The sequence below is a fragment of the Rhodopseudomonas palustris HaA2 genome, assembly GCF_000013365.1.
Taxonomy (GTDB): domain Bacteria; phylum Pseudomonadota; class Alphaproteobacteria; order Rhizobiales; family Xanthobacteraceae; genus Rhodopseudomonas; species Rhodopseudomonas palustris_J.
Genome location: NC_007778.1, coordinates 855,329 through 912,999, shown reverse-complemented (window position 1 = coordinate 912,999; position 57,671 = coordinate 855,329). Strand labels below are relative to the sequence as shown.

The 57,671-nt window shown below is 66.8% G+C and carries 45 protein-coding genes, 1 tRNA gene and 1 riboswitch (2 of these 47 running past the window's edge); of the genes, 15 read left to right on the top strand and 31 right to left on the bottom strand.

Features of this window, described 5'->3' with window-relative positions; all coding sequences use genetic code 11:
* Together RPB_RS25015 and RPB_RS04095 are read right to left on the bottom strand one after the other, a co-directional pair.
* Window positions 1-2,867 carry the start of a hemolysin-type calcium-binding region gene (locus tag RPB_RS25015; protein ID WP_011439704.1) on the bottom strand. Its footprint begins 5,791 nt before the window's first position, so 2,867 of the gene's 8,658 nt are visible here — the first part of the coding sequence; it begins with the start codon at window positions 2,865-2,867; its stop codon lies beyond the left edge, outside the window.
* A 333-nt stretch (window positions 2,868-3,200) separates the two neighbouring features.
* Window positions 3,201-11,189, bottom strand: a complete 7,989-nt coding sequence (locus RPB_RS04095) for an ExeM/NucH family extracellular endonuclease (RefSeq protein ID WP_041797936.1) — start codon at window positions 11,187-11,189, stop codon at window positions 3,201-3,203.
* Window positions 11,190-11,687: 498 nt separating this feature from the next.
* Here RPB_RS04095 and RPB_RS04090 point away from each other — a divergent pair, with 498 nt between their 5' ends.
* Window positions 11,688-13,469 (top strand): type I secretion system permease/ATPase, encoded by a 1,782-nt coding sequence (locus tag RPB_RS04090; RefSeq protein WP_011439702.1) that lies wholly within the window; start codon window positions 11,688-11,690, stop codon window positions 13,467-13,469.
* 10 nt (window positions 13,470-13,479) lie between these two features.
* Window positions 13,480-14,802: an HlyD family type I secretion periplasmic adaptor subunit gene (locus RPB_RS04085; protein WP_011439701.1), complete on the top strand. Its 1,323-nt coding sequence runs from the start codon at window positions 13,480-13,482 to the stop codon at window positions 14,800-14,802.
* 27 nt (window positions 14,803-14,829) lie between these two features.
* Here RPB_RS04085 and RPB_RS04080 read toward each other — a convergent pair.
* Window positions 14,830-14,903, bottom strand: a tRNA-Gly gene (locus RPB_RS04080).
* Between the two features lie 221 nt (window positions 14,904-15,124).
* On the opposite strand from RPB_RS04080, the gene RPB_RS04075 reads away from it, so the two are divergent.
* From RPB_RS04075 to RPB_RS04060, 4 genes are all read left to right on the top strand, one after another.
* On the top strand, window positions 15,125-15,703 hold the full coding sequence (locus tag RPB_RS04075) for a methylated-DNA--[protein]-cysteine S-methyltransferase (protein ID WP_011439700.1): 579 nt from the start codon (window positions 15,125-15,127) through the stop codon (window positions 15,701-15,703).
* A 159-nt stretch (window positions 15,704-15,862) separates the two neighbouring features.
* Window positions 15,863-16,705, top strand: coding sequence for a helix-turn-helix domain-containing protein (locus RPB_RS04070; RefSeq protein WP_011439699.1), 843 nt, complete (start codon window positions 15,863-15,865; stop codon window positions 16,703-16,705).
* A 62-nt stretch (window positions 16,706-16,767) separates the two neighbouring features.
* The gene (locus RPB_RS04065; protein ID WP_041797934.1) at window positions 16,768-17,124 is read left to right on the top strand and encodes a VOC family protein; all 357 of its coding nucleotides are present in this window, start codon (window positions 16,768-16,770) and stop codon (window positions 17,122-17,124) included.
* A 112-nt stretch (window positions 17,125-17,236) separates the two neighbouring features.
* Window positions 17,237-17,641, top strand: coding sequence for an SRPBCC family protein (locus RPB_RS04060; protein WP_011439697.1), 405 nt, complete (start codon window positions 17,237-17,239; stop codon window positions 17,639-17,641).
* A 7-nt stretch (window positions 17,642-17,648) separates the two neighbouring features.
* Here RPB_RS04060 and RPB_RS04055 read toward each other — a convergent pair whose 3' ends face one another.
* Window positions 17,649-19,103 (bottom strand): MATE family efflux transporter, encoded by a 1,455-nt coding sequence (locus tag RPB_RS04055; RefSeq protein ID WP_011439696.1) that lies wholly within the window; start codon window positions 19,101-19,103, stop codon window positions 17,649-17,651.
* A gap of 265 nt (window positions 19,104-19,368) precedes the next feature.
* On the opposite strand from RPB_RS04055, the gene RPB_RS04050 reads away from it, so the two are divergent.
* The 4 genes from RPB_RS04050 (at window position 19,369) to RPB_RS04035 (ending at window position 24,027) form a co-directional block, all read left to right on the top strand.
* Window positions 19,369-20,712, top strand: coding sequence for a PQQ-dependent sugar dehydrogenase (locus RPB_RS04050; RefSeq protein WP_011439695.1), 1,344 nt, complete (start codon window positions 19,369-19,371; stop codon window positions 20,710-20,712).
* A gap of 404 nt (window positions 20,713-21,116) precedes the next feature.
* Window positions 21,117-23,096: a TIGR03768 family metallophosphoesterase gene (locus RPB_RS04045; RefSeq protein ID WP_011439694.1), complete on the top strand. Its 1,980-nt coding sequence runs from the start codon at window positions 21,117-21,119 to the stop codon at window positions 23,094-23,096.
* A 52-nt stretch (window positions 23,097-23,148) separates the two neighbouring features.
* Entirely contained in the window at window positions 23,149-23,481 is a 333-nt protein-coding gene (locus RPB_RS04040) for a nucleotidyltransferase domain-containing protein (RefSeq protein WP_011439693.1), read from the top strand.
* A 36-nt stretch (window positions 23,482-23,517) separates the two neighbouring features.
* The gene (locus tag RPB_RS04035; protein ID WP_157038772.1) at window positions 23,518-24,027 is read left to right on the top strand and encodes a hypothetical protein; all 510 of its coding nucleotides are present in this window, start codon (window positions 23,518-23,520) and stop codon (window positions 24,025-24,027) included.
* Here the strand turns inward: RPB_RS04035 and RPB_RS04030 are convergent.
* The gene (locus tag RPB_RS04030) at window positions 24,017-25,123 is read right to left on the bottom strand and encodes a 2'-deoxycytidine 5'-triphosphate deaminase (protein WP_011439692.1); all 1,107 of its coding nucleotides are present in this window, start codon (window positions 25,121-25,123) and stop codon (window positions 24,017-24,019) included. The two genes, RPB_RS04035 and RPB_RS04030, sit on opposite strands and share 11 nt — an antisense overlap.
* Window positions 25,124-25,232: 109 nt before the next feature.
* Window positions 25,233-25,312: riboswitch (SAM riboswitch) on the top strand.
* 75 nt (window positions 25,313-25,387) lie between these two features.
* Between RPB_RS04030 and RPB_RS04025 the strand changes: the two genes are divergently transcribed.
* A complete protein-coding gene (locus tag RPB_RS04025) occupies window positions 25,388-26,614 on the top strand; it encodes an O-succinylhomoserine sulfhydrylase (RefSeq protein WP_011439691.1) in 1,227 nt (408 codons plus the stop codon).
* Window positions 26,615-26,936: 322 nt separating this feature from the next.
* Here the strand turns inward: RPB_RS04025 and RPB_RS04020 are convergent, their stop codons facing one another.
* The 3 genes from RPB_RS04020 to RPB_RS04010 are packed head-to-tail and all read right to left on the bottom strand — an operon-like array spanning window position 26,937 to window position 29,934.
* A complete protein-coding gene (locus RPB_RS04020; protein WP_011439690.1) occupies window positions 26,937-27,893 on the bottom strand; it encodes an SGNH/GDSL hydrolase family protein in 957 nt (318 codons plus the stop codon).
* On the bottom strand, window positions 27,893-28,672 hold the full coding sequence (locus RPB_RS04015) for a hypothetical protein (protein ID WP_011439689.1): 780 nt from the start codon (window positions 28,670-28,672) through the stop codon (window positions 27,893-27,895). The genes RPB_RS04020 and RPB_RS04015 overlap by 1 nt, the downstream gene beginning before the upstream one ends.
* Window positions 28,669-29,934, bottom strand: coding sequence for an OpgC domain-containing protein (locus tag RPB_RS04010; protein WP_011439688.1), 1,266 nt, complete (start codon window positions 29,932-29,934; stop codon window positions 28,669-28,671). Before RPB_RS04010 ends, RPB_RS04015 begins: the two co-directional genes overlap by 4 nt.
* A gap of 231 nt (window positions 29,935-30,165) precedes the next feature.
* Here RPB_RS04010 and apaG point away from each other — a divergent pair, with 231 nt between their 5' ends.
* Complete coding sequence (apaG, locus tag RPB_RS04005; RefSeq protein WP_041797929.1) at window positions 30,166-30,558, top strand: Co2+/Mg2+ efflux protein ApaG; 393 nt, start codon at window positions 30,166-30,168, stop codon at window positions 30,556-30,558.
* Window positions 30,559-30,710: 152 nt separating this feature from the next.
* Here the strand turns inward: apaG and RPB_RS24800 are convergent, their stop codons facing one another.
* The 4 genes from RPB_RS24800 to RPB_RS03980 all read right to left on the bottom strand — a co-directional run bounded on the left by RPB_RS24800 (window position 30,711) and on the right by RPB_RS03980 (window position 36,444).
* The gene (locus tag RPB_RS24800) at window positions 30,711-32,408 is read right to left on the bottom strand and encodes a hypothetical protein (RefSeq protein WP_011439686.1); all 1,698 of its coding nucleotides are present in this window, start codon (window positions 32,406-32,408) and stop codon (window positions 30,711-30,713) included.
* Between the two features lie 560 nt (window positions 32,409-32,968).
* Window positions 32,969-34,024, bottom strand: a complete 1,056-nt coding sequence (locus RPB_RS03990; RefSeq protein ID WP_011439685.1) for an Hsp33 family molecular chaperone — start codon at window positions 34,022-34,024, stop codon at window positions 32,969-32,971.
* 210 nt (window positions 34,025-34,234) lie between these two features.
* A complete protein-coding gene (gene argF / locus RPB_RS03985) occupies window positions 34,235-35,161 on the bottom strand; it encodes an ornithine carbamoyltransferase (RefSeq protein ID WP_041797926.1) in 927 nt (308 codons plus the stop codon).
* A 59-nt stretch (window positions 35,162-35,220) separates the two neighbouring features.
* Entirely contained in the window at window positions 35,221-36,444 is a 1,224-nt protein-coding gene (locus RPB_RS03980) for an aspartate aminotransferase family protein (protein ID WP_011439683.1), read from the bottom strand.
* A gap of 476 nt (window positions 36,445-36,920) precedes the next feature.
* Between RPB_RS03980 and RPB_RS03975 the strand changes: the two genes are divergently transcribed.
* Complete coding sequence (locus RPB_RS03975) at window positions 36,921-37,430, top strand: GcrA family cell cycle regulator (protein WP_011439682.1); 510 nt, start codon at window positions 36,921-36,923, stop codon at window positions 37,428-37,430.
* Window positions 37,431-37,769: 339 nt separating this feature from the next.
* On the opposite strand, the gene phoB is transcribed toward RPB_RS03975, so the two are convergent.
* The 10 genes from phoB to RPB_RS03925 form a co-directional block, all read right to left on the bottom strand.
* Entirely contained in the window at window positions 37,770-38,471 is a 702-nt protein-coding gene (gene phoB, locus RPB_RS03970) for a phosphate regulon transcriptional regulator PhoB (protein WP_011439681.1), read from the bottom strand.
* A 63-nt stretch (window positions 38,472-38,534) separates the two neighbouring features.
* Complete coding sequence (gene phoU, locus RPB_RS03965; protein WP_011439680.1) at window positions 38,535-39,251, bottom strand: phosphate signaling complex protein PhoU; 717 nt, start codon at window positions 39,249-39,251, stop codon at window positions 38,535-38,537.
* A 25-nt stretch (window positions 39,252-39,276) separates the two neighbouring features.
* Entirely contained in the window at window positions 39,277-40,101 is an 825-nt protein-coding gene (pstB, locus tag RPB_RS03960) for a phosphate ABC transporter ATP-binding protein PstB (RefSeq protein WP_011439679.1), read from the bottom strand.
* Window positions 40,098-40,943 carry a phosphate ABC transporter permease PstA gene (gene pstA / locus RPB_RS03955; protein WP_011439678.1) on the bottom strand — a complete coding sequence of 282 codons (846 nt, stop codon included), beginning with the start codon at window positions 40,941-40,943 and terminating at the stop codon, window positions 40,098-40,100. The genes pstB and pstA overlap by 4 nt, the downstream gene beginning before the upstream one ends.
* Before the next feature lie 2 nt (window positions 40,944-40,945).
* Entirely contained in the window at window positions 40,946-41,944 is a 999-nt protein-coding gene (gene pstC, locus RPB_RS03950) for a phosphate ABC transporter permease subunit PstC (protein WP_011439677.1), read from the bottom strand.
* 275 nt (window positions 41,945-42,219) lie between these two features.
* A complete protein-coding gene (gene pstS, locus RPB_RS03945; protein WP_011439676.1) occupies window positions 42,220-43,230 on the bottom strand; it encodes a phosphate ABC transporter substrate-binding protein PstS in 1,011 nt (336 codons plus the stop codon).
* A gap of 140 nt (window positions 43,231-43,370) precedes the next feature.
* Complete coding sequence (locus RPB_RS03940) at window positions 43,371-44,720, bottom strand: sensor histidine kinase (RefSeq protein ID WP_011439675.1); 1,350 nt, start codon at window positions 44,718-44,720, stop codon at window positions 43,371-43,373.
* Window positions 44,721-44,722: 2 nt separating this feature from the next.
* On the bottom strand, window positions 44,723-45,757 hold the full coding sequence (locus tag RPB_RS03935) for a lysylphosphatidylglycerol synthase domain-containing protein (protein ID WP_011439674.1): 1,035 nt from the start codon (window positions 45,755-45,757) through the stop codon (window positions 44,723-44,725).
* Between the two features lie 229 nt (window positions 45,758-45,986).
* Entirely contained in the window at window positions 45,987-46,283 is a 297-nt protein-coding gene (locus RPB_RS03930; protein WP_011439673.1) for a hypothetical protein, read from the bottom strand.
* 4 nt (window positions 46,284-46,287) lie between these two features.
* On the bottom strand, window positions 46,288-47,682 hold the full coding sequence (locus tag RPB_RS03925; protein WP_011439672.1) for an OmpA family protein: 1,395 nt from the start codon (window positions 47,680-47,682) through the stop codon (window positions 46,288-46,290).
* A 157-nt stretch (window positions 47,683-47,839) separates the two neighbouring features.
* Here RPB_RS03925 and RPB_RS03920 point away from each other — a divergent pair, with 157 nt between their 5' ends.
* Together RPB_RS03920 and RPB_RS03915 are read left to right on the top strand one after the other, a co-directional pair.
* Window positions 47,840-48,898: a polysaccharide deacetylase family protein gene (locus RPB_RS03920; protein WP_011439671.1), complete on the top strand. Its 1,059-nt coding sequence runs from the start codon at window positions 47,840-47,842 to the stop codon at window positions 48,896-48,898.
* A gap of 131 nt (window positions 48,899-49,029) precedes the next feature.
* Window positions 49,030-49,836 carry an SDR family oxidoreductase gene (locus tag RPB_RS03915; protein WP_011439670.1) on the top strand — a complete coding sequence of 269 codons (807 nt, stop codon included), beginning with the start codon at window positions 49,030-49,032 and terminating at the stop codon, window positions 49,834-49,836.
* A gap of 239 nt (window positions 49,837-50,075) precedes the next feature.
* Here RPB_RS03915 and RPB_RS03910 read toward each other — a convergent pair whose 3' ends face one another.
* The 9 genes from RPB_RS03910 to fliD all read right to left on the bottom strand — a co-directional run.
* Window positions 50,076-50,987 (bottom strand): flagellin, encoded by a 912-nt coding sequence (locus RPB_RS03910; protein ID WP_011439669.1) that lies wholly within the window; start codon window positions 50,985-50,987, stop codon window positions 50,076-50,078.
* Window positions 50,988-51,001: 14 nt separating this feature from the next.
* Window positions 51,002-52,768, bottom strand: a complete 1,767-nt coding sequence (flgK, locus tag RPB_RS03905) for a flagellar hook-associated protein FlgK (protein WP_011439668.1) — start codon at window positions 52,766-52,768, stop codon at window positions 51,002-51,004.
* A gap of 22 nt (window positions 52,769-52,790) precedes the next feature.
* Window positions 52,791-53,249 (bottom strand): flagellar protein FlgN, encoded by a 459-nt coding sequence (locus tag RPB_RS03900; protein WP_011439667.1) that lies wholly within the window; start codon window positions 53,247-53,249, stop codon window positions 52,791-52,793.
* Window positions 53,250-53,269: 20 nt separating this feature from the next.
* Window positions 53,270-53,524, bottom strand: coding sequence for a hypothetical protein (locus tag RPB_RS03895; RefSeq protein WP_011439666.1), 255 nt, complete (start codon window positions 53,522-53,524; stop codon window positions 53,270-53,272).
* A 4-nt stretch (window positions 53,525-53,528) separates the two neighbouring features.
* A complete protein-coding gene (gene flgE / locus RPB_RS03890) occupies window positions 53,529-54,794 on the bottom strand; it encodes a flagellar hook protein FlgE (RefSeq protein WP_011439665.1) in 1,266 nt (421 codons plus the stop codon).
* Between the two features lie 19 nt (window positions 54,795-54,813).
* Window positions 54,814-55,476 (bottom strand): flagellar hook assembly protein FlgD, encoded by a 663-nt coding sequence (locus RPB_RS03885; protein WP_011439664.1) that lies wholly within the window; start codon window positions 55,474-55,476, stop codon window positions 54,814-54,816.
* A gap of 482 nt (window positions 55,477-55,958) precedes the next feature.
* Complete coding sequence (locus RPB_RS03880) at window positions 55,959-56,234, bottom strand: hypothetical protein (RefSeq protein ID WP_011439663.1); 276 nt, start codon at window positions 56,232-56,234, stop codon at window positions 55,959-55,961.
* Between the two features lie 178 nt (window positions 56,235-56,412).
* A complete protein-coding gene (gene fliS / locus RPB_RS03875) occupies window positions 56,413-56,808 on the bottom strand; it encodes a flagellar export chaperone FliS (protein ID WP_011439662.1) in 396 nt (131 codons plus the stop codon).
* Between the two features lie 6 nt (window positions 56,809-56,814).
* Window positions 56,815-57,671, bottom strand: partial view of a flagellar filament capping protein FliD gene (fliD, locus tag RPB_RS03870; RefSeq protein ID WP_011439661.1) — the 3' portion only. Its footprint extends 823 nt past the window's final position; the window shows 857 of its 1,680 coding nt (coding positions 824-1,680); its start codon lies off the right edge, out of view; its stop codon occupies window positions 56,815-56,817.

Sequence of the window (57,671 nt, the reverse complement as noted above, 5' to 3'; positions counted from 1 at the left end):
ACATAGAGGTTCACGACGTCGTCGCCGTCACCCATCTCGATATCGCCGACGATCAGCCCGGAATTGCCGAGCTTGTCGTTGCCGTCGCCCATCACGAGGTCGCCCAGGATGCGGCCGGTCGAGACGTTGATGATCTCGTCGTTGCCGGCGCCGGCCAGCACGTCGCCGGTCACGGTGCCACGGTTGACGAACAGGTCGTCGCCGTCGCCGAGATCGACCGCCGAGCCGCCGGTGGCGGTCATGTTGCCGTCGTTGACGAGCGTGTCGGCGCCGCCGCCCAGCTTAACGCCGCCGATGATCACGCCGGTCGCGCTGTTGCTGACGCTGTCGGCCCAGTCGCCGACGAGATTGATCGCTTCGCCGCCGCGGATGCGGCCGGCGAAGAGCTCTTCTTCCTCGGGCGTCACGCCTTCCGGCCCGTGGCCGTCGCCCTGGATCAGGCCGCTGTTGACGATGGTGGTTTGGGCGAGGGCGCCGCCGTTTTCGCTGTCATCGGCCTGAATGGCGCGGCCGTAGCCGTAGATCGTCGCGCCGGCATAGTTGCGGATCGTGCCGCCGCCGATCGCGAGACCTTCAGAGACGTTCGGCTCGCCATTGTGATAGCCGTTGGCGCCCAGACCTTCGATCGTGCCGTAATTGTCGAGCGTGAGCAGACCGTCGGCATCGATCGCGTCGCCGTCGCTGTCGTCGTAGGCGGCTGATTTTCCCTGCAGGGTTCCGTGATTGGTCACATGGACGCGCTGCGACTCGGTCCCGTCGTTGTCGATGTTGATCGCCGAGCCGTTGCGGCCCACGATCGTTCCGTCGTTCTCCACGATGCTGCCGCGATTGCCGGTGATGCCGTGGCGCGAGCCCTCGATATAGCCGGTCGCGGAATTGACGACCGTGCCGCCGCCCGAGGCGAAGTCGATCGCGTCGCCGCCGTATTCGCCGTTGGCATCGGGCAGGATCACGATGCGGCCATCGTTGTAGATTTTGACGATGTCGGGATTGCCGACCGCCACGCCATCGACTCTTCGGATCCCTTCTGCGGCTCGCAATTCGCCGATGATCTCTCCGGTTTGCCGGTTGTGAATCACGACGCTGTCGAAATCCAGATCCGTCAGCCGCAACGAGACGCCGTTGCCGCCGTCGATCAGCCCGGCATTGTCGAGCACGAACGTGCTGGCGTCGCCGCTGGAGTCGGATGACGTCAGAACGATCGCGCCGCTGCCGAACTCGGCGGCGCGGATCACTCCGGTTTCACGGTTGAGGATCGTGATGTCGCCCGTGGTCAATTGGCTGGTGCCGGCGACCGGCACGCTGCCTGTGTCGCTCAGGATGGTTCCTGCATTGTCGAGTGCCGCGCCGGTGGTGAGGTCGGCGAACTGCAGGCCGGACTGGACCGTGGCGCCAGCCTCGACCACGAAGTGCTCGCTGCCCGCGATGACGAGCGGAACGACCAGGGTCTGGCCGGCCGCCAAGGTGAGGTCGTCATTGGCGATGATGCCGGTGGCGACCGCACCGCTGCCCAGCGCCGTATTGGCCTCGGCATTGGAGACAGCCGTTAGTTCGAGGATCACCGTCTCGGAACTCTCGATCTCGATATCGCCCGCGATGGTCAGCGTAACCGTCGCGGTGGATTGTCCCGCCGGAATGACGCCGGAGAAGCCGACCGGCACGGGCCCGCCGAAGTCGGAGTCGGAGGCGGTCCCGAGCGTGACGGTGCCGGAGAAGGCGAGATCGCCGGTGGTTCCGGCCGTGCCGCTGCGCTCGACCACAAAGGTCAGCGTGTTCAGCGCGCCGACATTGCCTTCGGCCTGAGACAGGGCGAGCGATCCATCGGAGAAATTGACGAACTGCACCGTATCGTCATTGACGATCGTGCCGGTCGCGGTGTCGCTGGCTCCGCCATAGGACGCACCGATGGCGACGGGGGCCGCGGCGTTCGAAGCCGTCTTCAGCACCAGCGCGAAGGATTGATCCGGTTCGTAGCCGGCATCGCCCGAGACGACGATCGTCACCACCGCCGAACTGGCGCCGTCGGCAATCGTGCCGCTGAAGGTGGTCGGCAACGCGCCGCCGAAATCGTCGGCGTCGGTCGAGCCCGGAATCAGCACGCCCGAGAACGACACCTCGCCGAGGGTTCCGCCCGTGCCCGAGCGCTCCACCGTGAAGGTGAAGGCACGGGTCCCGACGTCGCCCTCGCTTTGCGACACGGTCAGTGAATTCGCGGCGAAGCCGATGAACTGCGTGTTCGGATCTCCGAGGAAGGCCGTGGTGGGAAACGGCGCATCCGGCGCGACGCCATCGGCATTCTGATTGCCGCCGGCATCCTGGGTGATCCAGTTGGCGCGATCGTTGATCAGCGGCAGATAATCGGCGAAATTCGACGGTCCGACGCGCGGGCCGTTATACGCGCCAATGTCGGCGTCGGCGTCGTTGCCGAACAGCGAGATCGCGGTGACGCCCTCGATCAGGCCGGTGCCGTCGAGCGTGCCGAATCCATTCGCGAAACTGTCGTTGGCGATGGCCGCCAGGAACGCGGTCGGCGTCGATGGGGTGCCGACATAGGCGTAGATGATCTCGTTGACATTATCGACCTGCAGGAACGAGCTGAGGCTGAACGAAATGGTGCCGATATTGGTGGTCGGCGGCGAAGTGTCGTAGAGGTTGTCCAAGGTCACCACGGTTCCGGCCGCAAGGTCGCTGGTGGCCGTCCAGGTCAACCGGCTTTCCCCGGCGTTGAAGGCGCTGCCGGTCCATTCCGCATCCGTGAAATAAATTTCGGTGCCGGCCACGATCGGCTCGAGCACGACGAAAGCGAGGTTGTCGGCGCCATCGGCATTGAAGCCGGTGAAAGCAATCGAACCAGCGGTGAGGGACATGGGACACTCCTTGGATCAGGGCACGACGGCGCGCCCGCGAATGACGAATTCGATCGATGCGGCTGCCACCTGAACGGCCGGGCCGGCGCCAAACGGAAAGCGGCCCACGCGCGTGGACCGATCCGCTTCCAACGCGATGGCTTTCCGGGAGGTGAAAGACAGCCGAGCGGAAATTGGGTAGCGAGGATCGCGCGGGGGGCGCGACGATGACGCCTGCGTGGCGGGCCGCCGCGCGAAGACGTAGCCCTTGTGGTCGGCGCCGGGAGGACCGGAGCCTCGTGTGAAGGGAGCGCCGATCGGCGCTCCCTTCGTTGTCGTTGGACGATGGCTCGCTCAGACGAAGCGGAAGTCGTCGGCGGCGAGCGAGGTCATCTGGACATTGGCCAGCGTGATGCTGGTGTCGGCGTCCAGCGTGACCACCACGCTGCTGCCGACCTGCGCGGTGTGCGCCATCACGTCGGCGAAGTCGGCGAACATGTCGCTGGAGAACTGCAGCAGATCGGCCGACGACCCCGTGGTGGCGAAGTCGGTGACGGTGTCCTTGCCGAAGCCGGCGGCGAACACGAAGACGTCCGCGCCGGAACCGCCGGTCAGGATGTCGTTGCCGGCACCGCCGGTGATGATGTCGGCGCCCGACCCGCCCTTCAGCGTGTCGTTGCCGGCACCGCCGGTGACATTGTCGTCGCCGGAGCCGGCATCGACATTGTCGTCGCCGTCGCCGGCCGCGATCACGTCGTTGCCCGAGCCGCCCTTCAGCGTGTCGTTGCCGAGGCCGCCATCGACGATGTCGTTGCCCGAACCGCCGTCGATCGCGTCGTTGCCTTCGCCGCCGGAGAGCGTGTCGTTGCCGTTGCCGCCGGTGATGGTGTCGTTACCGGCACCGCCGTCGAGGCTGTCGTCGCCATTGCCGCCGGTGATGACGTCGTTGCCGGCGCCGAACACGAAGCTCTCGATCGAGCTGAAGTGATCGGTGCCGATGCCGGCGCCGCTGACGGTGCCGCTCACCAGATTGAGCGTCACCGCACCAGTGGCCTCGGACAGGTCGAGCGTATCGAAGCCCGCGCCGCCGTCGATGGTGTCGTCACCGGCGCCGGCGATGATCAGGTCATTGCCGAGACCGCCGTTGAGGACGTCGTTGCCGTCGCCGCCATTGATCGTGTCGGCACCGTCGCCACCGTCGATGACGTCGTTGCCGGCCTGGCCGAACAGCTGGTCGTCACCGGCGCCGCCGTCGATCGTGTCGTTGCCGTTATTGGCGTAGATCCGATCGTTGCCCTCGCCGCCGACGACGGTGTCGTTGCCGAACGAGGTGTAGATCTCGTCGTTGCCGGCACCGCCGTCGATCTCCATGTTGGTGGAGATCCAGTCGTTGGAGATCAGCAGGTCGTTGCCGTCGCCGAGCAGGATCTGGCCCTGGATGTCGGAGCCGATCCAGATGTTGACGAAGTCGTCGCCGGCGCCGAGATCGACATCGCCGACGATCTTGCCGGTGTTGCCGAGCTTGTCGTTGCCGTCGCCGAAGGTCACGTCGCCGGTGATGACGCCGGAGCTCTGGTTGATCAGTTCGTCAGTGCCGGCGCCGAGCAGGACGTCGCCGGTGATGACGGCGCGGTTGACGAGAAGATCGTCACCCTCGCCCATGTTGACCGCCGAGCCGCCGGTGGCGGTGATCGAGCCGTCATTGCTCAGCGTGTCGTTGCCGCCGCCCATCGCGACGCCGCCGACGATCCGGCCGGTGGCGCTGTTGAAGAGGCTGTCGGCATAGGTGCCGACGAGGTTGATCGCCTCGTTGCCACGCAGGTCGAACCGCGCCGCGTCCTCGGCGGACACCCCCTCCGGACCGTGTCCGTCACCCTGGATCAGGCCGTCGTTGGTGATGGTGGTGACGCCCAGCGCGTTGCTGTTGCTGGAATTGTCGACCTGGATCGCACGGCCGTAGCCGTAGATCTCGCCGGTGGCGTAGTTGCGGATTTCGCCGCCGCCGATCGCGATCGCTTCGGAGACGTTCGGCTCGCCGTCGTGATAGCCCTCGGCGCCGAGGCCCGAGATCTTGCCGTAGTTCAGCACCTCGACCAGACCGTCGACGTCGATGGCGTCGCCATCGCTGTCGGTCAGTTCGGCCGAGCGGCCTTCCATCACGCCGTAGTTGGTGATGACGGCCTTTTGCTCGAGCGAGCCGTCGGTGTCGAGATTCACCGCCGAGCCATTGCGGCCGATCATCGTGCCGTGGTTGACGACGGTGACGGCATTGTCACCGGTCACGACATGGCGCGCGCCTTCCATCAGACCGCCGGCATAGTTGTTGACCTTGCCGCCGGTATCGCTCTGGAAGTCGATCAGGTCGCCACCGGCGACGAAGCTCGGATCGGTGGTGATCGTTCCCCAGTTGTTGACGACGCCGTCATTGCCGGGACGGATCACGTCGGTGTTGGTGCCGTACTGGCGGATGATGCCGCCGGCCAGGTTGTTGATCACCGCCGACGCGCCGCTGCCGTCGAAGCTGCGGAAGTCGAGGACACGGCCGTCGGCTTCCATCACGCCGGCATTGTTGACGGTGATGGTCGCGTCGGCCTGACCCGCCTGCTGCGGGGTCACCGCACCGCGGATGACGCCGCCCGCCTGGTTGTTGACGGTGAGCGAACCGGTCGCGCCCGCCGTGGTGGTGAGCGCGCGGGTCGAGCCTTCGATCTCGCCGGCATTGTCGAGGACCGCGTCGCCGCCGCCCTGCCAGATGATGGCGTTGCCGGAGACAGCGAGCGTGCCGCCGGCGGCGATGCCGACGAGGTCGTTGTTGTCGATGATCAGGCTGGAGGTCAGCGTCGCGTCGTTGCCGATCGTGATGTTGGAATACGCCGCCGATCCGTCGACCGACCAGCTGCCGCCGTCCACCACCAGGTTCTCGACGTCGACCACGACGTTGCTGACCGCGATCACGCCGGTGCCAGTGCCGATCAGCTTCAAGGTGTCGTTGCCGTCGCCGCCGTCGATCAGGGCCGGGGCGTAGTCGTCGGTCGAGACGACGATGAGGTCGTCGCCTTCGCCGCCGTCGACGCTGTCGCCGGCGCCCGCCGTGAACTCGTCGTTGCCGGCACCGCCTTCCATCGTGTCGTAGCCCTCGCCGCCGACGAGGACATCGTCGCCGTCGCCACCCAGCAGCGTATCGTCGCCTTCGCCGCCGAGCAGGATGTCGTCGCCGGCGCCGCCGTCGAGGCTGTCGTCACCTTCACCGCCCGCGAGCTGGTCGTCGCCGTCGCCGCCGAGCAGCGTATCGTCGCCCTCGCCGCCGTCGAGCTGGTCGTCGCCGCCATTGCCGACGAGCGTGTCGTCGCCGCCGAGGCCGGTCAGCACGTCGTCGCCGAGCGCGCCGGTGAGCGCATTGTCGTCGTCATCGCCGACCAGGATCAGCGACTGCGCATCCAGCACCGTGTCTTCACGATAGTCGAGGTTCTGGATGCGGGTGTCATGCGCCTTGTCGGTATCGAGCTCGTCATAGGCCGTCTCGGAGTAGTTCGCCGCCATGTATTCGGCGAAGGCGTCCTGCTCGGTGCCTTCCGCCGCGAAGGCGGCGACCTGACCGGCGTCCGGCACCAGATCCGGCGTCAGGTTCACCACATTGGCGAAGCTCGGATTGGCCGCGACGAAAGCGGCGAACGGATAGCTGTCGCCGCCGGTGAGCAGGAAGCTCAAGGTCACCACGCGGATCGCCATGTCGGCATCGACCGCCAGTTCGCCATCGGCGACCAGCGTCATCACCGGGTTGCCGTCCTCGTCGATCAGCGCCGCCGACTGCACGCGGTTGCCGGCCGGCAGGTCCTTGTCGAACGAGAAGGAAATGCCGCCGATCTGGGCGAACTGCCCCGGCGTCGCGGTCGCGGTGGTCGCCTTGACGGCATGCTCCAGCACTTCGAGCAACTGGGCCGCCGTGACGGTGACCAGCGACAGCGAATTGTTGAAGCGCAGTGCATTGGCGATGTCGAGCTGCGACACGTCGCCGGCCTCCTTGCCGACGTCGGAGTTGGCCAGCGGCGGGTTCTCCACCGCGTCGCCGCCGACCGCATAGACGTAGCCGATGGAGTCGCGGATACCGCCGCCGTTCTTGATCGAGACCAGCACCGTGCCGTCGACCTTCTGGGCGTACCAGAGGTTGGCGTCGGCGGTGAGGTCGCCGAGATTGGTCTCCTCGGTGCGAACCTCGCCGCGGCGACCTTCGAGATAGACGTCCGTCTGGCCGAAGATGTTGCCGTCCTGCGCGTCGATGACCCCGCCCACCGCCTGCGCGATGTCGTTGACCAGATCGCCGCGGCTGCCGTCGGCGAACGGATCGGCGTCGTCGGCATCGATGTCGCCGTCATTGTCGACGTCGACGGTGGTGTTGCCGTCGTACAGCGACTGGACCACCTCCTCGGTGCTGGCGTAGGCGCCGTTGACGGCGGCATTCTCGGTGTAGATCACGTTGCCTTCGGCGTCGAAGTCGACGACCAGGCGGCCGACATAGGAGTATTCGCCGGAGGTGTTGACGATCAGCGTGGTGTTGCCGTCGGCGTTCGCGGTGACGATCGGATAGGTGCCGGCCGCGGTGTCGCCGGCGCGGAGCGCGTCGGTCTCGTCGGCCAGCAGCGTGTGCGAGCCGCCGGCGATGATGATGTCGACGCCGTGCAGCAGCGGCGCCAGCGCCTGCTCGAAGGCGAGCTGCTGGAGATGGCTGACCAGGATGATCTTGTTGATGCCCTGGGCGATCAGCGCGTCGATGGTCGGCTGCAGGATGGCGGCGAGCGCCGCCATGTCGTCGACATTGTCGCCGATCACTTCGACGCCGCCGGTCGAGGAGATGCTCTGGACGATCTGGGTGGTCGCGCCGACCACGCCGATCTTCTCACCACCTTCCTCGATGATGGTCGCCGGAGCGATCTTCTTGCCGATGCCGGCCACCGGCGGGAAGCCGGTGTAGTTGGCGGCGTCCTGGATGGTGCTGGTGTAGAGACCGGAGAGGTTCGAGTCGCCCGAGAAGTCCAGGTTCGCCGACAGATAGGGGAACTGGGCACCGGGGAAGGACGCGGTCTGCCGGATGATCGCCGCGAACGGGTTGGTGCCGGCGTCGAACTCGTGATTGCCGATCGCCGAGGCCTGCACGCCGATGATGTTGAGCATCGAGATGTCGGCGGTGCCGAAGCCGGGCGAGATGTTCAGAGTGCCGGTGGCGAGGCCGTAATAGGTCTCGAGGGCGGTCTCGTAGACCTCCTTCAGCGAGGCGTCGCTGCCGGCGCTGAAGAACGGGCTCGGGATGAAATTGTCGCCCGAGGACAGCGTGATCGAGTTCTCGTAGGTCTCTTCCAGGTAGTCGACGATCGACGCGAAATTGCCGGCACGATCGACGGCGTTGAGCCCGGCCTCGAAGTCCGACGCATGCAGGATCTGCAGGGTGTAGGCGACGTTCGACAAATCATCGCCGAGATCGAGGCCGATGATCACCGGATCGTGGTCCGACACCCGCACCGGCTCAGTGCCGTCGAAGATCGCGGTGTCACGGCCGTAGTCGGTGTTGTAGTCGAGCGCATCGGCCTCGTCGGCGTTGATGTGCCAGGTGGTGACGCCGGTGACCTGCGACCCCATGCTGTCGTTGGCGAAGGCGTAGTCGAGCGTGCCGGTCTGGCCGTCGAACACGTAGGAATAGGCGTCGTCCTGGCGGGTCTGCAGGTTCTCGTAGCCGGCATCCTCGAGCAGGCCGATCGACTGCTCCTTGGCGTAGCCGTTGAAGTCGCCGAGCAGCAGCACGTCGCTGTCGCCCGAGCCGGTCGGATCGCTCTGCGCCCAGGCGGTCAGGGCGACGGTCGCCAGTTCGCGCTGGTTCTGCCAGTTGCCCTGGCCGTCACCCTGGTCGGCGTCGGCGCCGGTGCCGGTGCCGCTCTTGGATTTCAGATGATTGGCGATCGCCGTGAAGGTCTCGCCGGTGGAGATCTGCTCGAAGGTCACCGCCAGCGCGTTGCGGCTGGTGTTCTCGCCGTCGAAGATGTGCCCGACAGTGCTCTGGCTGAGCAGGCCGGAGAGGCCGAGCCCGGGCAGATCGGAGTCGTTGAGGATCTCGACGGTGGTGCCGTCCGCGATCTTCACATCGGCGGTGCGGTAGATGAAGCCGACCGCGATGGCGTCGCCGCCGACGAATTGCTGGCCGGGATTGACCCACGCATAGGTGCCCGCGCCGGCCTCGGCGTTGAGCTGCGCGACCAGATATTCGATCGCGTTGCCGGAGGAGCCGGGAAGGAAGTCGTTTTCCAGTTCGGTCAGCGCCAGCACGTCGACGTCCATCTTCAGGATGGTTTCGACCAGCTTGGTGGTCTGCCGCGCCAGCTCGGCGGCGGTGTCGGCGCCGCGCGGATCTTCGCCGATCACGGTGGTGGCGGAGCCGATGTCCAGCGTCTTGAAGTAGTTGAGAACGTTGAAGCCGGCCACTTTCAGCGAACCGCCGACATCTTCGGGCGCCTCGGTGCGCGGCGTCGCGCTGTCCTCGAAGGTGTTGGTGCCGGTCTCGACCGACCGGATCCGCCAGGTCGCGCCCGAGGCCGAATTGCCGGCCCACTGATAGTCGAGCACGCCGGTCAGGCCGGTGATGGTGTCGCCCATCCGCGGCGCGGTGTCGGTGTTGTAGGTCGGGCCGAAGCCGTCGAGATTGGTGATCGCCTCGTTCTGGGTGTTGAGACCGTCGTCATAGGTGATGGTGCGGGCGCCGAGCTCGGCCAGATAGGCCTGATAGGCGGCGGCGTCGGGCGCGTTCTCCTGGGTGAACTGCTCGGGGCGATCGCCGGCCACCAGCTTGATCTCGTTGAAGCGGTCGAGATTGTACTGCTCGGTGATGGTCAGCGTTTCGGGGATGGTGACCAGCATGCCCTCATAGGCTTCCAGATCCGGCTGGTAGTCGCCGTCCTGGCTCAGCGTGGTGCCGACGCTCGGCAGGTCGATCACGGTCGCCATCGAGTTGATGTCCGACACCGCGCCGGCCTGAACGATCGAGATGCTGCTGGCGGTCAGTTCGGTGAGGCCGAAATATTCGCTGATCGAGCCGGTGACCCGGACGCGGTCGCCGACCTGGACGTCGGTGGAGCCGCCATAGACGAAGATCGCCTCGGAGGTGCGGACATTGCCGTCCGAATCGGTGATCTCTTCCTGCAGGTAGAAGCCGTTGAGATTGCGGCTGTTGTCGCCGTCGCCGTTCTGGAAATCGCCGACCACGATGGCCTCGACGGTGACCGTCTGGCCAACCATCGCGCTGCTGGCGCCTTCGCCCTGGATGGTGCTGATCTTGGTGATGCCGACATCGTCATTGACGATCACGCCGGTGGCCTGGGACGCGCTGCCGACGGTGGTGGTGACCGCCGCGGAATTCGACACATTGTCGAGCGTCAGCGTGAAGCTCTCGTTCGCCTCGTTGCTGGTGTCGCCGGCGACCGTGACGGTGACCGTCGCCGAGGTCTCGCCGGCGCCGATCGTGCCCGCGAAGCTGACCGGCTTGCCGCCGACGAAGTCGGCCGCATCGGTCTGCGGCGAGGCGATGGAGCCCGAGAACGACACGTCGCCGATGGTGCCGCCGGAGCGCTCGACCGTGAACTGATAGGTGGTGCTGCCGGAATTGCCTTCGTCGTGCGAGACCGAAGTCGATCCCGCCGCGAAACCGACGACCTGGCCATCGACCGGCGTCTCCGACTCGCTGGTGACCCTGATGTCGTCGACGCCGATCCATTCGTCATTGCCGACCGCATTGGTGGTCAGGATGCGGACCTGCAGATCGGCACGGCCGTTGACTTCGGCCGGCAGCAGCAGATCGAACGGCGTCACCTGGGTGGCGGAATTCACGGTGGTCACGTCGGCCGCGTAGCCGCCCGTCACATTCGTCCACGTGCCGGACGAGCCGAAGCGGTACTGCACCGCGACCTGCTGAATGGCATTGTCCGTGCTGGCGTCGAGATCGCGCACGTTGAAGGACACCCGGACGTCTTCGCGGCCGGTGGCATTCAGATAGATCACCAGGCTCGGCGCATCGGCGGTGCCCGATCCGTTGAGCGCCACGGTCGGATTGGCGAGCGCGAATTCGGCGACGCCGCCATTGGTGATGGTGGTGCTGGCCGCGTTGGCGATGACGTCGACGGCACCGAGGTCAGCGCCGGTCAGGGTGCGGGGATCGACCGCGGTCGGCGAACTCGAATTGATGTCGCCGAGATAGCCTTGGATCGACGGCACGCCCGACCAGTTGTCGTCTGCGGAGATCAGATTGGCATTGGACCAATCCTGCAGGAGGTCGCCGTTCGCCAGGACATGATAGGTCGTCGACATCGATTTCCACTCCACTGATCAGGGATGGGCGTCGAACGTCGTCGTGTCACGATGATCGTGAACACCGGTCCGAGCAGCCCTTGGTTAACGAAATGTTAATGCGCGTTTCTAGGGCACGAAGTCTGACAGGCCCGTGACTGACTGCTAACGCGATGGTGAATTGTCGATGCCGCGACGCATTCCGGTCGGCGCGGTGATACGTGCCGGGCACGCGCGATCGCGGACTACGCGGGCGGCGCTGTCGACGATGATGTCCTTGATTACCATTGGGATGCTGCGCTCTCGCCGCCTCGGGCGCGCGCCCGCGCAGGAGCATCGTGGCCGCGGCCGTCAGATCGGCGGCACCCACGTCATCGCGTCATTCGGTCGCAGATGCCGCCCGCCCCCGGCGGCGCGGGAGTCTCTCGCGCCGTCAGCAAGGTGTCATGTGACTGACGTTCAACGCCGATAACGAAGCGTCGCGCACGGTTGCGATCATCGCCGCCGCCGCGACTTCGAATGGACAGCATGAGCGTACCGACTTCATCCGAACAAGCGCCGCGCGATCTGCCGACCGCGGCGATCGCGTCCTGCCGCAACGCGTTTCTCGCGACCGGGCTGTTCTCCGCCGTGATCAACCTGCTGATGCTGGCCGGGCCGGTCTACATGCTGCAGGTGTACGACCGGGTCATTCCGTCACGCAGCATTCCGACCCTGGTGGCGCTGTCGATCGCGGTCGCGGCCTGCTACGCGCTGCAGGGCCTGTTCGATTTCTTGCGCCAGCGCATTCTGACCCGGATCGGCGCGGCGCTGCACGCCGCCTTGTGGGAGCCGGTCGTCAGCCACATCCTGCGCTCGCCGCTGCGCGGCGGCGGCGCCAACCGCGGCCTGCAATTGTCGCACGATCTCGATCAGGTGCGATCCTTCCTGTCCGGGCTGGGCCCGACCACGCTGTTCGACCTGCCGTGGATGCCGCTGTATCTCGCGGCCTGCTTCCTGCTGCATCCCTATCTCGGCTGGACCCTGGTGGTGGGTGCCGTGCTGCTGTTCGGCATAGCGCTCGCCACCGAATTCCTCACCCGGGCGCCGACGCGCGACGCCTCACGCAGCGGCGCGGCGCGCAGCGTCCAGCTCGAGGCCGGGCGTCGCAACGCCGAGGTCGTCGCCGCGCTCGGCATGGAGCAGCGGCTGATCGCGCGGATCGGCAGCGCCAACGACGACCATCTCGATGCGCAGCAGCGCAATGCCGACATTGCCGGCGCGCTCGGATCGCTGTCGAAGAGCCTGCGCTTCATGCTGCAATCCGCCCTGCTCGGGCTCGGCGCTTATCTGGTGATCGAAGGCGAGGCCAGCAGCGGCGTGATGATCGCGGCATCCATCCTGGGCAGCCGCGCACTCGCCCCGGTCGAATTGGCGATCTCGATCTGGCGTCCGTTTCTCGGCGCGCGGCAATCCTGGCAGCGGCTGCGCAGCGCCCTGACGTCTGCGCCGGCGCAAGCCTCCGCGGTCGCGCCGGAGCGCGCGGTGCAGCAGCTTTCGGTCGACCAGGTGTACGTCGCCGCCCCGGGCACCACGACGGCCATCGTGCAGAACGCGACCTTCAAGATCGAGTCCGGTCAGGCGGTCGGCATCATCGGGCCCTCGGCGGCCGGCAAATCGACCCTGGCACGCGCGCTGGTCGGGCTGTGGCCGGCGGCGCGCGGCGAGATCCGGCTGGACGGCGCGACGCTGGATCAATGGCCGGCGGAGGTCCGCGGCGGCATGATCGGCTATCTGCCGCAGGACGTCGAACTGTTCGACGGCACGGTGGCCGAGAACATCGCCCGGTTCGATCCCGACATCGACGAAGCGGCGGTGATCGCCGCCGCGAAGGCGGCCGGCGCCTATGAGCTGATCCTGAAACTGCCGAAGGGCTTCGAGATGCGCATCGGCGAGGCCGGCGCCACCTTGTCCGGCGGCCAGCGGCAGCGGATCGCGCTGGCGCGCGCACTGTACGGCGACCCGTTCATGGTGGTTCTCGACGAGCCCAACGCCAGCCTCGACGCCGAAGGCGATGCGGCGCTGACCGACGCGATCCGCCGGGTCCGCGCGCGCGGCGGCATCGCCATCATCATCGCCCATCGCCCATCGGCGCTCGCCGCGGTCGATCTGGTGCTGACCCTCGCCAACGGACAGGTGCAGGCGTTCGGCCCGAAGGACGAGGTGCTCCGCAAATCCCTGGCCGGCCAATACAACGCGCCCGGCACTGTCGCCTTGCAGGCGGTGCCGGAATCGCGCCCGCCGACCGCCGCCGTCAGCTGAGGGGCACGACATGACCCAACCCGCCGTGACAGAAGACCGCCGCAGCGCGCCGTTCCGCGATGTCCGAAACGCCGTGATCATCGGCGTGGCAGCGCTCGCGATCGTGATCTCGACGGCTGGCGTCTGGGCCGTGACGGCGCCGATCGCCAGCGCGGTGATCGCGCCGGCGCAGGTGGTGGTCGACAGCAATGTCCGCCGCATCCAGCACCCGACCGGCGGCGTGGTCGCCGGCATCTCCGTCAACGACGGCGACTACGTTCACGCCGGCGACGAACTGCTCCGGCTCGACGAAACCCTGCCGCGCGCCAATCTGGCGCTGATCGAGAATCAGCTCAACCAGTTCTGGACAAGGCGGGCCCGGCTGCAGGCCGAGCAGAACGGGCGCGACGCCATGCCGGTGCCGGTCGAACTGACCGGCCGCACCGACGAGCCGGCGATCGCGCAGATCATCGAGGGCGAGACCGCGCTGCTGCTGCGGCGGCGCGAAGCGATCACCGGCCAGCAATCGCAATTGGGCGAACGCAAATCCCAGATCGGCGAGGAAATCCGCGGACTGGCCGCGCAGATCGATTCGAAGCGCGAACAGATCCGTCTGATCCAGCGCGAGCTCGAAGGCGTCCGGCAGTTGTTCGACAAGAACCTGATCCCCTATGCCCGCCTGACCGCGCTGGAGCGCGAAGCCGCCCGCCTCACCGGCGAGGAAGGCCAGCTGATCGCCGACACCGCACGGGCGAAGGGGCGTATCACCGAGACCGAGCTGCAGATCATCCAGCTCACGCAGGATCAGCGCCGCGAGGTCGCGACCGACCTGCGCGAGGTCGAGATCAAGATCGCCGATCTGGCGGAACGCCGGATCGCCGCGCAGGACCAGCTCACGCGCGTCGTCCTCCGCGCGCCGCAGGACGGCCTGATCCATCAGAAGGCGGTGCACACCGTCGGCGGCGTCATCTCGCCCGGCGAACAATTGATGCTGATCGTGCCCAAGGATTCGTTGGTGATCGAGGCGCGGGTCGAGCCGCAGATGATCGACCGGCTGAAGCCCGGCCAGCCGGCCAAGCTGCGCTTCACCGCGTTCGACACCGCGGTCACGCCCGAACTCGACGGCACGCTGACCCGCATCGCCGCCGACCTCACCAAGGATCAGCAATCGGGCGCCGCCTATTATGTGGTCCGGATCAATCTCGCCGAGCGCGAGCTGGCGCGGCTCGAAGGCAAGGTCCTGGTGCCCGGCATGCCGGTCGAGGCCTACATCCAGAACGGCGTGCGGACCGCGTTGGCCTATCTGAGGAAACCGCTCGAGGATCAGCTCGCCCGCGCCTTCCGCCAGCGCTGAGCGCGCGACGGGCGCGCCCGGGAGCGTTGGAGCGGGCGAAGGGAATCGAACCCTCGTATGCAGCTTGGGAAGCTGCCGTTCTACCATTGAACTACGCCCGCGCGCCGGGCCGCGACAGGCGCGGCCGACGCCTTGGTCTAACCGAGACCGCGGCTTCCGCCAAGGGGGGCCGTCGAGAGCCCAGCCGGGACGCCGACGGGAAGCCGACCGCTGCAGCCGCGCCGCGGCATGTCGGCCGGTCGACATGTCGCCCCAGCAACAGCGTTAACAATTTGTAAAGATTCCGGATGCGCGGTTCCACGGCGCTGGTATAGTCCAACCCATGGTGGAGGTTGCGTACACGATCTTCGACACGATGATGGGCCGATGCGGCATCGCATGGGGGCTCGACGGAGTGCTCGTCGTCCAGCTCGCCGAAAGCCGCGAGATCGACACCCGCCGCCGGCTGCTGAAGCAATGTCCCGATGCCCGCGAGGCCCGGCCGACGGTCGGAATCGACAGCGCGATCGAAGGCGTCGCGGCGATCTTGCGCGGCGCGCATTGGGATTTTTCCGACGTCCGGCTCGACCTCGGCGGCCTGCCGGCGTTCGACTGCCGGGTCTACGACATCCTCCGCGACATCCCGCGTGGCGAGACCGCGACCTATGCGGAGATCGCCAAGCGGGCCGGCTCGCCGGGCGCATTGCATGCGGTCGGCCATGCGATCCGCAGCAATCCGTTCGCCGTGATCGTGCCGTGCCATCGCGCGCTGCCGGTCGCCGGCGACACCAGCGGCAGCAGCGCCAATGGCGGCGCCATCACCCGGCGGCGCCTGCTGGCGATCGAGGGCGCGCTGGCGACCCGCGGCCCGAGCCTGTTCGACGTGCTGCTCACCGCCACGCCGCGCCAGGCGGATCGCTAGAGCTTGTCCGGTTCGATGAATCAGAACCGGAGCTCCGGATTCTCGATTTGACGCGTTTTCTTCGCGCGAACCGGTATCCACTTCGCTCGACAATGCTGTCGGGCTCGCGGCTTCGTCGTTGTGGTTTGATCACGACCGGAATTGCCCTAGCCTCCCCCCATGACCGCCAGCACAGTCCTGCATCGAGGCACGATCACCGTCTCGGATTTCCGCTGCAGCGCCGGACCGGACGACGTCCCGTTCGCCGAATGCCACGTCGCGCATTCGATCTCCTACGTGCGCCGCGGCAGTTTCGGCTGCACCACCCGCGGCAGGACCTACGAGCTGGTCGCAGGCGCCGTCATGATCGGCCGCCCCGGCGACGACTACGTCTGCAGCCATGAGCACCACGCCTGCGGCGACGAATGCCTGTCCTTCGCCCTGACGCCGGAGCTCGCCGCGACGCTCGGCGATGACGACACGTTGTGGAGGAGCGGCGCCGTGCCACCGCGGGCCGAGCTGATGGTGCTCGGCGAGCAGGCGCAGGCCGCCGCCGAGGGCCGCAACGATCTCGGCCTCGACGAGATCGGCCAGGTGCTGGCGCAGCGGTTCGCGACGATCGGCGGCGGCCGCGCGTATCAGCCGCCGCCGCTGCGGGCACGCGACCGCCGCCGCGTGGTCGAGACCGCGCTGTGGATCGAGGCGCAATGCACGGAGGCGATCGACCTCGAAGCCGCCGCCGCCCGGGCCGGCCTCAGCCCGTTTCATTTCCTGCGGCTGTTCTCGGCCGTACTCGGCGTCACGCCGCACCAATACCTGGTGCGTTCGCGGCTGCGCCGCGCCGCGCGATTGCTGGCGGCCGATGACGGCCCGATCACCGATATCGCCTATGAGGTCGGCTTCGCCGATCTGTCGAATTTCATCCGCTCGTTCCGCCGCGCCGCGGGCCTGTCGCCGCGGGCGTTCCGCAAGGCGTCGCGGCAGGACCGCAATTTTGTCCAAGAACGGTTGGGAGCCGTCTGAATAGGATCCTCTCCGTCGCGCGCCGGTCGCGCCCGCCCAGGAGAGCATCCATGTCCCAACCGATGTACGATCATATCGGCCTGAAAGTCGGCGATCTCGACGTCGCCGTGCGCTTCTACACCGCGGCGCTGCGACCGCTCGGCTACGAGCTGTGCTCGCGCGACGGCGACGGCGCCGGTTTCGGCCCCGACGGCGCGCCGGCGCTATGGCTGAGCCGGAGCGACGCGGCCAAAAGCAGCGCGCATGTCGCGCTGCGCGCGCCTGATCACGACGCGATCCGTCGCTTCCATGCCGCAGGCCTCGAGGCCGGCGGCCGCGACAATGGCGGCGCCGGCCCGCGCCCGGATTACGGCCCCAACTACTTCGCCGCGTTCCTGATCGATCCCGACGGCAACAATATCGAGGCGGTGATCAGCTAGTCCGTCGGAATCCGCTGCGTCCGACGAACACCGGGCGAAAGACGTGGATGGCCGGGACGAGCCCGGCCATGACGGCGTGGTTGATAGTCGTGAATTTTCAGAGGAGTCTCCGATGGCCTCGATCCACCAAAGCCTGACCATCACCGCCTCCGTCGCCGAGGTCTGGGACGCGATCCGCGACTTCGGCCGCGTGCATCTGCGGGTAGCGCCGGGCTTCGTCGCCGACTGCCGGCTCGACGGCGACGGCCGCATCGTGACCTTCGCGAGCGGCACGATCGTGCGCGAAACGCTGGTCGATTGCGACGATTCACGCCACCGGCTGGTCTATGCGATTTCGCCGAACGAGCGCGTCGCACATTATCAGGGCCAGTTCGTGGTGACCGAGAACGACGATCGGCGCTGCCGGATCGACTGGACCGTCGATCTGCTGCCGGATGCGATCGCCCCGATGATCGCCGCGCAAATGCAGCTCGGCGTCGCGGCGATGCGGACGACGCTGGAGCGCAGCGACGGCTGATCGCGCGTCAGCCCGGCGGCGGTGATCCCGCGTCCGTCACCGCGACCTGCTTCGGCGACCAGCGCGTCAGCAGCACGGCGAGCGCGGTGGCGAGGCCGAGCACGCCCATCGAGGCGGCGGCGAGCGCGAAGAAATGGCCGACGCTGCCGTTGTGGGCGATGAGCAGCCAGCCGCCGAGGACGACGAAGATCAGCCGCCCGGTCTGCGCCAGCACCGGCCCCAGCACCCGCGCGGCGCCCTGCGCCGAGAAATACAACGAGATCGACAGGCCGATGAAGGCGTACATCGGCCCCGCCGCCCGCAGATAGCGCTCGCCGGCGAGCTTGACGCCCGGGTCGCTGGTGAACAGATCGACCCACAGATGCGGGAAGAAGGCGACCGCGCTGCCGACCACGCCGACGCAGAGAAACGACACCAGCGCCGCGGTCCAGGCGATCCGCCGCGCGCGCGCCACCCGGCCGGCGCCGATCGCCATGCCGATCATCGGCACCGAGGCGATGCCGACCGCGAAGGCGATCGAGGTCAGCATGAATTCCAGCCGCGCGCCGATGCCGTAGCCGGCGAGGATCTCGGTGCCGAAGCGCGCCAGCATGTGGGTGAAGATGGTGATCGTCAGCACCGACTGCAGCGGCGTGAAGCAGGCCACCGCGCCGACCTTGAGAATGTCGAAGAACATCGCGCGCTGGATCCGCAGCCCCTTGAATTTCGGCGTCACGCCGGCGCGGCCGGAGAAGATGTACCAGGCCATCACCCCGGCGCCGACCGAGAACGCCGTCAGCGTGCCGGCGGCGACGCCCGGCATGCCGAAACGCGGGACCGGCCCGAAGCCGAGGCCGAGCACGCCGCCGAGCACGATCTGCAGCCCGGCCGCCGTCAGGATCATCAGCGACGGCAGCTTCATGTTGCCGGTGCCGCGCAGGATCGCCGCGAAGGTGTTCATCAGCCACGGCACCACCGCGCCGGCGAAGAAGATGTGGGCGTAGCTCACCGCCTGCGCCAGCACATTGCCGCGGCCGCCGAGCAGCGCCAGCGCTGTATCGCCGAATGTCAGCATCCCCACCGTGAACACCAGGCCGAAGCACAGCCCGATCAGCAGCGCATGCATCGCCAGCGTGGCGGCGCGGTCGCTGTCGCCGGAACCGAGCGCGCGCGACACCGCCGAGGCGACGCCGCCACCCATCGCGCCGCCGGACATCGTCATGGTCAGGATCACGAACGGAAACACCAGCGCCATCGCCGCCAGCGCCTCGGTGCCGAGCCGGCCGATATAGGAGGTCTCGGCGACCACCACGCAGGTGCCGGCGGTCAGCGCCACCACATTCGGCCAGGACAGCCGCAACAGCGTCGGCAGGATGGCGCCGTCGAGCAGCGGATTGGGCGGCGGCAGCGGCGGTTCGGCGTCGCGCCGCGGCGGCGGGTCGCCCTGCACCGGCGGCAGTTCGGCGACGGCGATGTCGGACATGGTTCCCCCCGGGCCCGATCTGATCTGCCGGCCTCGATCCGTTCCTATCATCGTTCCGCGGCAAAGCGATGCCCGCGCAACGCATGGGGCCCTTGGCACAGGCGCTTGGCACGGCGCCTGGGCGGCTCGGTGCGACGGCGGCGTTGCGGTGTCGCGGCTGCGACATCACGCCCGGCCGTATCAGATGATTTTCCGGGCGTCCCGCCGAACCCAACCGCGTCTGGTCGATTGGATTGGCATTGGCTTCTGCAAGCGGAGAGTCTCGATGCGCCGATCCTTCACAACCAGCCGCCTCGCATTCTGCGCCGCCATGGCGCTGCCGCTGGCGGCCTGCGGTGACCAGGCCAATTTCACCCAGGGCGAGGATTACGGCCCGACGCCGAAGCTGGCCGAGCCGGCCAACAATCTGCTGCCGACCGTCAACATCGCCAAGGCGGTGGGATGGCCGCAGGGCGCCAAGCCGAAGCCCGCCGAGGGCATGGCGGTGACCGCCTTCGCCACCGGGCTGGATCATCCGCGCACCCTGCATGTGGCGCCGAATGGCGACGTGCTGGTGGCCGAGACCAACGCGCCGGAGCGGCCCGAGCAGGGCAAGGGCCTGAAGCGGATGGCGGCCGAATTCGTGATGGGACAGGCCGGCGCCAAGACCCCGAGCGCCAACCGCATCACGCTGCTGCGCGACGCCGACGGCGACGGCGTGGCGGAAGTCCGCTCCACTTTCCTCGACGGGCTGAATTCGCCGTTCGGCATGGCGCTGGTCGGCAACGACCTCTACGTCGCCAACACCGACGCGATCATGCGCTTCCCCTACAACCCCGGCGACACGCGGATCACCGCCAAGGGCGAAAAGCTCGCCGATCTGCCGGCGGGGCCGCGCAACCATCACTGGACCAAGGACCTGATCGCCAGCCGCGACGGCGCTAAGCTGTACGCGACCTCCGGCTCCAACAGCAACGCCGCCGAGCACGGCATGGACGAGGAGGTCAACCGCGCCGCGATCCTCGAAGTCGACCGCGCCACCGGCGCGACGCGGCTGTTCGCCTCCGGCCTGCGCAATCCGAACGGCCCGGCCTGGGAGCCCGAGACCGGCGCGCTGTGGGTCGTCGTCAACGAGCGCGACGAGATCGGCAGCGATCTGGTGCCGGACTACATGACCTCGGTGCAGGACGGCGGCTTCTACGGCTGGCCCTACAGCTATTACGGCCAGAACGTCGACACCCGCGTCGAGCCGCCGCGGCCGGACCTGGTGGCGAAGGCGATCGTGCCGGACTACGCGCTCGGCAACCACACCGCCTCGCTCGGCCTCGCCTTCAACACCGGCGATCTTTTCCCGGCCGAGATGAAAGGCGGCGCCTTCGTCGGCCAGCACGGCTCGTGGAACCGCAAGCCGCATTCCGGCTACAAGGTGATCTACGTGCCGTTCCAGGGCGGCAAGCCGTCGGGCCCGCCGCGTGACGTCCTCACCCGCTTCCTCAACGACAAGGACGAGGCGCAGGGCCGTCCGGTCGGCGTTGCGATCGACGGACGCGGCGCCTTGCTGGTCGCCGACGACGTCGGAAAATCGGTGTGGCGCGTCACGCCGGCGGGGCGCGAGCAAGCGGCGCGGTAGCGCGCCCGACGCTTTCGCCGTTCGTTCCTCGATGCAACGTCTCGCATCGCGTCATGCCCGGCCGCGTGCCGGGCATCCACGTGTTACAGTGCGAGCAGCAGACTTGGATGGCCGGGACGAGCCCGGCCATGACGGAGTGATTCAATCGCTCTTGCTGCACACTTCTTGTCATCCATTCCGTCGATTGATTCTCGCGAACAAGTACCAGTCGCATCTCGCGCGGTGACTTGGCCGCTTCGAAAATACCAATACGACTTGGCGATCTTGCACTTCGCAGCCCATTAACCTGTGCCCGCTACAAGCTGCTGTTCGAACGGCCGATGGCATCGATGCGTTCGCACGCAGGATGACATGACGCGACGCCGTCGCGTCGCTCTGGATGGCCGCGCAAGAGGGCCTGTCCCATGACTCATCACCTTCCGTCACCTGCGCCGTCGAGCGGGCTGCTGTCCACTCGCCGGGCGTTTCTGCAATCATCCGCGGCCTTCATCGGCGCGCTGTCCCTCGGATCGTCGCTCGGCGCACCGGCATGGGGCCGCGACCTTCGACGCTACCCGATCGCGACGCCGGCCGAAACGACCGTGACGCAGATGCTGGCCTTCCCGGCGACGATCGAGCCCGGCCTGGCGAAGACCGCGCTGCATCAGGTCGCGCGCTACAAGGATTTCGGCTACGGCGAATGGACGCTCGGCTCCGGCCTGCCGATCGTGACGCGCACCGACCTGATGCGAGCCGGCTACGAAAAGCCGGTGGGCGGCGAGAGCAAGCGACTGATCCGGTTCTTCGCGTTCACCGACGTGCACATCACCGACAAGGAAGCGCCCAACCAGCTGATCGGATTCCAGCAGACCGAGCCCGCGGCGGTGAACAACACCTCGATCTATTCGCCGGTGATGCCGTACACGACGCAGGTGCTGGACGCAGCGGTGCAGACGGTCAACGACCTGCACAGCCGCGACCCGTTCGATTTCGGCATCGCGCTCGGCGACGCCTGCAACAGCACGTCCTACAATGAAGTGCGCTGGTACATCGACGTGCTCGACGGCCAGCCGATCACGCCGAGCTCCGGCGACCATCGCGGCCGCGACAGCGTCGACTTCCAGATGCCGTTTCAGGCCGCCGGTCTCGCCGCGGATCTGCCCTGGTATCAGGTCCTCGGCAACCACGATCATTTCATGATCGGCTCGTTTCCGGTCGATGCCGATCCGACGATCGGGCTACGGCAGTCCTACACGGCCGACAGGATCTGGGCGGTCGGCGACGTGCTGAAGCCCAATCGCGAAGGCTTCCCGGCGCTGTTCGACTATCGCGGCCTCAAGGCCACGCCGGCGTACTATCCGGGAGTGATCGACGGCGCGAGCCCGTATGGCGCGATCATTCATACCGGCCGCGCCGACGATCCGGCCTTCGCCGGCAAGCCGCCGCAGATCGCCGCCGATCCCGGCCGCCGTCCGCTGGCGCGCGCCGAATGGCTCGCCGAATTCCGCAACACCACGACGCGTCCGAAGGGGCACGGCTTCGATCTGATCGACGGCGCCGGCGACGGCTTCGCCTGCTACAGCTTCGTACCGAAATCCAACCTGCCGCTGAAGGTGATCGTGCTCGACGTCACCCAGTCCGAACAGGACGGCTCGCGCGACATCCACGGCCACGGCTTTCTCGATGCCAGGCGCTGGGACTGGCTGAAGGCCGAGCTGGCGCGCGGCCAGGCCGACGATCAGCTGATGATCATCGCCAACCACATTCCGATCGGGGTGTCGCCGATCGGCTCCGAAATGGAATGGTGGCTGGGCGACGCCAATGCGGCGCCTGATTTTGCCAACGCCGTCGACCTCGCCGGCCTGGTGACGACGCTGCAGGCTGCGCCGAACCTGCTGATGTGGATCGCCGGGCATCGCCATTTGAATGTGGTGAAGGCGTTCCCCTCCGCCGACCCGGACCGGCCGGAGCAGGGCTTCTGGCAGGTCGAGACCTGCTCGCTGCGCGACTTTCCGCAGCAATTCCGGACTTTCGAGATCAGGCTCAACGCGGACGACACGGTGTCGATCGAGGCGATGAATGTCGATATCGCCGTCGCCGACGGCACGCCGGCGGCGCAATCGCGCAAATACGCCATCGCCACCCAGCAGATCATCCAGAACGACCTGCGGCCCAACAGCCCGAACTACGCGACCGCCGGCGGCAAGATTCCGGTGCCGAGCATGGACCCGACGCGGCCGCAGAGCGACGATCCCAAAGCCACCGATCCGTCGATCCGGTTCGTCGATCTGAGAAGCGCGGACAAGCCGGTCCAGTATCATGCGTCGAGCAATGTCGCACTGCTGAAGCAGCTCAGCCCGCGGATGGTCGAGGTGCTGGAGCGGAGGGTGGCGATGCGGAAGTAGTCGCGATCACGGACCGGATGATTTCCTCACCGGTTCGGACTATACTCGGGCCATGCACGATGCGGTCGCCGATATTGCAGACGACGTTCGGCTTCGCGAAGCCGTGCGGCGACTCGTGACCGCGGCGCCGGTCGAGGAAATCATCCTGTTCGGCAGCCGCGCCCGCGGCGACCACACGGAGGACAGCGATTTCGACCTTTGCGTGATCCTGAATGACGATATCGCGCCCGGCGTCTTCACGCCGGCCTCACTGTGGGAACCGATTTCGGACCTCGGCCTGCCGATCCAGATCGTGCCGATCCGGCGAAGCCGGTTCGAGGCCGCAAGACATGATCGAGGCAGCATAAGTCACCAGATCGCACACGATGGCCGGGTTATCTATTAGGGCTTAGTCAAAGCGACTTCGACAGGAGATACAGTGTTGAGCGTTCAATCGCAGATCGACGAGGGCATCGATAGATCTCCTCCTATTGCCATTTTGCTATCTGCTGAATCATTTTTGAAATCAGCCCAGTACTTAAAGACCGGCACTGAGTTAGAGTATCTCAAGCTCAGGTTTGACATGCCGATATACTATTTATACTCACACGCGATGGAGCTTGCGCTGAAGAGCTTCCTTCGAACAAAAGACTTCGATGGGAAACAGCTGTCGTCGAGGAAGTACGGTCACCAATTGAGCGAACTTTGGAAAGAGTGCCTTAAGCAGGGCCTGAAACTTCATCCAGTTCAGGAGGCGTGCACCGACCAGCTCGTCGAACTTTTAGATCCCTTCGCCACAAGCTACGAATTCCGCTACGTGATCACTGGATATAAGCAACTGCCCCAGTTGCATGTCCTTGACGCAGATGCCTCAAGCCTGATCGCGTCGATCAAACGCCATGTCGAGGCCCACCGCAGGCAGGCTGAGCAGAGCAACGGCGCTACACCTTGAAATGCTTGCTCAGCTTCAGGCTCTGGCCCTGATAGTTCGAGCCGATGCGCTGGCCGTATAGCGCGTCGGGGCGGGACAGCATTTTTTCGTAGATCAGGCGGCCGACGATCTGGCCGTGTTCGAGGATGAACGGCACTTCGCGCGAGCGCACTTCCAGCACCGCGCGCGAGCCGCGGCCGCCGGCGCCCTCGTAGCCGAAGCCGGGATCGAAGAAGCCGGCATAATGCACGCGGAATTCGCCGACCAAGGGATCGAACGGCACCATCTCGGCGGCGTAGTCCGGCGGCACCTGGACGGCTTCCTTGGAGGCCAGGATGTAGAACTCGCCGGGGTCGAGGATCAGCGTGCCGTCGGGACGTGCGGCGATCGGTTCCCAGAATTCGCCGACCGCATAGCCGCCGCGGCGGTCGATATCGACCACGCCGGTGTGGCGCTTGGCGCGATAGCCGACGAAGCCATTGGCGTTGGCGCCGGACAGATCGACGCTGAGCGCGACGCCGCCATTGAGATCGGCGTCGTCGCTGTCGACCAGTCGCTCGACATCGTGCAACGCGTCGAGTTCGTCGGCGTCGAGCGTGGCCTGCCCGACGCGGAAGCGGACTTGAGACAGCCGCGAGCCCTCGCGCAGCAGCACCGGGAAGGTCTTCGGGCTGATCTCGGCGTAAAGCGGGCCGTGATAGCCGGCGCCGATCATGTCGAAGCGCCGGGTGCCGTCGGCGATCACCCGGGTGAAGACGTCGAGCCGCCCGGTCGAGCTCTTCGGATTGGCGGCGGCGACGATGCTCTTCGGCAGCGCCAGGCTCTCCAGCAGCGGCACGATGTAGACGCAATTGGTCTCCAGCACCGCGCCGTCCGACAGGTCGATCTCGTGCAGCTTCAGCTCGTCGATGCGCTCGGCCACCGTGCAGTCCGGCCCCGGCAGGAAGCTGGCGCGGACCCGATAGGCGATGCCGCCGAGCCGCAGATCGAGGCTGGCCGGCTGGATCTGGCTCTCGACGAACGGATATTCCGGCAGGATCAGCCCGGCCTCGGCCATCGCCGCGATCATGCGGTCGGGCAGAATCCCATCGGCATCGGGCGGCAACGCGAACGGCACGGCGGCGATCCTCACGGCGGCCGCACGGCCGCCAGACGCGGAAAATACTGGATTTCATCGGTTATCCGATGGCCGGCTTGACGGGAAGTCCACGGAGGATTAAGAGCCCGACTTATCCCGTGGTGATTTGAGCCGGCCGGCTTGCAGCCACGTTAAACAAGTCGCTAAACAGGCCGGGGACAATGTGATCCCGGCTTGTGGAAATTTTTCCAGGCCGGTTTTTTTGTGCCCGCATCGCCAGGTGTGGTCACGAATGGAGACCACATGTCCGAGACCAATACGCCCAATCCGAAGCCCTCCATCGCCATCCCCGACACCGCGCATTTCCGCCGCGAAACCCGGCTGGTGCATTCCGGCAGCCTGCGCTCGCAATATGGCGAGACCTCCGAGGCGCTGTTTCTGACCCAGGGCTTCGTCTACGACAGCGCCGAGCAATGCGAGGCGCGCTTCACCGGCGACGACGCCGGCTTCCAATATTCGCGGTTCTCCAATCCGACGGTGTTCAGCTTCGAGCAGCGGATGGCGGAATTCGAGGGCGCCGAGGCGGCGCGCGCCACCGCCACCGGCATGGCCGCGGTGACCGCCGCGATGCTGGCGCCGCTGCGCGCCGGCGATCACGTCGTGGCCTCGAAGGCGATGTTCGGCTCGTGCCGCTACGTGGTCGAGGATCTGCTGCCGCGCTACGGCATCGAATCGACGCTGGTCGACGGCCTCGATCTCGACCAGTGGCAGAAGGCGCTGCGCCCGAACACCAGGACCTGCTTCCTCGAAAGCCCGACCAATCCGACGCTCGACGTGCTCGACATCGGCGCGATCGCCGAGATCGCGCATGCCGGCGGCGCGCGGCTCGTCGTCGACAACGTGTTCGCGACGCCGATCTGGCAGAGCCCGCTCGCGCTCGGCGCCGACGTCGTGGTGTACTCCGCCACCAAGCATATCGACGGCCAGGGCCGCTGCCTCGGCGGCGTGGTGCTGTCGACGCAGGCGTTCATCGAGGAGCACATCCAGATGTATCTGCGCCAGACCGGGCCGTCGCTGTCGCCGTTCAACGCCTGGGTACTGCTGAAGGGGCTGGAGACGCTGGCGGTCCGGGTTCGCGCCCAGACTGAGACGGCGGCGGCGATTGCCGATGCGCTGGCCGGCCATCCGAAGATCCCGCGGCTGGTCTATCCCGGCCGCGCCGACCATCCGCAGGCCGCCACGGTCAAGAAGCAGATGGGCGCCGGCTCGACGCTGATCGGCTTCGAGGTCGCGGGCGGCAAGGCGGAAGCGTTCCGCTTCCTCAACGCGCTGAAGCTGATCCGGATCAGCAACAATCTCGGCGACGCCAAGAGCCTGGTCACGCATCCGGCGACGACGACCCATCAGCGGCTGAAGCCGGAAGCGCGCGCCGAACTCGGCATCAGCGAAGGCTTCATCCGCTATTCGGTCGGCCTCGAGCACAAGGACGACCTGATCGAGGACATCGTCGCGGCGCTGGAGAAGGTGTAGCGCCGCGCGAGTTTCGTGCCCCGGATGCTGCGCAGCGCGCCGCCATCCTGGACGCGGCGACGGGTACCCACGTCATCCTGAGGTGCGCGCTCTTGCGCGCCTCGAAGGATGAGCAACCAGTACCTGCGGCCCATCCTTCGAGGCCCGTTCGCCCGCGCTATGCGCGGACCAACGGTCACCTCAGGATGACGGTGATGACTTAGCGAGTCAGTTCGCAGGGGCCGCACGCGCCGCCGTCATCCTGAGAGCCTGCCCCGGACTTGATCCGGGGTGCGCGCCCTTGCGCGCCTCGAAGGATGGCCGCTCGCTCTGTCCACCACGCTCACATCGGCCGGTAGGCGCGCACATCCGCCGGGACGGTGACGCCGAGCTTGATCTGGCCGACCGAGCGGACGATGTCGTCGGCGAGCAGCTGCGCGAAGCAGGCGTAGCCCCAATCGTTCATGTGCAGCCCGTCGTCGATGACGAAATCCTCGAACGGCAGCGCCTGGCGTTCATGCCACTCCTTCATCACCTGAAAGCGCGGGAAGATCGCGACGCGGCGCAGCTCGGCGAGCCGGCCGAGTGCCGCGATCATCTTGCCGGCGCTCTCGGCGCGCTCGTTGACGCGCGGCGCATATTGCGGATCGACCAGCACCACGTCCGAACCCGCCGCCTGGATCGCGGCGATGCCCTCCTCGACCAGCCGGCCGGTCTCGGTCGGATCGAGATTGCGCAGGATGGCGTTGGTGCCGACCTGCCAGATCACCAGGTCGGGCTTGGCGTCCAGCACGGTGGCCTTCAGCCGCGCCATCATTTCGGGGGCGTCCTCGCCGCCCTTGCCGCTGTTGATGACGCTGATGTCGGCGCCCGGATAGTGGCGGCGCAGGCGCTCGGCCAGACGGTTCGGATAGTTGTGCGCCGGCGAACTCGAGCCGTAGCCCTGGGTCGAGGACGAGCCGAACGCCACAATCACCACCGGCTGGCCGGCGATCAGCTTGCGGGCGACGTGGGGCAGCGAGCCCATCGACTTGCCGCCGCCCTTCGGCGCCAGGCAGGGCACCCGCGTCAGCACGTCGCCGGCCGTCTTGGCCGCCTGCCTGACCCGGTCGATGGTCTGGCCGGCGATGCCCCTCTGGGCAGCGTCGCGCCCGGAGGGCGGCGGCTCGGCGGCCGCGGCCGGCGGTGGATCGGACGGCGTCGGGGCGGGCTGCGCGGACGCGCCGGACACCGTGACACCGAGTAGCAACGCCGCCGCGACCGCAATGGCGGCGAACTCCGCGGACCTTCGACTCTTCATTAACGCAACGTCCTCAGCTCCGATGGATTGATCTTCGCCGCATCGATGACGAAGGCCGACAGCGCCCGCGCGAGGCAATTATGCACCCGCATGGCCAGGTCGATTCCGGGCGAGGGACTGAACAGGTCGAATTCTCCGGTCTCGTTCCAGTGCCGCATCAGCGCGAAGCGGTCGAACAGCGGCACGTCGTGCTCCTGCGCCACGGCCCGCATATTATCCAGATAGGGCGCCGGATTGATCATGGTTTCAATCCGGGGGCTGTATTGCAAATTCATCAGGACGACGTCGGCGCCGGCCTTCTGCACGGCTTCGATGCCCTCGCTGAGCCCGCGGCGGAAGTCGTCGGCGTCGATCGAACGGATCGCATCGTAAGTGCCGGTCTGCCAGATCAGCAACGCGGGTTTGCGCTCGGCGACGAGCTGGCCGAGCCCGGGCGCCACCTCGGCGGCGGTGCGCTTGACCCGCATCTCGAACGTGACGCTGACGGCGATGCCCGGCAGCCGGTCGCGCAGCAGGCTCTGCAGCCGGGCCGGATAGGCGGTGCTCTCGGCCGAGCCGATGCTGGAGGAGCGGCTGCCGACCACCAGGATGTCGAGCTTGCGGTCGGTCCGGAGCGCGGCAGCGACCCGGCCGAGGGTGATGTCGGTGGACAGCAGATAGGCGGGCGCGTCGCAGCCCTGCGGGGACGTCTCGGCCGCAGCGCCGGCCGGCGCCGCGAGCGCGCCGAGCAGGGCCAAGCCCAGCATCCATCCCAAGCCGGCCATTCCGCCCGCCCTCATGCATCCCCCCCTGCGAGGTCGGCATCCGGGCTTGTTTTCTGATTGCCGCCCTTCGCCACCGCGTTCTTGTACCACGAAAGCAGCCATGCCGAGGCGGACATGATAACGACGCCGGCCAGACTGACGAAGAAATGCATCACCGCTCCGCCGGAGATCTCGGCCAATATGAAGTAGCCCGCGAATGCAAGGAAGATGCCGAGGCAGAAGATTTCCAGCGAATGCTGGCCGCACAGCACCATCGGCCGCAGCCAGACCGAATTGAGGCCGGGCCAGTCGCGGGGCAGAAACCGCACGGTGATCGCCGCCAGCGCCAGGAAGTGGGCGAACCGCAGCACGTCGAGATTGGGCTTGTCGATCGGGTACATCCACTGCTCGAGCCATTTCGGCAGGATGTGATAGAGCTGCGGCATGTGCCAGGTCAGCACGATGAAGAACGCCGCCAGCAGATAGGCCACCGACAACCCCAGCGTGATGTTCGACGCCAGCACCCGCGACAGCCGCTGCGCGCCGCCCATCGCGCACCAGGCGCCGAACACGAACAGCAACTGCCATGCGTAGGGATTGAACGCCCAGACGCCGCTCGGATAGGCGGTGAGGTGCAGGTCGAACTGCCAGGTCGCGACATAGAGCGCGGTCGACAGCGCCAGCGCCAGATCGGGCGAGCGCCGCATCGTCCACAGGATCGGCGGCAGGAAGAACATCAGCACGATGTACAGCGGCAGCACGTCCATATTGACCGGGCGAAACCGCAGCAGCAGCGCCTGCACGATGGTGACGTCGGGCTGTTTGAGGAAATCCAGGATGCCCATTTCCTCGGTGTAGAGCGGGTTCTGGAAGCTGGTGGCGACGTAGGAGATCTCGGCGAGGAAGATCGTGAACAGAAACACGTGGGCGACATAGATCTGCCAGACCCGCTTCATGATCCGCGCCGACGCCACCACCACGCCCTGATCGCGCATCGCCCGTCCGTAGACGAAAGCGGCGGTGTAGCCGGAAATGAAGATGAAGATCTCGGTGGCGTCGGAAAAGCCGTAGTTCCGGATCGTCAGCCAGGTCAGCACATTGGCCGGCAGATGATCGATGAAGATCAGCCACAGCGCCAGGCCGCGGAACAGATCGAGCCGCAATTCCCGCTTCGGCGCCGGCTTGCGCAGCTCCGGCTGCAGCGGCGGCGACGACAGCGCGGCAGCGTCCGTCGGCGGCAAGCCTCCCGGCGGCGCTCCTGCGGTCTGTTCGGCGACGGACGAGACGACGGCAGTCATGGGTTTTCGAACCGGGGTTTCCGAACCGGCGAATCCTCGCCATGGCGCACATGTTCTCGGATCAGGAATCCGGAGCTCCGTCCCTGATTTTGAACCGGAAGTGCTCTAGGGAGCAACTATGTTGAAACCGCGGCCCCCGGGATCGGCCGCAGCACCTGAAAATCGTTCCGAGCGGCTGGTTTCGGGATGCAAATCTGCGATATGATTGCGACGCAAGTTGGAACAAGACCGATGTACCGCGCCATAACCCGCCAGATCGTGGTGACCGTCGAGCCGAACTATCTGCCGGAGCGTTCCTCGGCGGAGAATCGGCAGTTCTTCTGGTCCTACACCGTGGTCATCACCAATTCGGGCGACGAGACCGTGAAACTGCGGACCCGGCATTGGGTGATCACCGACGCCTCCGGCCGGACCCAGGAGGTCCGCGGCGAGGGCGTGGTCGGCGAACAGCCGGTGCTCGCCCCCGGCGAGCGCTTCGAATACACCAGCGGCGTCCCCCTCCCCACCGCCTCCGGCTTCATGGCCGGCCGTTACCAGATGGAAAGCGAAAGCGGCGAGAAATTCGAGATCGACGTCCCGGCGTTCTCGCTGGACAGCCCGGAAGGGAAACGGACGTTGAATTGAGGGGGCGGGTCGGCGCGAGCCGCGGTTCCAGCCCCGCAGGGTGGCGCTGAGCGGAGCGAAGCCCACGCGGACATCCCGACAGCATCACCGGCGACGCGTGGGCACGGCGCTTGCGCGCCTCTGCCCACCCTACGGACTACGGACTACGCACTTCAAACTCCGATCGTCGGCGGCAAAGTCGGCCCGCCGTCGGCACCACCGCCGGGCCAGTTCTCCTGGAGCCATTTGAGCAAGGGCGGGATGCGCTCCTTGAACGCCGCGTAGACTTCGTTCCAGCCCTTCACGCCGTCTCCAACATCTTTGCCGCTTTTCAGGATCGTGTAGATGCGGTTCGCGGCGCTGGCGAAGGTGAAGTTGCGTGAAGCTGCCGGATCGACGTCGGCAATCGGATCTCTGGGCGGCTTGGGACGCGTAGGATCAGGCGGCGGCGCGTCCGCAGCAGGGAGTGGCGTCACGGCGGGTAACGGCTTAGCCGTCTCATCCATGACAGGTGCAACAGTCTCGTCGAACACCGCCGGAGAATGCTGGTGAATGATCTGTCGGATACTTTCCACGGCGTCGCGCGGAAGCGGCGTCGCAACGCGCCCTGTCCTGATCGAGTGGTAGTGTCGTTCGAGCTCCGGGTAATAGGGACGAAGGCCGAGATGGTCTTCCAAGAAGGTCGATAGACGACTTGCGAAGGCCGTCGGCAGAACATCCTGTTCCGCCACGAACATCTTGTTCAGGACTCTCGCTTCGCCATCGGCGAGCAGGATGTTTCCTGAGCCGGCTTCGGACGGCAGCCACTGGAGATATTCAGCGAGCAATTCGGCGTATTCAGATCGGCCTTGAAAGGTCGGGGCCACAGCTTGAATTCGCAGTTGCTCCGCTCGCGCGCGGCAAGCCTCCAACAGCCTCGCATGGTCGCAAGGCTCAGATGACGGAGGCAGGGTCGGCAGCGCAAACAAGCCTGCATCGGCGCCGATGCGGCCATCCGCCCGGCGATCAATTGCGATCGGGCTCGGGATTGTTTCAAGAGGCTCAGGATCGGGCGGTTGAACGGGATCCTTCCCCAATGGGGTTTTTCCATCGCGGATAGCTCGCAACCGCCGCGCGATCTCGGTGTTCACCGCCTCCGCACCGGCATCCCATGGCAGCTCGCCGGGGAGGTCGGTGAAAGCGGCTTCTTCGGCCTCGCTGGTTCCAGCATGCGGCGATCCAGCGAGGACATCCTCGTACCAGTGTATCCAGACCGACCAGTGAGGACCGAGCGCGCGGAGCTCCGCAGCCAGACCCTGCCAAGCGCCTCCAATACTTGGCGGAGGCAGACCGATCCATAAGGACGCAGACGCCAGTTGCTCTGGGGTCATTGCCCCGTCGTGAAGTCGCTGCGCATCGCCCTGGATGACGGCGTAAGCGGTAGCGGAGGCGGAGGCGGAGGCGTAAGCGGTGGCGGAGGCGGCGTCGGCGTAGGCGACGGTGGCGGCGTAGGCGGCGTCGGCGGAGGCGGCGGTGGCGGCGGAGACGGCGGAGACGGCGGCGTAGCCGTAGGCGGCGTCGGCGGCGTCGACGGTGGCGGCGGTGGCGGCGTAGGCGGAGGCGCGGGCGTCGGCGGCGGCTTGTCCGATTGCGCGGTTTGGATATTTGGCGGCAAACCGCGCAATCGCGGTAGCACGAAACGCGGGCAGCACGATGACCGAAAGCCTGTCCTGAACTCGCGAAAGCGGAAGCACGCGCAGCGCCGCCCGAGCGGCGAGTACAACCGACCACGTGCGCGGCTGCTGCACCAGCCAGCTTGTGAATGCTTCGAAGTCGTTTGGGTCCGGCGGCCCACTGACTGCCCTTCCCCCGACCTCACTCGAATCCGCCATCGCCCGCCCCGCAATCACGCGTCCCGCAACTGTAGCTAACGCTCAGGTTGCAGGACAAGGCGGCTTTGGGCGGAGAGGCGGTGAGAATGGGGATACACGTCCGATCGCGATGCCGACTGCGATCTCCGGCCGGCCGTGCCGATCACAGGCTCCAGGGATTCGAGATTCCGGGTTCGCGCTGCGCGCGCCCCGGAATGACCAACGCAGAGTGCGCGCTGTCGCCCGCAGGGTGGCGCTGAGCGCAGCGAAGCCCATGCGGACATCCCGACAGCATCACCGGCGACGCGTGGGCACGGCGCTTGCGCGCCTTTGCCCACCCTACGGACTCCGACGAACGACAACTGACTGTATTGAGGGGCGCAGACTTCGTGCCCCGGACGCTGCGCAGCGCGCCGCGCTTGCGGCGTGGTGCGCTGCTGATCCGGGGCCCCGGTTCGGATGCATCCGACAGCTTCGAACTATGTCGTGTTGGACAGAGAAACCGGGGTCCCGGATCTGCGAAGCAGCACTGCGTGCTGCATCGCGTCCGGGACACGGGTTATTTCTCGACGACGGGTGAACTACTCGTTCGTCGCCGCGCCGTTCGTCGTTTCTGCGTCCGCGACGCCGGCGCCCGTTTCCACCCCCGCCTCGTCCGGCGTGAACTCGTAGACCGAGCTGCAGAACTCACAGGTCACCACGACCTTGCCGTCCTTGACCATGTCGGCGCGGTCCTGGGCCGAGAAGCGGGACAGCATGCCGGAGACGGCGGTGCGCGAGCAGGAGCATTGCGCGCGCAACGGCAGCGACGAGAATACGCGGACGCCGCGTTCGTGGAACAGCCGGTACAGCAGCCGCTCGCCGGACAGATCCGGGTCGATCAGTTCGATGTCCTCGACGGTGGCGATCAGCGACTGGCCTTCGACCCAGGCGTCGTCCTCGGTGACGGCGTGGACCTCGGCGCCGTCCGGCGCGTCGCCGGGATGCAGATCGGCCGGCCGCGCGCGCTCCGGCGCCTTCGGCAGGAATTGCAGCAGCATGCCGCCGGCGCGCCAGTGGTGCCGGCCGCCCTCGCCGCCGCGCCACTCCTCGCCGACCGCGAGCCGGACCTTGGTGGGGATCTGCTCGGAGCGCATGAAGTATTCGTGCGCGGCCTCTTCCAGCCCGCCGCCGTCGAGCGCGACCAGGCCCTGATAGCGGCGCATGTCGGCGCCCTGGTCGATCGTCATCGCCAGATGCCCCTTGCCGAGCAGCGCACCGGAATCCAGCCCGGGCACGAGCTTGCCGGCGTCGAACCGCGCATAGGCGCGGAGCCGGTCGGGCGCCTGGAAATCGACGATCAGGAACGACACCGGGCCGTCGGTCTGGGTCTGCAGGATGAAGCGGCCGTCGAATTTCAGCGCCGAGCCGAGCAGCGTCGCCAGCACGATCGCCTCGCCGAGCAGTTTGGCGACCGGCGTGGGATAAGCGTGCTTTTCCAGCAGCTCGTCGAGCGCCGGGCCGAGCCGCGTCAGCCGGCCGCGCAGATCGAGCGGGCCGACTTCGAAAGGCAGCACCGCGTCGTCGATCGGAACTGCGGAGGGCGCGCGCACCGGGGGCGCTTCGGAGGTCTTGGGATTTTGCGATTGCGAGGTCATGGCGCTCTATCTGGGGGCGGAGGACGAAATCGGAAGGGCCTCATGCGAGGGATGCAGTTCCGGAAGAGGAGTGCCGTCACCCTGAGGTGCTCGCCGACTTCGGCGAGCCTCGAAGGGCGGCGGCGTCGCCACCACCCTGTCTCAGCATCCTTCGAGGCCCGCGCTTCGCGCGGGCACCTCAGGATGACGCCGAATGTGTCGCGATGACCGCTACGCCACCGCGCCGAGGCACCAGGCCAGGATGCCCTTCTGCGCGTGCAGGCGGTTTTCGGCTTCGTCGAACACCACCGATTGCGGGCCGTCGATCACCTCGTCGGTGACCTCCTCGCCGCGATGCGCCGGCAGGCAGTGCATGAAGATCGCGTCCTTGTGGGCGAGCGACATCAGCTTGGCGTTGACCTGAAACGGCTTCAGCAGATTGTGGCGGTGCTCGCCGTCCTTGTCGCCCATCGACACCCAGGTGTCGGTGACGACGCAATCGGCGCCGCGGACCGCCGCCTCGGCGTCGCTGCCGAGCGTGATCGCAGCACCACTGGTCTTGATCCAGTCGCGCATCGCCTTGTTGGGCGCGAGCTGCGGCGGGGTCGCGATGTTGAGCCTGAAATCGAACCGCTGTGCGGCATGCGCCCACGACGCCAGCACGTTGTTGTCGTCGCCGGTCCAGGCCACGGTCGCGCCCTTGATCGGGCCGCGATGCTCCTCGAACGTCATCACGTCGGCCATCACCTGGCACGGATGCGACTTGCGGGTGAGCCCGTTGATCACCGGCACGGTAGCGTTGGCGGCGAGCTCCAGCAGCGAGTCGTGATTGAGGATGCGGATCATGATGATGTCGACGAAGCGCGACAGCACCCGCGCGGTGTCGGCGATGGTCTCGCCGCGGCCGAGCTGCATCTCGGCGCCGGTCAGCATGATCGACTCGCCGCCGAGCTGGCGCATGCCGACGTCGAACGAGACGCGGGTGCGCGTCGAGGGCTTCTCGAAGATCATCGCCAGCGTCTTGCCGGCGAGCGGCTTGTCGGCATCCGCATTGGCCTTGCGCTTCGCCTTCATCGCCACGCCGGCGGCGAGCATATTGCGCAGCTCCGAGGTCGGGACCTCGGTGAGATCGAGGAAATGCCTCGGGGCGCTGGTCATCGCTGGACTCTCGATCGTACTCTTGGAACTACTCACCGCACGATTGGTAGCGCTGCTCATCACACCGCCTCCCGCTGCGCGGCCTGGCCGGACAACACGCCGCAGGCGCGCTCGAGCCGCGTCACCGCCTCGTCGATCTCCACCTCGTCGACGATCAGCGGCGGCAGCAGCCGCACGACGTTGTCGCCGGCGCCGACCGTGAGCAAATTCTGGTCGCGCAGGGCGGCGACCAGATCGGTCGACGGCACCACCGCCTTGAGGCCGATCAGCAGCCCTTCGCCGCGGATCTCGCTCAGCACCTGCGGATAGCGATCGACGATGCCGGCGAGCTTCTGCTTCAACAGCAGCGACATCCGCCGGACGTGATCGAGGAAGCCGGGCTCCAGCATCACGTCGAGCACCGCATTGGCGGCGGCGACGGCGAGCGGATTGCCGCCGAAGGTCGAGCCGTGCGAACCCGGCGCCATGCCCTCGGCGGCATCCGCGGTGGCGAGGCAGGCGCCGATCGGGAAACCGCCGCCGAGCGCCTTGGCCAGCGACATGATATCGGGCGCCACGCCGATCCGCTGGTAAGCGAACAGCTCGCCGGTGCGGCCCATGCCGGTCTGTACCTCGTCGAAAATCAGCAGCAGGCCATTGCTGTCGCACAGATCGCGCAGCGCGCGGAAGAACGCCGGCTCCGGCGAACGGACCCCGCCCTCGCCCTGCAGCGGCTCGATCAGGATGCCGGCGGTGGTCGGGCCGATCGCCTTCTTCACCGCGTCGAGATCGCCGAGCGGCACTTGGTCGAAGCCGTCGAGCGGCTCGCCATAGCCTTCGAGATACTTCGCCGAGCCGGTGGCGGCGAGCGTGCCGAGCGTGCGGCCGTGGAACGCGCCCGCGAAGGTGATGATCCGGGTGCGCTCCGGATTGCCTTTGGAGAAATGGTGGTGCCGCGTCATCTTCAGCGCGCACTCCATCGCCTCCGCGCCGGAATTGGCGAAGAACACGAAATCGGCGAAGCTCTGCTCGCACAGCCGCGCGGCGAGGCGCTCGCCGTCCGGACTCTTGAACAGGTTCGACATGTGCCACAGTTTGGTCGCCTGCTGCTGCAACGCTTCGACCAGATGCGGATGGCAATGGCCGAGCGAATTGACCGCGACGCCGCTGGTGAAATCGAGGTAGCGCTCGCCGGTGGTCGAGATCAGCCAGGCACCCTCGCCGCGCTCGAAGGCGACATCCGCCCTCGCGAACACCGGCAGGAGATGGGACGTAGTAGCTGCACTCGACTTAGCACTCGACATGGCCGATCCGATCGGAAAAACGGGCCGCCGGCCCGGCCGCGTCAGCGCGGTCGCGGTCCAACGTGCCCCGGAAACGAAAGTACCCCGGAAACGAAACGTGCCGCCTTTCCAGGCGGCACGTGTAGTCATTCTAGGTGTGCTGAAGTGCCTGTCAACCGGGCTTCCGCTGGGGTTCCCCCGGACTTCTCCGCAGGTCGCCGCTGTGACGGACAAGACTCACTTGCGAGAGAAGGTGTGGACGCACCAGGTCTGACTCTTGCGCGTGAGTCACGCCATATTGTAGCGTTTTCCTCGTCAGGCACGACATGTCGTGCGCGGTTTGTAATCCTTTACGAGTTCTCGGTCGGGGCGCAACGCCCGGACGGCACCGGCCGTCCGGCGAGGGTTAAGGGATTCTGACGGCACGACAATTGACGACCTCGCAGCCGCGGTTCGGCGCTGGACCAGTACCGCGCGGCAGGAAGGGATTTAAGACGATGACAACATTGACTTGGACCGACGAGCGCGTCGAGCAGTTGAAGAAGCTATGGGAAGGCGGGCTGTCGGCGAGTCAAATTGCCGCGGAGCTCGGCAACGTGACGCGCAACGCCGTGATCGGCAAGGTCCATCGGCTCGGCCTGTCGGGCCGGGCCAAGAGCCCGTCCTCGGCGGCGCCGCGCCAGCGCAAGGCGCGCCCCGCCCAGCACATGATGCGGGTGACGCGGCCGGTGGCGCGCGGCAATACCGCGCTGGCGCATGTGTTCGAGGTCGAGGCCGAGCCCGATCCGATCGCGATCGACAACGTCGTACCGATGAACCAGCGGCTGTCGCTGCTCGAACTCAACGAAGCCACCTGCCACTGGCCGGTCGGCGATCCGTCGAGCCCCGAGTTCTTCTTCTGCGGCGGCAAATCGCTGCCCGGCCTGCCGTATTGCGCGCATCACTCGCGCATCGCCTATCAGCCGGTCGGTGACCGCCGGCGGCAGGCGCCGAAGACGACGCGGTAATCACGCCTCTGCGCGGGGCAATGCCGCCACCGCGCGGCACCCGTTCTGGCCCGGAACGCGCTGCGAGCGTTTCTGCCCGGCACGCGCTCCCGACGGTCCTCGCCCGGCTCGACCGGGCGATCCAGTCACCCGGAGCGCCCGTTCATTCTCACCAACACTCGGGAATACTGGATCCTCCGCTTTCGCGGAGGATGACGGCTGGGGTGTGAATCGGATGCCGTGGGCGTCAAAACCCGTAGCCCGCATGAGCGCAGCGATATGCGGGAGGCACCGCTCGAACCCCGCATGGCGATGCGCTCATGCGGGCTACCGACTTGCTCCTGTTGAAGCGCTTCGCGCTTACTCCACCTTGGCGAAGCGATCGTCGAGCGCGTAGCCGGCGCCGCGCACGGTGCGGATCGGGTCCTGCTCGCGGCCCGGATTGAGCAGCTTGCGCAGACGGCCGATGTGGACGTCGACGGTGCGCTCGTCGATGTAGATGTCGCGGCCCCAGACGCCGTCGAGCAGTTGCTCGCGGCTGAACACCCGGCCGGGATGCTCCAGGAAGAATTCGAGCAGGCGATATTCGGTCGGGCCGAGATCGATCGGCCGGCCGCTGCGCGCGACGCGGCGCTTGTCGCGGTCGAGTTCGAGATCGCCATAGGTCAGCACGGTGGCGAGCCGCTCGGGTGCGGCGCGACGCAGCAGACCCTTCACCCGCGCCAGCAGTTCCGGCACCGAGAACGGCTTGACGATGTAGTCGTCGGCGCCGGTGGCGAGGCCGCGGACGCGTTCGCTCTCCTCGCCGCGCGCGGTCAACATGATGATCGGCAACTGCTTGGTGTCGGTCCGCGCCCGCAGCCGGCGGCACAGTTCGATGCCGGAGAGACCCGGCAGCATCCAGTCCAGCACCACCAGATCCGGCAGCCGCTCCTTCATCCGTGTGTCGGCATCGTCGCCGCGGGCGACGGTTTCGACGTCGTAGCCGTCGGATTCGAGATTGTATCGCAGCAGCGTGGTCAGCGCTTCCTCGTCTTCAACCACCAGAATGCGCGCACCCATGTGTCGTCCTCGTCTTCAGTCGAGCGTATCCGGGATGCGCTCCGCATCCCGCCGTCCTGCGCGTCAGTTGCCCGGCGTCGCGTTGGCGAAAGTCGTCATGTCGCCCTTCGGGCGCTTTTCGAGAAGCTGCTCGCCCTCGACCATGTAGAACACCGTCTCGGCGATGTTGGTGGCGTGATCGCCGATCCGCTCGATGTTCTTGGCGCAGAACATCAGGTGGATGCAGAACGAGATGTTGCGCGGATCTTCCATCATGTAGGTCAAGAGCTCGCGGAACAGCGAGGTGCAGATCGCGTCGACTTCCTCGTCGCCGTTCCACACCACCATCGCGGCCGGCAGGTCGTGCGCGGTGTAGGCGTCCAGCACCGACTTGACCTGCGACTGCACCAGGTCGGTCATGTGCTCGAGGCCGCGGATCAGCTTCAGCGGGTGGAAGTCGCTGTCGATCGCGTTGACCCGCTTGGCGATGTTCTTCGACAGGTCGCCGATCCGCTCGAGATCAGTGGCGACGCGCATCGCGCCGACGATCTCGCGCAGGTCGACCGCCATCGGCTGCCGCCGCGCGATCGTCAGCACGGCGCGCTCCTCGATGACGCGCTGCATCTGGTCGATCTCGGAATCGGCCGCGACGACGCGGGCGCCGAGTGCGACGTCGCGCCGGACCAGCGCGTCGACCGAATCGACGATCTGGCGCTCGGCCAGGCCGCCCATCTCGGCGACCATCCGGGTCAGCTCCTGCAGGTCGCCGTCGAACGCCTTGGTGGTGTGCTCGAAGCCCATATTCATTCTCCTCGCGCCTGGCGCGTCAGCCGAACCGGCCGGTGATGTAGTCCTGGGTGCGCCGGTCGTTCGGCGAGGTGAAGATCTTGTCGGTCGGACCGAATTCGATCAGTTCGCCGAGATACATGAAGGCGGTCGATTCCGAGACGCGCGCCGCCTGCTGCATGTTGTGGGTGACGATGGCGATCGTGTACTCTTCCTTCAACTCGTCGATCAACTCCTCGATCTTCGCGGTCGAGATCGGATCGAGCGCCGAGCACGGCTCGTCGAACAGGATGACTTCCGGCCGCACCGCGATGGTGCGGGCGATGCACAGACGCTGCTGCTGGCCGCCCGAGAGGCTGAGCCCCGAGGCGCTGAGCTTGTCCTTGACCTCGTTCCACAGCGCGCCGCCGCGCAGCGCCTTCTCGACCCGGCCGTCCATCTCCGACTTCGAGATCTTCTCGTAAAGCCGGATGCCGAAGGCGATGTTCTCGTAGATCGTCATCGGAAACGGCGTCGGCTTCTGGAACACCATGCCGACCCGCGCCCGCAGCAGATTGAGGTCGAGCTTCGGATCGAGAATGTTGTGACCGTCGAGCATCACCTGCCCCTCGGCGCGCTGGCCGGGGTAGAGGTCGTACATCCGGTTGAAGATCCGCAGCAGCGTGGACTTGCCGCAGCCGGACGGGCCGATGAAGGCGGTGACGCGGTTGGCGGCGAGATTGAGGTTGATGTCCTTCAGCGCGCGATTGTCGCCGTAGTAGAAGTTCAGATCGCGCACGGTGACTTTCGCCGGGCCCTCGGGCTGCACGATGGCTCCGGGAGCCGGTCCGGCCGGAAGACTGGTCGTAAAGGAGATATCGGTCATTTCGGGGTCCTCTCGGCGCCGAGAATGCGCGCGCCAATGTTCAGGGCAAGCACGGTGAGGGTGATGATCAGCGCTCCGGTCCAGGCCAGTTGCTTCCAGTAGTCGTAGGGGCTCTGGACGAAGTTGTTGATGGTGACCGGCAGGTTGGCCATCGTCTTCGACAGGTCGAGGCTGAAGAACTGGTTGCTGAGCGCGGTGAACAGCAGCGGCGCGGTTTCGCCGGCGACCCGCGCCGTCGCCAGCAGCACGCCGGTGATCAGGCCGGCGCGGGCGGCGCGGTAGGAGATCCGCTTGATCACCAGCGAACGCGGCAGGCCGAGCGCGGCGGCGGCCTCGCGCAGCGAGCCCGGCACCAGCAGCAGCATGTCCTCGGTCGTGCGCACCACCACCGGGATCACGATCACCGCCAGCGCCAGCGCGCCGGCGAAGGCCGAGAACCCGCCCATCGGCACCACCACGGCGCCGTAGATGAACAGGCCGATGATGATCGACGGCGCGCTCAGCAGGATGTCGTTGATGAAGCGGATCACCGAGGTCAGCCGGTCGTAGCGGCCGTATTCGGCCAGATAGGTGCCGGCGAACAGCCCGAGCGGCGCGCCGACGCCGACGCCGATCAGAGTCATGATCGCGGAGCCGACGATGGCGTTGAGCAAGCCGCCTTCGGCGGAGCCCGGCGGCGGGGTATTCTCCGTGAAGATCTGGACGCTGAGGCCGGCGAAGCCGTTGTAGAACAGCGTGAACAGGATCATCGCCAGCCAGGACACGCCGAACAGCGTGGCGCCGTAGCACAGCGCCTTGATGGTGAAGTCGGAGCGGCGACGGGATGCATAAACCGGATTCATGATCAATTCCCCGCCTTCTTTTCGAGCCGCATCAGCATCAGCCGCGCCGCCGTCAGCACCAGGAAGGTGAGGATGAACAGCAGCAGGCCGAGCAGGATCAGTCCGGACTGGTGCAGCCCGTCGCTTTCGGCGAATTCCGAGGCGATCGCCGCCGAGATCGTGGTGCCGGGCGAGAAGATCGAGCCGGTGATCCGGAAGGCGTTGCCGATGATGAAGGTGACCGCCATGGTTTCGCCGAGCGCGCGGCCGAGCGCCAGCATGATGCCGCCGATCACGCCGACCCTGGTGTAGGGGATCACCACGCTGCGAACGACTTCCCAGGTGGTGCAGCCGACGCCGTAGGCGGCTTCCTTGAGCACCGGCGGCACGGTCTTGAACACGTCGACCGAGATCGCGGTGATGAACGGCAGCACCATGATGGCCAGGATCAGCGAGGCGTTGAACAGGCTGAGATAGGAAGGCGGACCGGCGAAGATCGTCTCCAGCACCGGCACGCCTTCGAAGGCGCGGATCATGTAGGGCTGCATGTAGTTCGCCATGAACGGCCCGAGCACGAAGAAGCCCCACATGCCGTAGATGATCGACGGGATGCCGGCCAGCAGTTCGACCGCGAGGCCGATCGGGCGGCGCAGCCAGTTCGGGCACAGTTCGGTGAGGAAGATCGCGATCCCGAGCCCGATCGGAATGGCGATCACCATGGCGATGATCGACGTGACCAGCGTGCCGTAGATCGGCCCGAGCGCGCCGAGGATCGGCGGGTCGTTGGCCGGCGCCCAGCGCTGGGTGAACAGGAAGGAAAACCCGAATTCCCGGATTGCCGGCCATGCGCCGACGATCAGCGACAGGATGATGCCGCCGAGGATCAGCAGCACCGAAATCGCGCAAGCGCGCGTGGTCCAGTAAAACGCGGTATCGCCGGCCTTGAACGCGCCGAGAGCCCTCGCGCGGTCATAGGGTCCGGCGGCCTCCATTCCAGTGCTCTGAACCGCCATGTCTGCCACGCCCGTCACCCTGATGTTGTTACGCTACCCGGACACAACGCGCGCCCTGAAGCGATTTGTTTGAAACCTGATCGCGATTGAACGAAGGCCGAAGCCGCGCATCTCAAGAAACGAATCCGGAACGAGACGCACGGTAATCACGTCGGGAGCGGCGCGGCCGGGCCCGGCGCAGGCACCGGGATCCATGGTCACGTCGTGGCGCCTGGATCCCGGCCTGGCTGGTGTCACCCGCGGCCGGACGACGTCCGGTCCGCGAGTGTCGTTGTCGGTTTCGATCAGCTCTTGATGTCGGCAGACCAGGTCTTTTCGATCTGCTTGACCACCGAAGCCGGCATCGGGATGTAGTCGAGCTCTTCGGCCATCTTGTCGCCCTTCTCGAACGCCCACTTGAAGAACTTGAGGGCTTCGGCGGAGGCCGCCTTGTCGGTCGGCTCCTTGTGCATCAGGATGAACGTCGCGGCGGTGATCGGCCACGAGGTCTCGCCCGGCTGGTTGGTCAGGATCAGGTAGTAACCCTTGGCCTTGGCCCAGTCGGCGTTCGCGGCGGCAGCCTGGAACGCAGCGATGGTCGGCTGAACCGCCTTGCCGGCGCTGTTCACCAGACCCGCATAGGTCAGCTTGTTCTGCTTGGCGTAGGCGTATTCGACGTAGCCGATCGAGTTCTTGGTCTGACCGACGTTGCCGGCGACGCCTTCATTGCCCTTGGCGCCGACGCCGACCGGCCATTCCACGGCCGTGCCCATGCCGACCTTGGTCTTCCAGTCGGCGCTGACCTTGGAGAGATAGTCGGTGAAGTTGAAGGTGGTGCCCGAACCGTCGGAGCGGCGAACCACGGTGATCGCGTCGGTCGGCAGCTTCAGCTTCGGATTGAGCTTGGCGATCGCCGGATCGTTCCAGGTCTTGATCTTGCCGAGATAGATGTCGGCCAGCGTCGGGCCGTCGAACACCATCTCACCGGGCTTGACGCCCTCGAGGTTGACCACCGGAACGATGGCGCCCATCACCATCGGCCACTGAGCGAGGCCTTCCTTGTCGAGCTGCTCGGGCTTCAGCGGCGCGTCGGTGGCGCCGAAGGTCACGGTCTTGGCGATGATCTGCTTGATGCCGGCGCCGGAGCCGATCGACTGGTAGTTCAGGCCGTTGCCGGTCTCTTTCTTGTAGGCGTCGGCCCACTTCGAATAGACCGGGAACGGGAAGGTGGCGCCCGCGCCGGTGATGTCGGCCGCAAAGGCCGAGGTCGACGCCGCAACCAGTCCGGCTGCGACGATGGACTTAATGAAATTCATGATGGTCTCCGTTCGTAAGCGAAGCGCTGACCGCGCCCGACTGCGCTTACCCCGCTCGCTTTACGAGCGGTCGATTGACCTTTTATGAGAGTTCGATGACACTCCTGTGACTATCGCAACCCACTGAATTCATTTAAATTTTAAGCGCGAACCTCGGGCTTTACCGGAGGAAAACAGACGGTGAAAGTGGCGCCCTTTTTCGGTACGCTTTCGATCAAAAGCCGGCCGCGGTGGCGGTTAACAATATGTTTCACCAGCGATAATCCTAATCCAGTACCGCCTTGTGAACGGCTGTCGCCGACGTCGACGCGGTAAAATCGCTCGGTCAGCCGCGGCAGATGTTCGGGCGCGATGCCGGGGCCGAAGTCGCGCACCGCGACGCGATATTCGGTGCCGCCCTCGCCGGACGCCAGCGCCGCCACCGACACCGCGACGCGGCCGCCGGAGGCGCCGTATTTCAATGCGTTCTCGATCAGGTTCTCGAACACCCGCAGCAATTCCTCGCGGTCGCCCGCGATCACCGCCGGCGTCTCGGGCATGTCGATCTCGATCGCGACCTGGCGCTCCTTCGCCAGCGGCTCGAGCCCGTCGGCGACCTGCCGGATCAGCGGCGCGAGGTCGATCTGCACGTCCGGCCGGACATGGGCGCTGAGTTCGACCCGCGACAGCGACAGCAGATCGTCGATCAGCCGCGCCATCCGCGTCGCCTGCGCCTGCATGATGCCGAGAAAGCGCTCGCGCGCCTTGGCGTCGTCGCGCGCGGGCCCCTGCAGGGTTTCGATGAAGCCGGACAGCGCCGCCAGCGGCGTGCGCAATTCGTGGCTGGCATTGGCGACGAAATCGGCGCGCATCTCCTCGACCCGGCGTAGCGGCGTCAGATCGTGAAACGTCATCAGCATGCACTGGTCGGTGCCGCCGAACGTGGTCGGCACCTGCACCGGCGCGATGATCAGCTCCATCCAGCGCTCGATCGGCGCGTGATCGAGATAGCTGACGCGGCGCGGCTCGGCGGTGGCGATCGCCTCGCGCAGCGCATTGACGATCTCCGGATTGCGCAGCGCGAATTGCGCCAGCTCGCGGACCCGCAAGGCCGGCGCGAGCTGCGCCGCGGCGGCGTTGAGATGCAGCACCCGGCCGGCGCGGTCGAGCAGCGCCGCAGGGTCGGGCATGCCGGCGACGATGGCGCGAACCACCGGCGTCTCGACCGGGCTGGTGCCCGGGACGTCGTCGCGCTTGTTGGCCGCATCGTGCAGCCGCCACGGCACCAGCGCCGCCGCTGCGACGCAGACGAACACCGCCCCCGCGGCGAGGACGGTGACTTCGCCGAGCACGGCCAGCGTCACCAGCGCGATCGCCGCCGCCAGCAGGATGATCGCGGCGTGACGCAGCCGGTCCGCCCAGGGCGTCGCCGCGGCCACGGTGGTCTTGTCCGCGGCCGGGACCGGCGGTCCGCCATGGCGGGCTTGTTCGTCGGATGCCGGCGCGATCATGGTCAGCCTGGGGTGGGATCCTGTCGGATCGGCTTCGGATCGAGCGCGGCGGCGAGCCGATCCATCCGTTTGAGGCGCGTGCCGATGACGATCTCGCGGACCGCGAGAATGATCACCGAGAGCACGAACGGCACGATGTAGTAAAGCATCCGGAACAGCAGCATGCCGGCCAGCAGCTCTTCCTTGTTCATCTGCCACAGGCCGACCAGCATCGCGGCATCGAACACGCCGAGCCCGCCCGGCGAATGGCTGGCGAAGCCGAGCAGCGTGGCGGAGACGAAGATCACCGCCACGACCACGAAACCGAGATTGGGCTCCTCCGGCACCAGCACATACATCGCCAGCGCGCAGAAGCCGAGATCGACGATGCCGATGCCGATCTGCAGCATCGTCAGCGGCCCGCCGGGGAGATCGACGGTCCAGCTGCCGCGGCCGACGCGGCGCCGCTTGACCGATACCCACAGCACATAGGCCGCCAGCCCGCACAGGATCGCCAGCGCCAGCACGCGATTGAGCCACGGCGGCAGCTGATTGATCGAGGACGCCGCTTCCGGATGATAGCCGATGCCCATGCCGAGCACGGCGGCGTTGCCGAGCCAGAAGGTCAGGCCGGCGAGAAAGCAGATCTTGGCGACGTCGATGCCGTCGAGGCTCCAGGCCGAATAGATCCGGTAGCGCACCGCGCCACCGGTGAACACGCTGGCGCCGACATTGTGGCCGATCGAATAGCTGGTGAAGGCAGCGAGCGCGGCGGTGCGATAGGGGACGTCGTTGCGGCCGATGGTCCGCAGCGCGAACAGGTCGTAGAACGTCAGGGTGAAGTAGCCCGCGGCGACGAACAGCCCGGCCATCACGATCGAACTCGGCGCGATCTTCTGCATCGCGGCGAGGACGTCGTCGACGTCGATGCCGCGGAGCTGGTGAAAGAGAACGTAGCAAGCCGCGGCGATGACCGCGATGCTGATCGCAACTCCCAGCTTGCGCAGGATTTGCTTCTCGCGCAGAAACGCGATCGCCCTGCCGATTGCGGCCATCATCTAGACCTCGAATCCCTCTCCGCCGCCTGGGACGTCGTGACCGATACCACGGCAACCGTTACCGGTCCGTGGCCAGGAGGCTCTGGCAGCTTGCTTCCGGGCCGGATGGAATTCGGACGATACCGCCAATCCCGCTCCTTGCTTCAAATCCGGCCGAGCCGACCGGTTTCACATCCGCGGCCCATCCGCGGACACTTGCCGGGCAACCGCGCCCGGCGCTTTTCCGGGGTCAGCGCCCCTTCATCTGCCGTGCGACAACCCGGTAACGCAGCCACGATCCGATCGCACACCCCACCAGATAGGCGGCCATCATGACAAGGAAAAGATCGAGCCAGTAGCCGGCGCGACCCGGGACGATCCGGGCGAGCGACAGCCCGACCAGCACCGCCGCCACCCCGCCGAGCCCCATCGCGGCGTTGCGCGACAATCCCTCGCCGCGTTGCACCACCGCGATCCAGCCTGCGGCGAACCCCAGCAGCAGCGCGCCGAGCAACCAGCCCCCGTAGAAATTCGCCATCGCCATCATGCCGTCACCTGATCACGAAATCGATGCGGCGATTTTTCGCCTTGCCAGCGTCGCTGTCGTTGCCGGCGAGCGGAATCCTGCTGCCGTAGCCGAACGCCTGGAAGCGCTCGGGCGTGAGACCGGCCCTGACCATATAGTCGACCACCGCGCGCGCGCGCTTCTCCGACAGCGCCTGGTTGAAACCGGCCTCGCCGTCGCTGTCGGTGTGGCCGGCGACCTCGATCGAGGCGCCGGGACAGCGCATCGCGGTCTCGATCAGCCGATCGAGCAGACCGGCGGAATCCTTGTCGATGGTGGCGCTGGCGGATTCGAAGCGCACCGTGCTTTTGCCGAGCAGATCGTCGAACAATTGCTGGCAGACCGAGGCATCGACCGGCGACGCCGCCGGCTTGACCGAGAGCTCGGCCTTGACGGTCCAGCCCTGCGGCATGTCCTTGTTCAGCTCGCTGCGGATCTGGCTGACCGCCGCCTCGAACAGCGCGTCGCCGGACAGCCGCACCTCGCGGTCGGACACCACCAGCGTGCCGGTCGAGAGCCGCGACAGCGCGCCGAGCGCCGGAGCCACCGCGCCGGCGAAGCCCTGCGGCGCCCCGATGCTGGCCTTGAGCTGGTCGACCACCTTCTCGCTGAAGAATTTCCGGCCGGCGGCCGCCGCCAGCGCCGCATGGACATTATTATCCGGCACGTAGCCGGTCAGGGTCAGGGTCGACGCCACCGGGTCCTTGTTGGCCTGGAAGACGTAAGGCGGCGCCTTGATGTCGTTCGCGGCGACCGCATAGCCCTCCGGCAGGTTCCGCAGCGCTGCGCCGATGGCCTCGCGACCGCCGAGATCACGCGCCATGCCGGCGAGACTGACCTTGGTGTCGGACAGGGTGATCTTGCCTTCCTTGAGCTTGCCGATCTGATCGACCAGCAGCAGAGCGGCGGCATCGAAGCGGGTCGGCGCGCCGCGGGCGAGCGTCATGCGGTCGGCGACCTCGACGCCGGCCAGTTCGGCGCGGGCGGCATCCGCGAGCCGCGCCCGGCTGGCGGGCAACGGCGCGCTGCCGGCGAGCGTGACGCGAACGACGTCGCGCTCGATCGACCAGACGAACGGCGTCGCCTGCGGCACCAGGCGGGTCTGATCGACCACCAGCCGGACGCCGGGGACGGCCTCGACCGCGGCGACCGCACTGCGGCGGCCTTCTTCCGAAAACGCATCGGCGGAGAAGACGATGTCGCGACCGACCGGCGTCAGCCGGGCTTTGTCCAGCACGGTGCTCTTGAGCGCCGCGACGGAACGCGCTGCGACATCGGCTTCTACGTCCGGCGTGGTGGTCCAGGCCGCGATCGACCATAGAGCGATCAGGATGATGGCGCCGCGCCACCACTGGCCGCTCGATCTGAAAAGTCCGCGCATTCCGCTTCCCGTGGGTCAGAAGCAGAGAGAAATCAAACCGTTGGAAGGCTGTCAAACGCAATTCAAGAAAAAAGCCGCCAATCCGGCAGTCGTCTATAACCGTTTCTTCAGCACGAGGGCGCTAGCATTGTCCGGAAATGAATCAGCCCGTAGCCCGATGAAGCAGTTTCGCCACAACATCATCCGCGCCGGGCTCGATGCGCTGTATTTTACCGGCGCCTATCATGTGCTGCGTCCGATCTTTTCTGGGATCGGGACGATCTTCATGCTGCACAATGTGAAACCGGCGCGGGCCGACGCGTTTCAGCCGAACCGTCATCTCGAGGTGACGCCCGAGTTTCTGCGCACCACCTTGCGGCATCTGCGGGCCCAGAACATCGACATTATTTCGATCGATGAACTGCACCGCCGGCTGACGGCGCGGGAATTCGGCCGCCGCTTCGCCTGCATCACGCTGGACGACGGCTACCGCGACAACCGCGATTTCGCGCTGCCGGTGTTCCAGGAGTTTCAGGCGCCGTTCACCGTCTATGTCGCCAGCGATTTCGCGCAGGGCACCGGACGGCTGTGGTGGATCACGCTGGAGCGCCTGATCGCCGGCCGCGACTGGATCGAGGCCGAGATCGGCGGCGACGAGATCCGGCTCGATGCGCGTACGCCGGAAGCCAAGCAGGACGCGTTCGACCGGCTGCACGACATGTTGCGTGCCCTGCCCGAGGGCGACGATCTGCCGCGCGCGATGAGCGCGCTGTGCGCCCGCACCCGGACCGACGAAACCGCCGTCGGCCGCGAGCTCTGCCTGAACTGGGACGAATTGCGGAGCTTTGCCGAGGACCCGCTGGTGACGATCGGCGCCCACTCCATCAGCCATTGCATCCTCGCCAAGCAGCGCGACGCGCTGGCGGCGCACGAATTGTCGATCGGCCGCGCCCGGATCGCAAGCCATCTGCAGCGCGAGGTCGCGCACCTCGCTTATCCCTATGGCGACCGCGCCGCCGCGGGGCCGCGCGAATACGAGCTGGCGCGGCAGGCCGGCTACAAGACCGCGGTGACGACGCGGCCGGGGATGCTGTTCGCCGGCGTCGCCGATCACCTCACCGCGCTGCCGCGGGTCTCGCTCAACGGCAACTACCAGGACGACCGCATCCTGCCGGTGCTGACGTCGGGCGCCGCCACCGCGATGTGGAACGGCTTCCGCCGCGTCGACGCGGCCTGACGCCGCCGCATTCCCGCCCCCTCGCACCGGCTGAATTTCCGAGACACGGAACGCATCCGGATCGCCTCGCGGCTCGCCTTGACTCGTCCCGGGCCGCACCGCAAACCATCGGGCAAACACAGGGAGGATGCATGTTCCACAATCTGTTTTCGCTGGAGGGCCGCGTCGCCCTGGTGACCGGCGGCTCGCGCGGCATCGGCAAGATGATCGCCTCGGGCTTTCTCGCTTACGGCGCGTCACGGGTCTACATCACCGCGCGCAAGGCCGCGGCCTGCGAAGCCACCGCGGCGGAATTGACCGCGCAGCATTCCGGCGACTGCATCGCGCTGCCGATCGACATCTCCACCATGACCGGCATCGACATGCTGGCCGGCGAGATCAAGAAGCGCGAACCGAAGCTCGACATTCTGGTCAACAATGCCGGCGCCGCCTGGGCGGCCGACTTCGATGAATTCCCGGAGGCCGGCTGGGACAAGGTGATGGACCTCAACGTCAAGACGCCGTTCTTCCTCACCAAGGCGCTGCACGGCCCGCTGCGCGCCGCCGCCACCGCCGAGCGCCCCGGCAAGGTGATCAACATCGCCTCGATCGACGGCATCTTCGTCAATCCGCTCGAGACCTATCCGTATGCGGCCTCGAAAGCCGGACTGATCCACCTGACGCGGCGGATGGCGGTGCGGCTGATCAAGGACCACATCGTGGTGACGGCGATCGCGCCGGGCCCGTTCGCGTCGGACATGAACAAGGCCGCCCGCGACGAGGCCGAGGCGGTGGCCGGCCGCGTGCCGGCCGGCCGGATCGGCACCGACGAGGACATGGCCGGCACCGCGATCTACCTGGCGTCGCGCGCCGGCGACTACGTCGTCGGCACCACCATCGCCGTCGACGGCGGCGTCGCCTACGCCAACCCGGGCATCAAGGGCGACGGCTGGGCTTAAGCCGGGCGGTTGCGCGCGTCGGCTCGGCGAGCGCCTGCTCGAGCAGCTCTGGTTTTGATGGAGCCACCGCCGTCATCCTGAGGTGCCCGCCGGGCCGCGCTATGAGCGGCGCGGCGGGCCTCGAAGGATGAGCCGCAAGCGCCTTGGCCGCATCCTTCGAGGCTCACTGCGCTCGCACCTCAGGATGACGCCTCCGCACGCGAGAATGCCGCGTTGCTTCAATCAAGCGATGAACCGCTCTAGGCCAAATAGCTCGCCAGGTTGAGACCTTGCACCTTGGCGATGGCCGAGTAGGAGGCCGTCAGTTGCGCCTCGTAGGTCGACAGCTTGGCGGTGACCGCGGCGACGTCGACGCCGGTGAGATCGCTGCCGAGCGTCTCGGCGTAGGATTGATACTCGCTCTGATACGAGCTCGCCTTGGCGATCGACGACGCCGCGTTCGACAGCTTGGTCTGGATCACGCCGATGCTGTCGATCGCGCCGACGGCGAGATCGAGCGCCTCGTTCAGCGTCTCGGTCGACAGCGGCGAATTGTTGGCCACCAGATTCATCGCCCGCATCACCTGCTCGAACGCGGCGCTGTCGGCGGTGACGCCGTAGGACACGGTCTGGCTGTCGGAGACGCGCACCGAGGCGAGATCGTCGTTGCCCTGATAGTAGCTGGTGTCCGCCGAGGACGGCGAGGTCGCGGCGGCGTAGACCGAGGACGAGACGTCGACCGGCGCGGTCTTGGTGTCCGACCCGGCGAACAGATAGCCGGAATTGTACTGCGTGTTCAGCAGCGAGGCCATCTGCTCCAACATGCTCTGGGCCGATTGCGTCACGCTGGCGGCATCGGTGCTGGCGACGTTGCTGGCGCTGGTCAGCAGCGTGCGGAATTCGGTGATCAAATCGGCGATCGAATTCACCGCCGAGTACATCACCTCGACCTTGCCGTTGGCGAGCGTCGCGGCGTCGATATAGGACTGCGACCGCGTCACCGAGACCTGCAGGTTCAGCACCTGCTGCGAACTCGATCCGAGCCCGCCGAAATCCGACGACACCAGCCCGGACGCCTCCTGGATCTGCTGATTGGCCATCGTGCTCTGCGTCCGCAAGGCGGCCGCGACCATCTGGTCGGTGTTGGCGAAAGTGGCGACGCGGGTCAACATCGGATGCGCTCCCGTCAGCCGACGCTCTGCACGGCGGTCATCAGCGACGAGAACATCTCGTTGATCACCTGAATCAGTTGCGACGCCGCGGTGTACTGATTCTGCAGCGAGCTGATCTTGGCGGTCTCCTCGTCGAGATTGACGCCGGATTGCGACGTCAGCGCGTTGGCGAGGCTGGATTGCGTCGTGCTCTTGGCGGTGTAGGTGGTGGCCGCCGAGGTCGCCTTCGAGGCGACGTTGGAGACGATGTCGGCGGCGTAATCGGCGAACGATCCGGTGGTCGAGCCGAGCCCGCCGGATGCGCCGAAGCTGCGCGACTCGGTCAGCGCCGAATACAGCCCGTCGACGACGTCGCTCGATCCCGCGGTCAGCACCTTGCTGCCCGTCGTCAGCGTCGCGGAATCGTCGAGCGTCGTCACCTGGAACAGCCCGGAATTCGCCAGGATGTCGCTGCGCACCGCGAAGTTCGACGCCCCGGTGCCGGTGACCAGATCGTTGAGGCCGAAATAGTCCGACAGGCCGGCGCCGTCGGCGCCGACCGCGCCGGTCATCTCGTTGATCGCGACGCCGTTGCCGCTGCCGGTCGCGGAGATCACCAGCTTGCCGCTGGAATCGATCGCGGCGCTGAGCCCCGAGATGGCGTTGATGCCGTCGACCAGATCGCCGACCGTGGCGTAGCTCGACAGATCGAGATCGCCGTAGGACACCAGATTGCCCGACTGGTCGGCGACCGCGATGCGGACGATGCCGGTCGCCGACAGCGCCGTCGACGACGTCACCGCGGTGGTGCCGGTCAGCGTCGCGGGCGGCGGCAGCGAGGTGCCGGCATTGCTCGCGGTATTCAGGCTGTCGGCCAGCGTCGTGGCCAATTGGTCGAGCTGCGCCTGCGCCGCCGGCAGTTCGGTGTCGCGCAGGTCGAACAGCGCGCCGATTTCGCCGGAGCTGATCTGCGAGGTGACGTCGACGCCGTTGAGGGTGATGCCGCTGAGGCCGGACGAAGTGCCGTCATAGGTCGACGACGCCTTGACCGAGGACGCAGCCGTGAAACTCAGCAGATGCGCGCTGCTGTCGACCAGCGCCTGCCCGCCCGAGGTGTAGACCTGCATGTCGCCGGACGACGACACGAAGTAGCTGATGTTCATCTTGCCGGCGACGGTCTGCAGCGCGACGTTGCGCTGATCCTCGAGGTCGGCGGTGGAATTGCCGGAGGCGGCCGCCTGCTTGATCTGATCGTTGAGGTCGTCGATCGTCTTCAGCGCGGTGTTGACCTCGTCGACGTCGGCCGCGATTTCGGCGTCGGCGTCCGCCCGCAGCGACTGGATGCCGCTCGACGTCTCGCGCAATTGCGACGCCAGATCGTCCAGCGCGCTGACGACATTGGCCTGCAGCGAGGCGCTGCTGGGGGTCCCGGCCAGCGACGTCACCGCCGATTCCAGCGACGCCAGCGTATTGGCGAGCGAGGTGCCGGTGTCGTTGGCGCCCGAGGTGCTGCCATACAGCGCCTGCAGGCGATCCAGATAGGTGTCGTCGATCTCGGCGGCGCCGAGTTCGGAGGTCGCGGCGATCACCGACTTCATCAGCAGCTTGTCGACGCTGCTGGTGATCCCGGTGATCGACACGCCGGTGCCGGCGCCGCCGCTGGTGGTGGCGACCTGGTTCGCGGTCTTGACGGAGTAGCCGGTGGTGTCGGCGTTCGAGACGTTCGACGACGCGACGCTGATCTGGACCTGACTCGCCATCAGACTGCCGACGGCGATACTGCGCGCGATGTCGAGTGACATGGAATCCTCCGCCGCGGTCAGGTCAGATTCGAACGCCCCGCGCCGCGGAGGCCGCCGGGCCGCTGATGCGGCCGTTCGCCCCGTAGGGCGAATTGCCGGCGATCTGCTGACGGATCGCCGCCATCACCGCATCGATGCGCCGCTGGCTGGCCTCGATCGCCGCGCGCAGCCGGACGATGTTCTCGTCCATCACCAGCCGCAATCGCTCGATCCGATCCAGCACCCTGATCTGCAGCGCGCGGTCCGGCGTGCTGAGCAGCACGTTCTTCATCGAGACCTGCTTGACCCATTGTTCGAACAGCTCGGACAGTTCGAGCTTGCGGGCGGTGTGGCGCGACTGCGACGCCGGCAGGCCCATCGCCAGCGCGATGTTCTCTTCGGTCACCACGTCGATCAGCTGGTCGATCAGTTCGACCAGATCGGCGATCCGGTGACTGTCCTGGACGATCGCCGGCTGCAGCGGGGGGCTCGGTGTCATCATGTCGTTCACTCCGTCGTCGTTCAGTTGCGTTGCGGCGCGCCGCGCCCCATCGAAGCGGTGCGGCCGTAGGCCGATGCGGCCCGGCTGCGCGTATTCAGCGTTCTCAGTTCATGCGCCAGTTCCTCGCAGCGGCCGCTCAACCCGGCGCGGACCCGACGGATGTCGCTCTCGAGGCTCAGGATCAGGCGCCGCTCGGCGCCGCGCAGGATTCGCGCCGCGGTGACCAGGCGATCCAGCCGCACGAACAATTCGTCGTCTTTGTCGCGATCGGTCATCGGATCAGATCGCCGCGATCAGGGTGTCGAACATCTTGTTGACCGCCGTGATGACCTGCGACGCGGCCGAATACGCCTGCTGCGCGGAGATCATGCTGCTGAATTGTTCGTTGGTGTCGGTGGTGCTGGATTCGAGCTCGCTGCCGTAGATCGTGCCGGCGCCGTTGGCGCCGGATTCCTGCAGCGTCGCCGAGCCGGACGCGGCGGTGGTCGCGTACAACCCGCCGCTCTGCGCCTCCAGCTCGGCCGACGCCGTGAAGGTCGCGACCGGGATCTTGTAGATCGCGATGGTCTCGCCGTTGGAGTAGGTGGCGTTGACGGTGCCGTCGTCGCCGACCGCGACGCTGCTCAGCTTGCCGAAGGCAAGGCCGTCGGACTCGATGCTGTCGATGGTCACGGCCGGCGTCGAAAGGTCCGAGGATAGTTGCGTCAGGCCGTCTTTTCCGCCCACCGTGCCGAGGTCGAGCGTGATCGTGCTGTTGGCGGCGCCGGTGGTCCAGTCGCTGATCGTGACGGTCGCCGGGCTCGGGCTGGTGCTGGCCAGCGAACCGTCGCTGTTGAACGAGACCGAGATCGTGTCGGTCGGCGCCGCCGCCAGCGTCGTGGTCGAATCCGACGCCAGCGTCGGCTTGCCGAAGCTCGCGCTCCAGGTGTTCTCCGCGGTCTTCGTCCACGTCACCTGCATCGTGCTCGACGTGCCGAGCGAATCATACAGCGGCATCGACGTCGTGAAGGTGTCGTTGACCGCGGCGTCGGCCGGCAGATTCGCCGCGAACGACGTCGTGGTGGTCGCGCCGCTGCTGGTCTTGGCGACGCTGGTGTCGATCGGAACCAGATTGCCTTCGCTGGCGGTGCCGATGACGTTGCCGTCGGTGTCGGTCCGCCAGCCGAGCAGATAGGCGCCGTTGTTGACGAGATAACCGTCGGAATCGATCGTGAACGCGCCGTTCCTGGTGTAGAGCGTCGATCCGCCGGTGAGCGACGTCGTCACCGGAAAGAAGCCGTTGCCCTGGATCGCGATGTTGGTCGCCGTCGTGGTCGAGGTCAGCAGGCCCTGCGTGGTGATGTTCGACGTCGCCGACGCCGTGACGCCGCCGGACGAGTAGGACGACGCGCCCGACGTGTTGGTGACCAGCGACTCGAACGAGGCCGAGGAGGTCTTGTAGCCGACCGTCGACGAATTCGCGATGTTGTCGGAGATCATCGCCAGCGCCGAACTCTGCGCGTTCAACGCGGAGATCGCGGACGAAAGTGCGCCTGACAAACTCATGCTGTGACTCCGGGCTGGTTCAGGCGGTGACGCCGATGACGTTGTCGGTACTGACCGAGGTGTTGCCGATGTTGAGCCTCGGCGAGCCGGTGGAATTGTCGACGCCCGTCACCTTGCCGGTGACGGTGGTGTAGCCGTAGACCGACTGGCCGGTGGAATCGGTCGCGGAGACTTCGAGCGTGTACTGACCGCCGTCCGAGAGCTGCGTGCCGTCGGTGGTCTTGCCGTCCCAGGTGAAGGAGTTGGTGCCCGACGTCGTCGTGCCGCTGCCGCTCCACACTGCGTTGCCGGACGAGTCCTTGACGGTGAGCGTGACGCTGGACGCCGCCGAATCCAGCGAGTAGCCGAACGCGATCTGACCGTCCTGCAGCGTGCCGGTGTCGGCCTTGGCGGTGACGGTCTGGCCGATGTAGTTCGACGAATTCAGCGTCAGCAAACTGTTGAGCGACGTCGTCAGCGTGGTGAGATTGGCGTTCAGCGTCTGCTGCTGCTCGTAGTTGGCGTAGGACGTGAGCTGATTGACGAAGTCGGTCGTGCTGGTCGGCTCCAGCGGATTCTGGTTCTGCAGCTCGGTGATGAGCAGCGTCATGAATTCGTTGGAGGTGAGGCTCGCCGTGGTCGACGCGGTCGAGGCGACCGTCGCGGCGGTGGTGGTGGTCGCCGTTGTTGCAGCAACTGACATGGGCGTGCTCCAGCGAATTCCGGGCGGGCTGTGCCTCGGAACTGCCTGTCGTGAAGGGGAGGGTCTCGAAGCCGTTCCCTAGTGAAACGGGCGCTGCCGGTCGTTCAGGCGAAGTATTTTGCGGCGGGCGAAAACGTCCCGCACTCGCCGCATGGAGACGTCACTTATGGCTGTGCCACAGCGCTTTTCTGAATTTCCAGGAAACCGCGTCGGCGCGGGAAAACCAGGCAAAATTTGCCTTCCGGCCAATGTGTCCGGGTCGATGGATCGTGCTACGCGATCGCGCGTGCGGGATCCGGCCAACCGGCACAGCGCAACCTCTCCCGCCTGCGGGGGAGGTCGGATCGCGCGAGCGATCCGGGTGGGGGAAGCCGACTCTCGGCGTCACACGGACTCAGTGCTTGGCGCGCCCCCACCCCAGCCCTCCCCCGCAAGAGTGGGAGAGGGGGCGCGCTGCGGCCCGTGGCGGTCGCCCGAGAGCTCTATCGCTTGTTGTTGGCGTCTGGATCGTCGTCGCGGCGCTCCGGCGCGGGTGCGGCGTCGCGCACCTTGCTCATGATCCGGTCGACCAGACCTTCGGGCGCGCGCACCGGGGCGGAGCGCAGCGCAGCGCGCAGTAATCGCGCCTCGGCCAGCGCCTGACGGGCCTGTTCGGAATGGCTCAGCAGCAGATCGGCCTGATCACGCTCGGCGGCCGGCCACGCGGCCGGGTCGTCGCCGCGTCGATCGAGCAGATCCTTGAATTCGGCAACGTCCATTCTGGAAACCGTCCGACCAAGACCGATGTCGCGGCGGCACGCGAGCGCGCGACGGCGACAGAGGGTCGATCGCTCGTAAGGCAGGGACGGCCGTTAGGCAACAGCAGCGCGGCTTTTCAACCGCAAAATGCGCGGAAAGCGGGCGCGCCGGAGGGCGGAGCGGCGGGTCCGGAGCGGGTCAGCCCGCCTTCGCGGCCTCGAGGGCGACATAGGCCCAGGCGTTCCGCAACTCCATCAGGCTGCCGATGATGCGCTTGTAGCAGTCCGCCGAATTCGGCCGGCCATAGGACCGCAGGCAGGCCATGATCAGGCTGTGATAGGTCTGGTGCAGCCCCTCGGCGACCGCACCGCCCTTGTCGAAATTCAGATGGTGGCTCAGGCCGCGCAGGATCGCCGTCGCGCGGATCATCTGCGTGTGGCTTTCCTCGAACCGCTTCTGCTCGGTGGCGGCGATCGAACTCTGCAGCGCCTTGATGGCGCCGTCGAGCAGCATCGCCACCGCGCGCAGCGGCGGAACGGCGACGGCGGCGCTGCGATAGGCCTGAGCCGCGTGAAGGCGGGCGTGGTTCTGCATGATCGGTTACTCGTCGTTGAGGAGAGCGGAGAGATAGTCGAGCGTGGTGTCCGCCGTGGAGATCGCGCTCTGGTATTTGGCGTATTGGCTGACCAGCATCGCGCGGTAGATTTCGGCCCGCTCGTTGATGTCGTTGATCTGCTGCTCCATCCGGTCGTCCTGCGATTGCAGGCTGGTGACCAGATCCTGCAGCGACCCCGTGCTGGTGTCGGAGGCGAGGTCGGCGATGTTGTTGATCTGCGCCGCGATGCCGGAGGTCGAGGTCACGGTGATCGACGCCGAGCTGGAGCCCGAATAGGTGAAGGCCATGCCGGAATACACCGTGCCGGAGGCGCCGATGATGGTGTTGCCGCTGACGGTGAACAGCGAGCTGTCGCCGCCGACCGACACCGTCAGGGCGCCGGAATCGTCGACCGCGATGTCGAGCACGAAGGACGACGGCGGCGACGAGTTGGTATTGACCACCGAGAGCGAGCTCGACGACGCCGTCGTCTTCGACGCCAGCAGAGCGATCACGCCCGAGAGGTCTTCGGTCAGCGTGGCCGACAGCACGCTGGTGTCGAACTCGAGCGTATTGGTGTCGGTGAACGACAGCCCGAGGTCGGTCATCGACAGTCCGCCGACGGTGGAGTTCATCGCCTGTTCGATCTGCGTCATGATGCTGCGCATGGTGCCGTCGCCGAACAGCACGGCGCTGGAATCCGCGGTCCCGTCCGAGGTCAGCGTCTGCTGCGCGGTGACCTCCTCGCGGACGGCGTTGTAGGCGGTGACGAACTCCTCCAGCGCGGCCGCGATCTGGTCGGCGTCGACGTCGATGCTGAGATTGATGGTCGAGCCGTCCGGCGTCGCCTGCAGCAGGCTGA

Bases quoted from the DNA above. Each gene is read 5' to 3' on its own strand.
- fliS (WP_011439662.1), bottom strand. From the start codon at position 56,808: ATGCAGAACCACGCCCGCCTTCACGCGGCTCAGGCCTATCGCAGCGCC.
- RPB_RS04070 (WP_011439699.1), top strand. From the start codon at position 15,863: ATGACCGCCAGCACAGTCCTGCATCGAGGCACGATCACCGTCTCGGAT.
- pstA (WP_011439678.1), bottom strand. From the start codon at position 40,943: ATGAATCCGGTTTATGCATCCCGTCGCCGCTCCGACTTCACCATCAAG.
- RPB_RS04060 (WP_011439697.1), top strand. From the start codon at position 17,237: ATGGCCTCGATCCACCAAAGCCTGACCATCACCGCCTCCGTCGCCGAG.
- apaG (WP_041797929.1), top strand. From the start codon at position 30,166: ATGTACCGCGCCATAACCCGCCAGATCGTGGTGACCGTCGAGCCGAAC.
- RPB_RS04075 (WP_011439700.1), top strand. From the start codon at position 15,125: ATGGTGGAGGTTGCGTACACGATCTTCGACACGATGATGGGCCGATGC.
- phoB (WP_011439681.1), bottom strand. From the start codon at position 38,471: ATGGGTGCGCGCATTCTGGTGGTTGAAGACGAGGAAGCGCTGACCACG.
- RPB_RS04025 (WP_011439691.1), top strand. From the start codon at position 25,388: ATGTCCGAGACCAATACGCCCAATCCGAAGCCCTCCATCGCCATCCCC.
- RPB_RS03925 (WP_011439672.1), bottom strand. From the start codon at position 47,682: ATGCGCGGACTTTTCAGATCGAGCGGCCAGTGGTGGCGCGGCGCCATC.
- RPB_RS03980 (WP_011439683.1), bottom strand. From the start codon at position 36,444: ATGTCGAGTGCTAAGTCGAGTGCAGCTACTACGTCCCATCTCCTGCCG.
- RPB_RS03915 (WP_011439670.1), top strand. From the start codon at position 49,030: ATGTTCCACAATCTGTTTTCGCTGGAGGGCCGCGTCGCCCTGGTGACC.
- RPB_RS04065 (WP_041797934.1), top strand. From the start codon at position 16,768: ATGTACGATCATATCGGCCTGAAAGTCGGCGATCTCGACGTCGCCGTG.
- RPB_RS04055 (WP_011439696.1), bottom strand. From the start codon at position 19,103: ATGTCCGACATCGCCGTCGCCGAACTGCCGCCGGTGCAGGGCGACCCG.
- RPB_RS04020 (WP_011439690.1), bottom strand. From the start codon at position 27,893: ATGAAGAGTCGAAGGTCCGCGGAGTTCGCCGCCATTGCGGTCGCGGCG.
- flgK (WP_011439668.1), bottom strand. From the start codon at position 52,768: ATGTCACTCGACATCGCGCGCAGTATCGCCGTCGGCAGTCTGATGGCG.
- phoU (WP_011439680.1), bottom strand. From the start codon at position 39,251: ATGGGCTTCGAGCACACCACCAAGGCGTTCGACGGCGACCTGCAGGAG.
- RPB_RS04045 (WP_011439694.1), top strand. From the start codon at position 21,117: ATGACTCATCACCTTCCGTCACCTGCGCCGTCGAGCGGGCTGCTGTCC.
- pstS (WP_011439676.1), bottom strand. From the start codon at position 43,230: ATGAATTTCATTAAGTCCATCGTCGCAGCCGGACTGGTTGCGGCGTCG.
- RPB_RS03880 (WP_011439663.1), bottom strand. From the start codon at position 56,234: ATGGACGTTGCCGAATTCAAGGATCTGCTCGATCGACGCGGCGACGAC.
- flgE (WP_011439665.1), bottom strand. From the start codon at position 54,794: ATGAGTTTGTCAGGCGCACTTTCGTCCGCGATCTCCGCGTTGAACGCG.
- RPB_RS03935 (WP_011439674.1), bottom strand. From the start codon at position 45,757: ATGATGGCCGCAATCGGCAGGGCGATCGCGTTTCTGCGCGAGAAGCAA.
- RPB_RS04050 (WP_011439695.1), top strand. From the start codon at position 19,369: ATGCGCCGATCCTTCACAACCAGCCGCCTCGCATTCTGCGCCGCCATG.
- pstB (WP_011439679.1), bottom strand. From the start codon at position 40,101: ATGACCGATATCTCCTTTACGACCAGTCTTCCGGCCGGACCGGCTCCC.
- RPB_RS24800 (WP_011439686.1), bottom strand. From the start codon at position 32,408: ATGGCGGATTCGAGTGAGGTCGGGGGAAGGGCAGTCAGTGGGCCGCCG.
- RPB_RS03900 (WP_011439667.1), bottom strand. From the start codon at position 53,249: ATGATGACACCGAGCCCCCCGCTGCAGCCGGCGATCGTCCAGGACAGT.
- RPB_RS04010 (WP_011439688.1), bottom strand. From the start codon at position 29,934: ATGACTGCCGTCGTCTCGTCCGTCGCCGAACAGACCGCAGGAGCGCCG.
- RPB_RS03910 (WP_011439669.1), bottom strand. From the start codon at position 50,987: ATGTTGACCCGCGTCGCCACTTTCGCCAACACCGACCAGATGGTCGCG.
- argF (WP_041797926.1), bottom strand. From the start codon at position 35,161: ATGACCAGCGCCCCGAGGCATTTCCTCGATCTCACCGAGGTCCCGACC.
- RPB_RS04015 (WP_011439689.1), bottom strand. From the start codon at position 28,672: ATGAGGGCGGGCGGAATGGCCGGCTTGGGATGGATGCTGGGCTTGGCC.
- RPB_RS03895 (WP_011439666.1), bottom strand. From the start codon at position 53,524: ATGACCGATCGCGACAAAGACGACGAATTGTTCGTGCGGCTGGATCGC.
- RPB_RS03930 (WP_011439673.1), bottom strand. From the start codon at position 46,283: ATGATGGCGATGGCGAATTTCTACGGGGGCTGGTTGCTCGGCGCGCTG.
- RPB_RS03940 (WP_011439675.1), bottom strand. From the start codon at position 44,720: ATGATCGCGCCGGCATCCGACGAACAAGCCCGCCATGGCGGACCGCCG.
- RPB_RS04040 (WP_011439693.1), top strand. From the start codon at position 23,149: ATGCACGATGCGGTCGCCGATATTGCAGACGACGTTCGGCTTCGCGAA.
- RPB_RS04095 (WP_041797936.1), bottom strand. From the start codon at position 11,189: ATGTCGACGACCTATCATGTCCTGGCGAACGGCGACCTCCTGCAGGAT.
- RPB_RS04090 (WP_011439702.1), top strand. From the start codon at position 11,688: ATGGACAGCATGAGCGTACCGACTTCATCCGAACAAGCGCCGCGCGAT.
- RPB_RS03920 (WP_011439671.1), top strand. From the start codon at position 47,840: ATGAAGCAGTTTCGCCACAACATCATCCGCGCCGGGCTCGATGCGCTG.
- RPB_RS03885 (WP_011439664.1), bottom strand. From the start codon at position 55,476: ATGTCAGTTGCTGCAACAACGGCGACCACCACCACCGCCGCGACGGTC.
- RPB_RS04085 (WP_011439701.1), top strand. From the start codon at position 13,480: ATGACCCAACCCGCCGTGACAGAAGACCGCCGCAGCGCGCCGTTCCGC.
- RPB_RS03975 (WP_011439682.1), top strand. From the start codon at position 36,921: ATGACAACATTGACTTGGACCGACGAGCGCGTCGAGCAGTTGAAGAAG.
- RPB_RS03990 (WP_011439685.1), bottom strand. From the start codon at position 34,024: ATGACCTCGCAATCGCAAAATCCCAAGACCTCCGAAGCGCCCCCGGTG.